The sequence below is a fragment of the Pseudomonas sp. NFACC37-1 genome (assembly GCF_900101575.1).
GTDB lineage: Bacteria > Pseudomonadota > Gammaproteobacteria > Pseudomonadales > Pseudomonadaceae > Aquipseudomonas > Aquipseudomonas fluorescens_AA.
This window is the reverse complement of the sequence record NZ_FMUZ01000001.1, coordinates 57,672-115,342: the sequence shown is the minus strand read 5'-3', so window position 1 is coordinate 115,342 and position 57,671 is coordinate 57,672. Positions and strand designations below refer to the sequence as shown.

Sequence of the window (57,671 nt, the reverse complement as noted above, 5' to 3'; positions counted from 1 at the left end):
CCACCTGCGCCACCTTGGCGCGCATCTGCTCCAGGTCCACGGCGCTGTCGGTCTGGTGGCGGGTGTCCAGCTCACCGCCCAGGTTCCAGTAGTAACCGCCTTCGGCCTTTACCGACAGGGTGAGGATTTGCTGGCGACTGTCGGTGGCCAGCGCTTGGCTCGCGACCTTGGGCAATTCGATCTTCACGCCCTGGGTCAGCATCGGCGCGGTGACCATGAAAATCACCAGCAGCACCAACATCACGTCGATGTACGGCACCACGTTCATCTCGGCCTTGGGACCGTGCTTGCGTTGTGGCTTGACGAGCATCTTGCCTCTCCTTTCAAGCGGCCGAGGCCAGGTTCACCGGGGCGCCGTGCAGCTTGCGGTGCAGACGTGCCTGCAGTTCGTTGCCAAACCCGTAGTAACGGGTCAGCAGGGTCTGGCCGCGGGCGGCAAAACGGTTGTAGGCAATCACCGCCGGGATCGCCGCGAACAAGCCGATGGCCGTGGCGATCAGCGCTTCCGCAATGCCCGGTGCCACGGTGGAAAGGCTGGCCTGTTGCACCTGGGACAGGCCGAGGAACGCATTCATGATCCCCCAGACCGTGCCGAACAAGCCGATGTAAGGGCTGACCGAACCGACGGTCGCGAGAAACTGCAAACCTTTCTCCAAGTGCACTTCCTGTTCGCTGATCGCCACCTGCAGCGAACGCTCGACGCCTTCGAGTACCACCTCAGGCGTACAGGCAGGCTGGTTGAGCTGAGTGAAGGCCAGCAAGCCTGCCTGGAAAATCGGCGTGACGCCGCCCTCGTCCTCACGTATCTGTGCGTGTTCCCGGTACAGGGGCAACAGGTCCTGGGTGCTGCGAAAACGTTGCATGAAAGCGTTGAGCTGACGCTCGTTGCGTTGCAGCACGGCACTGCGCTGGATGATCAGGTACCAGCTCAATAGCGAGGCCAGCAGCAAGGTGAGCATGACCGCCTTGACCAGCAGACTTGCGTCACTGATCAGGCCCCAGATTGTCATGTGTTCCAAAGTGGCTTGCATGGGTAGAACTCCTGTCTGGCGGCTATTCGATGAAATGTTCGTGACCGGTTGATGACAGTGCCGCTCAAGGCAGACGCAGGGCTTTCGCCACGTCGGCCCAGGGCACGAACTTGAAGTTCTGGGTCTGTTCGGGCATGCGCTTGCGGCCGTCCTGGACCACCAACATGCCCTGGTTCCAGGGCCCGCCGAGGTTCACCGAGGTCACTTCCAGGCCGTCGGTCTCCGACGCGCCATCAATGCCCGCAGCCGCATTCAGGCCGACCCGGAACGCACCCCGCACGGCGAACGGAGGCTCTGCATCGAGCACCAGGTAGCTGTCGTTGCCTTGGCTGGAGATCACCAGGTAGTCGCGACCCTTGGCCTGGTACAAGGCCATGCCCTCGACGTCAGCGTGCAACGACGGGCCAACCTTGATCACACTGCTCAAGGTCGCCGGCTGGTCGGCCCGGGCATCCATCGCCCAGACACCCACGTCCTCCTCACCGAGAAACAAGCGCTGGCGCTGCTCATCGGCCACGCAGCCTTCGGGCTGGCTGTCGACGCTGAACTGGCGCACCAATTGACCGTGCACCACGCCGTCGGGTGCGCTAAGGCGGTATTGCACAAAGCCCCCGTCCTTGCCGTTGGCGAAGGCGTACAGCTCACCTTCGGCGGGCTGGAACAGGCAGATGCCGTAGATATCCTTCAATGACGTCGCAATCTCCCCCGCTTCGCGCAACTCGCCACTGGCACGGTCGATGCTGAACAGGCTCAAGCTGTTGCGATCGCGGTTGCTGGCCACCGCCAGATCGACGGTTTGCGTGCCCAGCTTGAAGTTCGCCCGCACATCGACGTTGTTCAGGCGCCCGACCGGCAGTTCCTGCAGCAACTTTCCTTGCAGGTCATAGGCCAGCAGGCCTTGCTTTTTGTTGGTGCCCAACACCCGGCTCAAGCCCGGTGTGGTCGGGTGCACCCAGATCGCCGGGTCATCCGCGGCATCGCCCTGGCGGGCCACCGGCTCGCTCTGGGCGATGGCAACTACCGTGGGCAGCACCGGCGGCAAGGGCATGGGCGTGGGTTGCCAGTTGAGTTCACCCTGATACAGGCGTCCGTCATCATTGTCGCGCAGCAGCACCTCGATACCGGTTTTCGTCCGGCGCGCCGCCAGGCTTTCCGGCTCCTTCAGGCCCGGCAGCGACAGCGTGGCGCGGGGTGTCCAGCCTTTGCCGTCCTGTTGATACAGATGCAACTGCACAGCCTCTGGATCGAGGCCCAATACGCCACCGGGCAATACCGCCAAGGCGCCGGCCGCCTGCTGGATGTCGCCGAACGGCGCACGCATCGCCACGGGCGCCCGCACGGTCTCAGCCTCGGAGGATGCCGGGTAGGCCCACCAGCCTATCCGCTCTTCGTTGACGAACAATTGCTGGCTGGTGTCCTGCACTTGGCAGGTCTTGGCGTCCGGCGGCAGTGGTAAGCCACGCACCCGTTGGGCGGTCGCACCCAACCGCTCGCCGGCGCTCACCAGCCATTGCTCGCCCTTGCCCTCTTCCCCCACCAGGAACACAAACAGGTTGCTCGCCTCGTCGCGGTACAGGCACAGGCCGTTTACCGGGAAGTCCCGCGTGGGCAGGTACAGTGGCGCGCCCCACTGGCGGCTTTGTGGGTCGAGGCTGACGACCATGGCTTGCTGGCGCTCGCTGTCGAGGCTGGCGACCAGCACGTTCGCGCCCTGGGCCCGGCTATCGACACCTTCGAAGGTGCCCTTCAGGCGCGTCAGTTCGCGACCCTGGGCATCGAGCAAGAACAGTCCCTCGCGGGCACTGGCCAGTCGCTCGGTCGTCGAAGGACCAGGCAGGAATGCCAGGGCGTTGATCGACCGTTGTTCGGCTTGAGGCCAGGGTTGCAGCTTTAGCTTGGGCACTGAAGCAGCTGCCAGGGCGGCGGCTGATGCCAGGCTGAGCGCCATCGCCAGTAGGCAGCGCTTGGGTAAGGAAAACAGCTTGTTCAACGGGAAAATCCTTGTCGTTCAGTCAGACTCAAACGGGCTTGTTGCTCACTTCTATTGCCAGGGAATTCATCTGTGGGAGCAAAGCTTGCTCCCACAGCCAAATCCTCTTGCCACAAGTGATCAGGTTCGCGAATCAGAAATGGGTAAAGGTCAGCCCCAGCTTGTACGTCGGGCCGTACTCTTCGTACTGGCCGTTATAGGAGCGGTGGCCGGTGTAGACGAAATACGACTCGTCGGTGAGGTTCTGGGCCTCGAGGCTGACTTGCAGGTTCTTGGTCAGCGAGTAACGCGCGCTGAAATCGACGAACGTCTGGGCGTCTACGTGCAGGTCATGGTCGCGGTCGCCGATGGACGCCAGCTCGAACAGGTACGCTGACTTGTAGTTGGCCGACAGCCGCAGGCTCAGCTTGTCATTTTCCCAACCCAGCATCAGGTTGCCGACCGTGTCCGACTGGTTCGGCAGGTCGATGCTGCGCTTGCGCTGGGTACCGCTGGCCTGGTCGAAACCTTCGATCTCGGCGTCCGAACGGCTGAAGGTGGTGTTGGCCCCCAGCAGCAGCCCGTTCCAGGGGGCCGGCAGCCAGTCGAATTTTTGCGAGTAGGCCAATTCCAGGCCGTACAGCTTGGCGCTGTCGCCGTTGGCGTAGCTGTGGGCTTCTGAAAAATCGGTCCAGGCGCCCGTACCGGCCAGGTCGGTGTTGTAGACGAAATGCTTGATGTCCTTGTAGAACACGAAGGCCGAGACCGTGCCGGCGTGGCCCATGAAATGCTCGATACCCAGGTCCAGGTTGCTCGATTCCAGCGGCTTGAGCTCCGGGTTGCCGAAAGTGGCTTCGTCATCGTCGATGACAAAACCTGGCGCCAATTGCCCGAAGGTTGGACGCACCACCGACTTGGTCCAGGCCGCACGCACCTGGGTGTTCTTGTCCAATTGGTAGCGCGCGTGCAGGCCCGGCAACCAGTGATGATACTCGCGACGGGTCTCGGTATCGGTGAAGACCCCGTCAGTGGCGCCGCTGCCCTTGGCTTCGAATTCGGTACCTTCGTAGCGCATGCCCGCGATGAAGCGCCAGTCATCGATGTCGACGGTGTTCATCAGGTACGCGGCATTGATGTCCTCGCTCATCTTGAAGTCGTTGACTCGCGACTCTTGCTCGTCGAAAAACTCGTCGCGGTTCAGGCCGCCCAGCAACTGCTTGATGGCATCGGCGCTGATGCCCGGGCCGAAGCGACCGAGACGGTAGTCCACGCTGCCTTTCTGGAACTGCCCGAGGTTCAGTTGCTCGTCGGTGAACCCCAGGTCGTCGAAATCTTCGTAGACCCAGGCGTCCAGGTCGTTGTCCTTGTCCCGCCGGCTGACTTTGCCACCGAACTTGACCTGGGACGCATAGCCGCTGAAATCATAGTCCCGGGCCAGGTCCAGGCGCAGGTTCTTCTCGGTGTCGGTGGTCTTCTGCGCTTCCCAGTCCACCTTGTCGAGGCTGAAGTTGGCCGGATCGTAGAACCCCGAGTCGATGATCGGCCGCGGCTTATCGTTGTCGTAGAAACCACCATTGAAGCCGTCGATGCCTTCGAAGGTAGCCCCGGCAATATGGCCGGGACTGTCTTCGCTGGATTGGCTGTAGCCGCCCTGGCCACTCAGGGTCCAGAGACCGAACAGGCGCTCGCCACCCAGTACGTAGGATTGGATTTCCTGGGTTTCTTCACGTTGCTTGAGTTTGCGCTCGCCCTCGGCGTCCCCCAGTTGCCCGGCGGCTTGCGGGTCTTCAAAGGCGATGCTGGCGGCGTTGCGGGTTTCGCTGTCCTTGTAGCGGCTGTACAGCGTGCGCAGGTAATAGCTGCTGAAGTCGTCGGGCTTATAGTCGAAATTCAAGCCGCCACCGGCCCGCTCGCGGCGGATGTCGTAGTCGCGCTGTTCGAACTCTTCGAGGCGTGAACCTTGTGCGAAATCCCAGGCACCGCCGGTTTCGACGTTGTCCGAACCGAAGTCGCGTTTCTGCCAGCTCAGCGCCGCGGCCACGCCGAAGTTGTCGATACCATCGCCAAGGCTGAAACGGTCGCTGATGGCGCCGGAGAATTTCGGGCTGGTCTGGCTGGTGTTCTTGTCATAGCTGGCTTCGCTGCTGCCGGTGTAGAACAGCCCCTTGTGGTCGAAGGCCGAGAGGCTTTTCACATCCACCGTGCCGCCCAGGGAGTTGGCGTCCATGTCCGGCGTCAGGGTCTTGATCACCGACAACGACTGCACCAGTTCCGAGGGCAACACATCCAGGGCAACGGCGCGACGCTCGCTTTGCGGAGCCGGCACCAGGGTGCCGTTGATGGTCACGCTGTTGAGGTCCGGCCCCAGGCCACGCACGCTGACAAACCGGCCTTCGCCCTGGTCGCGCTCGACGCTGACACCGGGCAGGCGCTGCACCGCTTCGGCGACGTTTTCATCCGGCAACTGCGCCACGCCGTCGGCATGCACCACGCTCTTGATGCTGTCGGCGCTACGCTGCTCCTTGAGGGCCTGGTCGATACTCGCCGCCTGGCCGACCACTTCAACGTGTTCCGTGGCGCCGGCCGCTTGCTCGGCGGCACTCAGTCGTTCGCTGGCAATGGCCATCGCCAACGCGGTGAAGGTGAAACCGACGAGCCCGGCGGTGCTTGTGCGGTGGTACATGGTGATCCTCCCCAGGAATCCGGAAATCCGCCAGGCAGTGGCCCGGCAACTGGGAGGGCACGCTAGGGGTGGGGAATGACGGTTCTGTGACAGCGGTGCCAGCCAAAGGACGATATCGGCGATTTAGACAGGTTGGTCGACCGAAGTGAGCTGAAATGACCTCTTCCCTGCGGCTCAATGAATCTGAAGACAATTAATTTTGTGGCGAGGGGATTTATCCCCGCTGGGGTGCGAAGCGCCCCCATGCGGCATACCTGTCACGCCGTGCAATCAGCTCTACAGGGCTGCTGCGCAGCCCAGCGGGGATAAATCCCCTCGCCACAATGGGAGAGGTGCTGTCCCATACAGTGAAAAAACCGGATGACCGATGAGCTGATTCGACCTCCCCCACTCCGTTACCCGCCGTCACCGCACTGTCACATCCATCTGCTGTGCTGGGCCGCATTCCGCTTCTGGCAAAGGACTTCGGCCATGTTCTCCGTGCTTCGCCCGCACCGCTTCAAACTCGCCCTGCTTCTGCTGGCGGCCAACCTCGGGCTGATCCTGCATTTGGCCAGCGGCGAGCTCAAACCCATTGCCGAATGGGTCTGGCTGGATATTCTCGGCGAAGGCGGCTCGGCGCTGCTGGCGCTGGTCTGGCTGGGGCTGGTATTGAAAAGCCGCCCGGCCGGGCGGGTGACCAACTACCTGATCCTGGGCCTGGGCTGCATCTTCTTTTCCTGGTGGATCGACAGCCTCGACGAATTCATCCGCTTGCCCGATAGCATCACCTGGGATCACTGGCTCGAATCCGGCCCCATGCCGGTGGGCATGATCCTGCTGACCCTCGGCATCTATCACTGGCACCGCGAACAGCTGGCGATCAACGGGCAAATGGAGAAACGCGAGCGATTGTTCCGCGAGCACCGCCTGTTCGACAAGCTCACGCCGTTGGGGGGCGCCGACTTTCTCAAGCACGAACTGTCCGCCAGCCTGGAAGACAGCCGGCGGCGCCAGCAGCCTTTGTCGTTGCTGGCCCTGGACCTGGACAACTTCACCGCCATCAACCAACGCTTCGGCCACGGCGAAGGCGATGCGGTGTTGCAGGCGATCAGTCAGTTGCTGGTCTTGAACCTGCGTCGCCAGGATCTGCTGTGTCGCCTGGCCGGCGATCGCTTCGTGGTGCTGCTGCCCGACACTGGCGAGAGCCAGGCCCGGCGCCTGGCCCTGGAGCTGGAAATCGCGGTGCGCAGCCTGGCCCACAAGACCCGGCAACATAGCGAGCGCTTGCAACTGGCCGCCAGCACGGCAGTGCTGATGGCGTTCGACGAAGCCCCCGACGTTTTGCTCAAGCGCCTGAACCTGGCACTGGCCCAATCCCGGACCACGCTGGCGAAAAGCGCATGACGCTCAAGACCTGCTGGTACGAAACCGACAGCCGCTTCATTCCGGGGCACTATCAGCCTGCCGCGCTGATCGACCTGGCGCTGTCCCGGGACATCGACAGCCATCGCCTCCTGCGCGGCACCGGACTGTTCCATGACGATATCCTCGCCGGACAGAGCCGCATCAGCCCGCAGCAATTCCTCGGCCTGATCGACAACAGCCGGCGCCTGCTGGATGCCAGCGACAGCAGTTTCCTGTTTGGCCAACGGCTATTGCCCGGCCACTACGGACCCGCGAGCCACGCCTTGCGCCACGCGCAGAATCTGCATCAGGCCCTGCAAAGCCTGATCGACCAACAGGCGCTGCTCAGCCCGTTGGCAGCCCCGCGCCTGTTGCTGGACGAGCACTACGCCTATGTCCATTGGCTGGACAGCTGCGGCGCCGGGGAACAATGGCGCTTCGTGCTGGAGGCGAGCATGACCTCGATGGTGGCGATGAGCGCCTGGCTCAGCAGTGAACGCCTGCCCTGGCAGTGCAGTTTTCGCCACAGCGAGCCGCGTTACGTCGAGCAGTATTGGGTGCACCTGGGCGAACACACGCAATTCGACCGTCCCCTGGACCTGATGCGCCTGCCCCGCCACTGCCTCGCCCAGCCCTGGCCCAACGTGTCGGCCACCGCCGGCCAGGTGGCACGAATTGAGGCCCAGGACCAGCTCGACCAACTGGGGTTCGCGTCAAGCTTCCTCGATTGCCTCTACGACTACCTGCACGCCCATGTGCAGCAGACGCCAAGCCTGGAACAAACCGCCCAGGCCTTCGCCATGAGCCCGGCTACCCTCAAGCGCAAGTTGCACAAGCACCACACCGGGTTCCAGCAACAGGTCGACCGGGTGCACACCCACGTGGCTTTGTATCTGTATCAGGTCAAGGGGTTCAGCAACGAGGAAGTGGCGCAGTACTTGCGCTTCAACGATACGGCGAACTTCCGTCGCTCGTTCAAGCGCTGGACCGGCAGCACGCCGAATCTGATCCGGCAGTTGCTGATGCTGGGCTGAACTGTGGGAGCAGACTGCCCCCACAGATAAATTCCCTGTGGGCTCAGTGCCCGCGAATGTAGTGTTCCAACTGCCGGATCAGGTCGGCCTGCTCGACAATCGCCTCTTTCACCAGGTCACCAATGGACAGCAGGCCGATCAACTGCCCGTTATCCAGCACCGGCAAGTGCCGCAAGTGGCTGTCGGTCATGACTTCCATGCAGCGGTCGATGCTCTGCTGGCTGTCGGCGGTGACCACCGGGGCGCTCATGATGGTGCGCACCGTCGTACCCACCGACGACCGCCCCTTGAGCACCATCTTGCGCGCGTAGTCCCGCTCGCTGAACACGCCCACCACCTGACCGTCCTCGATCACCGGCAGTGCACCGACGTTTTTTTCGGCCATGACCTGCAGCGCTTCGAGCACCGTCTGCTCCGGCGCGATGCTGTGGACCTGCTGGTTCTGCACACTCTTGAGTCTCACCAGTTGGGCAGCGGTTTTCATTGTTCATCCCCACATTCAGCCAAAGGCATGCTCGAACATCATGCTGTCAGTTAAAACATCCCCTGTGGGAGCGAGCTTGCTCGCGATAGCGTTGGATCAGCAGCAGGCTTGTCGACTGATGCACCACCATCGCGAGCAAGCTCGCTCCCACAGGTTTTCATTCAGCTTTCAACTCAGGGATCAGTCCTCGCCAATCTCCACCACATCGCCATTCAAGCGCACCGGCCACACCCGCAGGCTTTGTTCCGGGTACTCCAGGCAATGGCCGTCTTCCAGGCGGAAATGCTGCTTGTACATCGGCGAGGCAATCACCAGGTCACCCTTGATGCTGCCCAGCAAACCGCGGCCGATGACGTTCGCACCGGACTTGGGGTCGCGGTTGTCGATGGCGTACAGCGGCTTGTCCTCATGTTCCGGCAGATAGAGCAACGCCACTTGGCTGCCGTCGTGCCAGGCGACCACGCCGGAGTTGGGCACCAGGTCGGCGCGGCTGCACAGGGCGCGCCACTGCAAGGGTTCCTGGGCGACATCGCGGGCGGGAATGCGAACGACGTTTGACTGGCTCATCAGAGCACCTCCTCGGTAACGGGAATCAGGTGGAGTTCATGGGCGTGAACCGGCCGACGCTGGCCGCGCTCGCGGACGAAGTGAACGTCCGGATCGCCGCGCTTGTCGTTGACGAAAGTGCGGAAACGCTTGAGCTTCTCCGGGTCCTTCAAGGCGTTGGCCCATTCGCATTCGTAGCGGTCGACCACCAGCTGCATCTGGGCTTCAAGCTCGGCGCCCAGGCCCAGGCTGTCATGGATGATCACGTCCTTGAGGTAGTCCAGGCCACCTTCCAGGCTTTCGCGCCAGACCGAGGTCCGTTGCAGTTTGTCGGCGGTGCGGATGTAGAACATCAGGAAACGGTCGATGTAGCGGATCAGCGTGGCGTCATCCAGGTCGGTGGCGAACAGCTCGGCGTGACGGGGACGCATGCCGCCGTTGCCGGCCACGTAGAGGTTCCAGCCCTTCTCGGTGGCGATCACGCCGACGTCCTTGCTCTGGGCCTCGGCGCACTCGCGGGTGCAACCGGACACCGCGAACTTGAGCTTGTGTGGCGAGCGCAGGCCTTTGTAGCGATCTTCGATGGTCAGGGCCATCTGCACGCTGTCCTGCACGCCGTAGCGGCACCAGGTGCTGCCCACGCAGGATTTCACCGTACGGGTGGATTTGCCGTAGGCATGGCCGGTTTCGAAACCGGCTTCGATCAGCTCGGCCCAGATGTCCGGCAACTGGTGCAACTGGGCGCCGAACAGGTCGATGCGCTGGCCGCCGGTGATCTTGGTGTAGAGGTCGTATTTCTTGGCGACCACGCCAATGGCGATGAGTTTGTCGGCGGTGATTTCCCCACCGGCGATGCGCGGCACCACCGAGTAGGTGCCGTTTTTCTGCATGTTCGCCATGAAGGTGTCGTTGGTGTCCTGCAGCGCCACCAGGGATGGGTCCATGATCGGCTGGTTCCAGCACGACGCCAGGATCGAGCCCACCGCCGGCTTGCACAGGTCGCAGCCGGTGTGACCTCGACCGTGCTTGGCCAGCAGTTCTTCGAAACTGATGATGCCTTCAACCCGTACCAGCGCATACAACTCCTGGCGGGTGTAGGCGAAATGTTCGCACAGGCTCTTGTCGACGCTGACGCCGCGGGCAATCAATTCGTGCTCGAACACTTGCTTGACCAGGGCCGCGCAACCACCGCAACCGGTACCGGCCTTGGTGTCGCATTTGAGCTGGCCGAGATCGGTACAGCCGCCGTCGATGGCCGAGCAGATCGAGCCCTTGGTCACATTGTGGCACGAGCAAATCGTGGCGGTTTCCGGCAACGCCGCCGGGCCCAGGGTCGGGGCGCCTTCGGACGATGGCAGGATCAGGCTGGCGGCATCCTTGGGCAAGGCGATGCCGTTCTGCATGTATTGCAGCAAGGTGTCGTAGTAGCTGTTGTCCCCCACCAGCACCGCGCCGATCACCCGCTTGCCGGCGGCGTCCACCACCAGCCGCCGGTAGCTGGCGCTGGTTTCGTCGATGAACTGGAAGCTGCGCGAACCTGGAGTGTTGCCATGGGCATCGCCGATGGAGCCGACGTCCACGCCCAGCAACTTGAGCTTGGTGGACATGTCTGCGCCGGTGAAGGCTTCAGCGCTTTCGCCGCACAGCCGGGCGGCGACGCTACGGGCCATCTGGTAGCCCGGGGCGACCAGGCCGAAAATGCTGCCGTTCCAGGCCGCGCATTCGCCGATGGCGTAGATGTCCGGATCGCTGCTCTGGCAATGATCGTCGATCACCACGCCGCCGCGCGGGCCGATCTGCAGGTCGCTCTGGCGTGCCAGGGCATCCTGGGCGCGGATACCGGCGGAAAAGACGATGAGGTCAGTTTCCAGGAAATCGTCGTCGCCGAAATTCATCCGATAACGGTACTGCTCGCCGGCGCTGATGGACTGAGTGCCCTTGGACAGGTGCACGCCGACGCCCAGGCTTTCAATGCGCGCCTTGAGGGCCAAGCCGCCCTGCGTATCCAACTGCACCGGCATCAGCCGTGGCGCGAATTCCACCACATGGGCTTCCAGGCCCAGGGTCTTGAGCGCGTTGGCCGCTTCCAGGCCCAGCAGGCCGCCACCGACCACCACGCCACGGCGGGCATTACTGGCAGCGGCGCGGATCGCATCCAGGTCTTCCAGGGTGCGGTAGACCAGGCAAGAGTCACCCTCGGCGCCCTGGATCGGCGGCACGAACGGGTAGGAACCGGTGGCGAGCACCAGTTTGTCGTAGCTGATGCGCTCCCGGGCAGTGACGACCTGGCGCGCCTGGCGGTCGATTTCCAGCACGGGTACGCCCAGGTGCAACGTGACGCCGGCGGTCTGGTACAACGACGCTTCGCCCAGGGCCAGGGACTCGGCATCACGCCCGGAGAAGTACTCGGACAGGTGCACGCGGTCGTAGGCACGCATCGGCTCTTCGCTGAACACATGCACGTGGTAGTGATTGAGGGCACCGCGTTCGATCAGTTGCTCGACGCAGTGATGGCCGACCATGCCATTGCCGATCACGATCAGCGTTTGCAGCTTGTTCAGAGAAGCAACGTTGGAATTCATAAAAAGCACCCGACAAAAGCCCATCACGATTTTGAAAGCAAAAAAAAGACGCCTGAAACCTTGCGGTTCCAGGCGTCTTTGCCTGTTCTGTGCGGTATCGGCCCGGCGACTGCGCCCTGACCTACCGTTGTCCCCCGGCCTGCTGGCGCTCGATCTTCGTTGACCGACGGGGCTGCCCACTCGACTGTGTTCACGGTGGGCCTGAATAGCCTCTTGCAGCGAGCGTGCCAAACCTCATCCGCGACTGTATTCGCAACCTCGAATTCGCCGACGATCCCCTGTGGGAGCGGGCCTGGCCGCGAAACCGTCGGCTCAGCCATCGCAAGCTGACCAGCCTCCTGCGCTGTTTCGCAGGCACCGCCAACTGCCTTGCGATGGTGCGATCACCCCGCCTGCGGCTTCATAAAAGTGCAGTCGTTCGAACCCACCGTTCACCGTCAGACCGTCATCGCGAGCAAGCTCGCTCCCACAGGAGAGCTGCGGTTGAGCCCAACCCTCTGTGGGAGCGAGCTTGCTCGGTATAGCGGTGGGTCAGCTCGAAGGGTTATCGGCGGTCCTGGTCACCATCGCCACGATACTGGCCAACAACTCTTCCTTCGCCTCATCAGCGCTGATTTCCCCAGTAGCGGCGGCATTGGACAATGCTTCCGCCGCTCCCAGCATCGCCCGCAAACCGGCCTGGGTGATGCCCTTCGTGCCGGCGAACGGCTCCAGCACCGCGCGGCACTTGTCGAGGAAAATACCCTCGTATTCGCGCTTGATGCGTTCCAGCTCCGGCGAGCTGGTCAACGCTGCAATCACCCCGGGAATCTCTCGGCCTTGCAACAACACGCATTCGACGTAGGAAGAAGCGATCACCGCCGCTCGGCTTTGCAAGGTGGCCTCACTGGCATCCAGGGCCGCATCCATCCGTGCGGTCTGACGGGCATCGAAATCCTGGTAAAGCGCCGCCAGCAGCCCAGAGCGGGTAATGAAGTGGTTGTAGACAATGGGTTTGGTCACCCCCGCCTGGTCCGCCAGCCGTGCCAGCGTCAGGGCGTCGCTGCCCTCCTCGCGCACCAATCGCCAGGCGACATCCAGCAATTGGCGCTGCCGGTCCTGCCGGGATAAACGACGACGAGGTGAAGCTTGAGAATGTTCGTCAGTGCTTGACATGCTAACTTTACCAACCGTAACTTACTAAGCGTAACTTAAGCATACCTGTCATCAAGACCTCGTGACCAGAAGGAGTTTCGCCATGCATGCACTCATCGTTGTGGCCCACCACGATCCGCGCTCCCTCACCCACGGCCTGGCCGGGAAAATCGCCGAGGGCATCACCCGCGCCAACCCTGTCGATACGTTCGAGATCGCCGACCTGGCTGCCGAAGGCTTCGAGCCGCGCTTCAGCTTTGCCGACCACGCCGTGCACCACCGCGAGGCCTTGCCGCCCGCGGATGTGCTGGCCGAGCAAGCCAGAATCGACCGTGCCGACGCGTTGGTGTTGGTCTATCCGATTTACTGGTGGTCCATGCCGGCACTGCTCAAAGGCTGGATCGACCGGGTGTTTTCCAACGGCTGGGCGTTCGATTTCAGCCTCGACAAGCCGTTCATCCAGAAACTGCAGCACTTGCAGGTCCATTTGGTGGGGGTCGGAGGCGCCGATGCCGACAGCTTCCAGCGCCACGGCTACGGTGAGGCGATGATCACGCAGATCGACCATGGCATTTTCGGTTATTGCGGCGCCCGGGTAGTGAGCTCCCAGCGTTTGCTCGACTCGGAAACCGCCGATCCGCAACAACATTTGCAGGCCGCCGGCGTTATCGGCCAGCGGTTATTCGCAACGCTCGACGAAACCACCCAGGCGCCCGCGACCGCATGCGCCTGAGCTCAGAGCGCACGTCCACGGGCGGCAGACAGTGTCGCGTCACGCCCGTAGATATCCGGGACATACACCGCCTGGCCCTGGCTGTCCGCTTGTGCTGTCCAGTAGCCCAGCAGGATCGGCACGGGCCGGGCCAGCCTGAACTCGTGGGTCGACTCACTGGCCAGCAACGTGTCGGTGCGTGCGCGTTCGGCCGGGCTTACCAGCAGGTCGCGCAGGTGCATCACTTGCTCGATCCGCACGCAGCCTGAACTGAAGGCCCGCGGGCCTTTGCTGAACAACGCCTGGCTCGGTGTGTCATGCAGGTACACCGAAAACGGATTGGGAAAACGGATCGCCATTTTGCCCAACGGGTTCTTCGGACCTGGATCCTGACGCAGCATGAGGTTGCCCGGGTGCTCCCAGTCGATGTCTTCCGCCAGCAACGGCAGGCCATCACCATCGAGGATCCGCAGGTTGTGGCGGCTGAGAAACTCCGGATCGCGGCGGATCTCGGGCAGTTTGTCTTCGCGCATGATGGTCGGCGGAATGGTCCAGGTCGGGTTGAGTGTCAGTCGGGTGACGTGGGATTTGAGCAGCGGCGTCTGCCGTTGCGCACGGCCCACCTGGGTACGGGTTTGCCAGACCGGCGCGCCGCCCTGGTAAACCGTCAACTGCGCCGCCGCCACGTTGACCAGGATGCTGTCGGTCTCCACGTCCTGGGCCAGCCAGCGCATGCGCTCCAGGTTGATGCGCAACTGCTCGCGGCGCATGGCCGGGCTGATGTTCAGCTCGGTGACGGTCCACGGCCCCACCACGCCATCGGCCTGCAACGAATGCTGGGCCTGGAAGCTCTTCATCGCCTCCACCAACATGGGGCTGTAGTGCTCGTCGCTCACCTGCGGCGGCGTGCTCAGGTAACCCTCGTTGAACAGTCGTTGGGCCAGGGCGGGTACGCGGGTATCCTGTTTGTCCGGTTGCAGCAACGGCCCGCCCGGCACCGCTTGCCATTCGGCTAAAGGCTGTTGCCGCAGTCGGGCATAGAGGCCGCGCAGGTTGCGGTAGAGGTCCAGGTTCGGCCGCGCCTGTTCAAAAGCGTCGGCCAGGTTCTGCAGGCCCAGCCCGGCGATGGCCAGTACCACGGCCGGGTGGTCCTGTGGCGGTGGATTGGCTTTCCACACCGGCTCCAGCCGGTCTTGCGGCAGATAGCCGAAGCGCAGGTCATGCAAGGCTTGCAGGTAGCGCCGGCTGATAGCGATGTCGGCACAATGAGGGACTTGGTTTGCCCCCTCGACCGGCAAGCCATAGCGCGCGGGATCGAGGCCGTCATCGGCCAATTGTTGCAACTGGACCTGCAACGCCCCCCGTCGTTCGTCGTCCGACCAGACTTCCTGGCCTGCGTTTTGCTGGTAGAACGCCTGCAAGTCGAGCAGCGTTGGAAAGTCGACACCCACCGCAACGTCCGGGCACGCGGCCGCCAATTGCGCCAGGGTGGTCTGCACCAGTGCCGGATCGCTGTCTTCGGCTGTGGCGACCAATGGCGCAGTGAGCAATAAAAGGCTCAGGTAACATGCGGACTTTTTGAACAACTGCTTTACTCCAATCCATGGCCGTCTCGTTGACGGTGAATTTTGCGACAGGTACGACCCGCCATCATGCAAACAAACGAAATCGGACGGGATGCCGCGAACGAACACCACGTTGGACCCCCTTCGCCTGTAACGGGCTTTTTGCGCCGATTCTGCCTGCTCATGCTGGGCCTGGGCATCATTTGCAGCCCGGCGCTGGCCGAAAAAAAGGCAAAGTCGCAAACGCTTTACCACAGCCTCGCCCAGGCAGCGCCGGAACTCAATCCCCTGGCGCTCAAAAGTGCCTTGAGCGCCATGCAATGCGCGGTCGCCAATGGCGCCGGCCAGGCCCGTCACCTGGCGGTGATCGACTACTCGCAACCGTCCACGGCCCGGCGCTTGTGGATCTTCGACTTGCGCCAGAAGAAGCTGGTGCTGCGCGACCTGGTGGCCCACGGGCAAAAATCCGGGGAAAATTTCGCCACGCAATTCTCCAATCGCCTGGGCAGCTATCAGTCGAGCCTGGGCCTGTTCCGTACCCAGGAAAGCTACCAGGGCACCCACGGCTATTCACTGCGCATGGACGGCCTCGAACCGGGCTTCAATGACTTGGCCCGTGACCGGGCCATCGTGATTCATGCCGCCGACTACGTGAACCCGTTGTGGAGCGTGCGCCAGGGGCGTATCGGCCGCAGCCAGGGTTGCCCGGCCGTGCGCCCGCAAGTGGCGCGGCAGGTGATCGACAAGCTCAAGGGCGGCCAATTCATGTTTTCCTGGTACCCGGACCCGGGCTGGCTCAAGCGTTCGGCCTATCTCAACTGCCAGCCGCAACAGGTGGCGAGCATTCTGGCTACCAGCGGTGGCTGAACAGGCCGTCGCTGCGTAACTGAGCGGGAGCAAGCTGTCTCGCCACAGGTTAAAATGCCGGCCTTTCGAATTGCTGGCCTTGCCTGATGACCCCTCAAGTTCTACATGACCTGCAGACCCATTTGCTGACAGCCCTGGCGTCCCCGCCGGAAGAAACCCGCCGTTTGTTCCATGGTCGCGGCCGTTGCTGGCCGGGGTTGGAGCAGATCACCGTCGACTGGCTGCAAGGGATTGTGCTGGTATCGTTGTTCAAGGAACCGGAACCGGTGCAGTTGGATGACTTGATGTCCATGCTGCTCGCCCTCGCCGCCTCGCCCGCGTGGAAAAACAGCGGCGCCCGTACCCTCGCCGTGCAACACCGTTACCTGCCCCAGAGCCTCACCCAATGGCTGGTGGGCGACCCCATCGACGAATGGACCCTGACCGAAGGTGGCCTGCGCTATCGGATCGACTTGGGCAAGAAACAGAACAACGGCCTGTTCCTCGACATGCGCTACGGTCGCGACTGGGTGCGGGCCAACGCCAGTGGCAAGCGGGTATTGAACCTGTTCGCCTACACCTGCGGCTTCTCGGTGGCGGCCATCGCCGGCGGTGCGCGGCATGTGGTCAACCTGGACATGTCGCGGGCGGCCCTGAGCCGGGGCCGTGACAACCATCGCCTGAACGGCCATGACCTTGGCCAGGTGAGTTTCCTCGGCCATGACCTGTTCAAATCCTGGGGCAAAGTGATCAACAGCGGTCCGTATGACCTAGTCATCATCGACCCACCGACCTTCCAGAAAGGCAGCTTCCTGCTGACCAAGGACTACCAGCGGGTCCTGCGCCGCCTGCCGGAACTGCTGACGGCCGACGGCACGGTCCTGGCCTGCAGCAATGACCCGGCCACCGGCCCGGACTTCCTCATCGACGGCGTCACCCGCGAAGCCCCCGGCCTGACGTTCGAGCAGCGGCTGGCCAACCCACCGGAGTTTCCCGATGCCGATGTGCAATGTGGCCTGAAGGCGCTGGTCTTCAAAGCGGCAGCACCGGCCACCAGGCGGTAACCAGGCTCCTGGTCACCCGGCGCACCAAGGCCTCGACCTCCCGGCTCTTGACCGAGCGGTAGATGGCCATGGTGCGGCGTAGCTGATCCTCGTTGAGCGTCACCGGCTGGCCGCCCCTCCAATCCACATCGGCGACGGCTTCGAGCCCCGTGCGACGCCAGACAATCCGCTCGCCTTCGGTGACCGGCTCCAAGGGGCTGGGTAATTCGGGGTCCGGCAGGACCAGGTTATCCAGCATGACCCGGGGCCAGCGGGACGGATCGATGGGCTCGCTGAAGGCATTCACCAGGTCGTCATCGACCGTTTCCCAAATCGCCAGTCCTTCGGGCCAGTCGCGGGACATCAACCCCAGGTAAGGTCGCCAGGTCATCTCGCCGGTACGTGGGGTTTGATCGTTGCTATTGAACGTATCCTGGGCGTCGCTGAGCCAATCGATGAACGCCTCCCGGCTCATTTGCGCCTGGCGTTGCACCGGATCGATAAAGCGGTCCATCAGCGCGAAGTCCCAATGGGAAAGGTGTTCCGCCAGGAAACTCGCAAACGGCGCCCCGTCCCGGGCCAGCCGTGCACGCATCACCGATTCGAACATCGTGAAGTGCACCTCCAGCTCGCCGATGTCCGGTTGTTGCCTGTCCTGGCTACGGATTTGCAAGCGCGTGCGCAGTTGGCGAAGTTGCACATCGAAATCGCCAATCAAGGTGGGCAGGCGGCCATAGACGTTTCCATAACCGATGAAATGCTGCAGAACCGCCCCGGCCCTCTGGCGAACGCCAAACGCCAGTCCGGCGGGGGAATCCTCGTCGGCTTCGCGGACGCGGCCAGAAAACCAATCGATGAAACCCCGCATCCCGGGATCGTCACGGGCGACCTCCAGTGCCCTTTGGAGCGAGGCAGAAATATAGAGCCACTCGTCGACGGTGTAGCGAAACGCCTCGGGAAACACATTGCGCAGGGCATTGATCTGGGCGCTGGGCAAGGGATTGTCGTCAAGCCAGACTCCAAGTGTGTCAAGGCTCGGCAAACGGTTGAGCGCCGGGAGCAGGTCATCCTGGATAGAGGTGATACGGTTGCCGCTGAGATCGACGACGAACGTATCGGAGATGAACACATCGGAATGCCTGGCCAGCACCGCCAAGGCCAACGAGGGCACCCGATCCAGCCCGGTCCTGCCCAGTGCCAGCGTCATCAGGTTTGCAAGCTCGGGGAGCTCCGGCAGGTCTCGGCAGTTGTTTCCACTCAGGCGCAGTTCCTGCAAAGCGGTGGCGCTGCGCAGGAAGGCACTGCCCTCCTCGTCCAGCCGCAGGCCACAGCGCGCCAGGTTCAGCGCCCGCAGGTCGGGCAATGTGGCCGTCAGGGCCTGCAACTGCTCGGGCGTGAAATCCAGGTTGTCGGCCCATATGACTTCACGCAGGGACGGTAGCGAAGCCAGGCTGCCAATGGCGGCAAGCACCTCGGCGTTGGTTCCCGAAGCCGCGCCGCTGCTGATCCCGGACAAGTCCAGGGTCCATAACGGGATCATGGGATCGTCGCCCAGCAGCGGCGTAAACACCTCCGCGTTCAAGTGCAACGGGTTGCGGGCCAATGACAGATCCACCAGCGCCCGCAACTCAGCTACCGCAACGGGGACGGCGGTGAGGTGATTGCCCCGCAGGCTAAGCGATTCGATGCCGGGGAACATGCGCAGGAAATCTGAAGGATCCTCGACCAGCTCCAGGTTGGCCAGCACCACTGATTCGATGTGCTCGAAACGAACATTGACGGGGGGCAGCCGGCCGACGTTGATGTTTTCTATCCGCAATACCAACTCTGCGCCCTCCCTGCCCGGGTCAGGCGCGCGCTGCCAGGCCCGGCGAATTTCCCTCGCGATGACCTGGCGCTGCGCGACCAGTGCCTCACGGTCCAGTATCTGTTCGGCGGGGTGATGATAGCCTTCCTGGTCGACCCATTGGCGCAGCCCCTGGTCCAGGGTGGTCCATTCGTGCTCCAGGCGGGTGATCACATCGTTGAGGCTGATGCCCTCGAGCCCGGCCTGTTCGGTCAGGCCAAGCTGCAGCCGTTCCAGTGCATTTCCCGCGTGGGCGGGATAGAGCCGCTCCAGACGCTGACGCAGGCTGCCTTGCCACTCCTGCAACGGCAGCCGGCCACGGCCGCTGAGCGGGTAAACCAGGTGTCCGTTCAGCCATTGCGGACGAGACCCGAGGCTGCCCAGGCGACGCATCGCCAAGTACGGACGCAGGGCTTGCCGGTCTTCCAGGGCCCGTGCCAGCAGTTGGCTGCGCAGCCGGTCCGCCTCCCAGATGTTCAGGCCCAGGGCGCTGCGAGCTTCGTCCGGCATGGCCCTTAGCAGCGCAGCCTCCAGGGCCACGGCGTTCGCCAGTTCTTCGCCGGTTTCGTCGAAGGGGCGATACCGTTCACCTTCCTGGCGGATGACTTTCAGCGGCCCGGCGTCCCCCAGCTCGACCGGATCCGCCAGCTCGCGCAACCACAGCCGCAGGTGCAGGCGACCGCGAAGCCCGGGCATATCCGCCAGCAGGCCCATGACGATGCGATCCCGATCGACGCTGCTTTCGCCACGTTCCAGGGCGCGCAGCGCACGGCTCAAGCGCAGCTCGCGCAACGCTTCGGCCGCCCGCCTGCCGAGGTCCCCAGCCACCCGCCCCTCGAGCAAACGCAGCCGGTCATCGCCTGTCACATCGCGAACGAGCTCGTTGGCAATGGATTCAGGCAGGTTCGGGAATGCCTGGACCAAGGGCACGGCCAGTGGATCGAGCCGGGTGGACCTGCCCATGGCCATCGTCACCCGCCTGGCGTCACGCTCCAGGCTTACGGCCCAACGGTCGGCCAACAGGCGACTTCGCTCCAGGGGTTGCAAACCGATACTGCTTTGCCCCAGCAGTACGGTTTGCTCGTCGCTGCTCAGGCCTTCCAGGATGCGAGCGGCCCAGGCGTCATGGGCCAGGTCGGTTTTGGTCAGGAGGATGGAGCGGGTGTCGGCCGTATCGCCTACAGGGTAGAGATTGACGCCATCGTGGTAGCGCAAGGTCATGTCTTGCGGCCAGCCCGGCAACTCCACGAGAGTCTGGACAATGCGAAGATGCGTTCCTTGCGGTGCTTCGCCACGGCGCAGGCGTTCTATGGTATGCCGCACCCGTTGCCAGTTCCGTGCCTCGTCCAGGGCGTCGGCCAATATGGCCGGCATTGGCCGTGCCTCCACTTGCAGGTAGCGCAGATGCGCTTCGCTGATACCGACCTGGCGTTGCAAGGTCAGGATCGTAGAGTCGTCGAGTTCGGCGGGCGTCTCGGCGAAGGTTCGCAACAGCTCCAGGCCGCTTCGCTGCAAGGGGTTGCGGTGCGCCCACTGCCAGCCTCGCGTGCGGTTCCATTCCAGCGGCGGCGCAACGCCTGTATGCCCGGGAGGCAGGCGCAGATTCACGTTGTCCCGCGTACCTTGCACTTCGAAGTAACGATCCTCGATTCGCACCCAAGCCTCGTCCTCCGTGCGCCAGACACCCCAGGCGTCCTGCTCGGCGTCAACGGGAGGCAAACGCTGTGCTTCAAAGGGGCGCACATCGCCATTCCACAACCGGGTGGTGCCGTCTGCCACGGGCATGGGCTCGATGGCTGCGCCAATGAAGCCCAGGTAAGCGCCCTGGGCGACCCCGAACAACGCGTTGAAGATATGCTCGATACCTTCTTGCGCGTGACCTTCATTGAACGCCTGGATCCCTTCGAAGATTTCATACACCAGACGCACCCCGCCTACCGCGGCGGCCACCATGCCGACGGGCGCGCAGAACGGGAAAAAGGTCGCGGCGACCATCAGCGAACGCTCGACCAGGCTTTCCCAGTATTCGAGGCGGGCCAGCAGCGCCCGCCAATCCTGATCTCGGGTCGGGACCATCAACGCCGAGGCGTTGGCCAAGGTATGACCGCGCCATTCGTGGTAGGTGGAGTGCCAGGGATCCTCGCGCAGGTCATCCAGGCCCCAGGCCACCTTGGGCGCGGGGATCCGAATGCGTCGAGGGTTGCCGTCCTCGCCTCGCTCACTCTCCCGCCACCCGGTGATGCGGGCATGGATTTCCTGGAAGAGATTGGGGTTGTCCGTGACCTTCCACTCCACCTGGTCGTGCAGGGCCGACCCCAGGCTGGCCTGTAGACGCAGCGGCAGATAACGCAACAGGGTCTGGCGGTAACTGCGTTTGCGAACCCGTTCGGTCAGCTCGGCCGACAGTGCCTGCAAGCTGGGAAACTGCTTGAGCGGTGCCACTGCATCATGGGGCATGTGCAGCACGATCGGGCGAACACCCTTGGCGTCCCCTGCCAGCCCCCAGTACACCCGAGCGCCGAACAACGGTGCCGACAGCAACGCCAGCGACTTGACCTCGCAGGCCAGCGGCGCGACGGGCCGATCGTCCAACTGCACGCCGACGTGGGCCAGCAAGCGCTCACCGGTGTTGTCCAGGCGGCCATCCAGCTTCGCCTCGTAGGCATCATAGGCGAGCTGGCTGCGGGCATAGGCCATGTAGGCCGTGGCGACGATGGGCACCTGATGACCGATACGCGGCAGCCGCCATTCGAGCGAGCGCCGGTAAGCCCCGCCCACATCCACACTGCGGCACAGGCGGGCAAAACTGGCCGGGCTCATGGGCAGCGGCGCGGTGTCCGCCGGGGCGCCCCAACGATAGAACTCCCCAGGCTTGCCCTTGATGAAAAGCTCGCCTTTTAGATCGAACGCGCTGCCGGTGACGGCATCGTCGGGAGGGTAGTTGCGCATGGCCGCCTCGACGACCGACAGCGAGGGAACCGTGATGAACGAGCTGCGCCGGACCCTTGCCCGACGTAGGGCCTCCGCGATATCGCCGCGGCCATTGACCTGGCTCCAGCCTTGCACCTGCGGCTGCACCTTGAGCAGGTCGAGGGTAAAGGCATAGGGCGTGGGCAGGTCCTTGAGCAATGCGTTGAGTGCATCGCTGTCGTGTTGCAGTTGCCGGGTGAGCACCCTGAAGCGCTCCTGCCGGGGCCGTGTGGCTCGTTTCAGCCAGGCGGGCAGCCTGGCCTGGATAAACTCGACATGGTTATCGAGGGTAGACATGGTGGAACCTCCATCCTTGGGGGCGATTGAGTGCGTTGACGTGGCCGATGCTCTCCAAACCGATCGGTTTTTGAAACCGCGCAACCGTTGCAAGGGGTTGCCGGCGTCAGCGCAGCAAGCGCTCAGGCGCTACCTTCCCGCCGCGGCCTGCGTGCGCAGCAGATCAATGAACAACCCCAGCTCCCGGCTCACCGGCTCCCCCTTGCGCCGCAACAAGCCAAACGGCGCCAATTGCACGTCCAGCGCCACCGGTAGCGCCACCACCAGGCCCATCTTCAGGTAATCGCGCAAGGCGGTTTCCGAGAGCACCATGATCGCGTCGGTCAGTTGAATCAGCTGTTGCATGGAATACACCGAGCTACATTCGATGATGTCTGCGGGCGTCGGCAGCGCAAGACGTTGCAACGCTTGATCGAGGCCGATGCGCGCCGGGCTGGTTTCCGGCTGCAGGATCCACGGCCAATCGCTGACCAGTTCGGCCAGGTCCAGTTTTTTGCGCCGGGCCAGGGGATGGCCGGCGTGGACCACCACCAGCAGTCGTTCATTGCCCAGTTGCTCGAAGTCATAGTGCTCGCTGTCGGTGGAGGCGTTGCGCCGGGCGATGGCCAGGTCGATGCGGCCCTGCTCCAGCAACTGGATCACCTGGTCGCTGGTGTCCCCCATGATGCGGATCCGCAGCTGCGGATTGAGCGCCTTGATCCGGGCGATGGAGTCCATGACCAGGTCCGGCGCCGCCCCCATGATGGTGCCGATGGACAGGTAACCATAACCGCCCTGCTGACGGGCCAGCAGGTCTTCGGCGCAGCGGTCCAGACCGCTGAGGGCCAATTCGGCGAAGCGAATCAGCTCCTGGCCCAGGGCGGTCGGGCGCATGCCCCGGGGCATGCGCTCGAACAGGTCGCAACCGAACATGTCCTCGATCTCGTGCAGCATCCGGGTCGCTGCCGGTTGCGACATGTTCAGGCTCTGGGAAGCCCGGTGCAGGTTCTGGCTGGCGTTCAAGGCCACCAGCATGTGCAAGTGCTTGTAGCGCAGGCGGTTGAACAGACTGCGCGACGATACTGGATGAGTCATGGATAGGCCCCTTATTACCGATACCTTTAAGGTATCGGTTGTTAGCGAGATTCGATTTGTAACGCATCAATCGCCCGCCGTACAGTCCAGCCCATAAGAACAAATACCTGCTAAAGGACTCCCGCGATGAAGACTCTTCCTGTGTCTGTGCTGGCCAAGATTTCCTGGCGCCTGCTGCCCTTCCTGTTGCTGATGTACATCATGGCTTTTCTCGACCGGGCCAACGTTGGCTTCGCCAAACAGGCCTTCCAGGCCGACACCGGTATCGGCGACGCCGCATTCGCGTTTGGTGCGGGCGTGTTCTTCGCCGGTTACGCACTGCTGGAGGTGCCCAGCAACCTGATCCTGCACCGCGTCGGCGCGCGGTTGTGGATGTGCCGGATCATGGTTACCTGGGGCCTGGTGTCGGCGGCCATGGTCTTCGCCCACAACGAAACCAGTTTCTACGTGCTGCGCTTCCTGCTGGGCGTGGCCGAAGCCGGATTCTTCCCCGGCGTGATCCTCTACCTCACCTATTGGTTCCCCTCGGCGGCCCGGGGCAAGGCCATGGGCTTCTTCTATTTCGGTGCGCCGCTGGCGTTCATTTTCGGCAGCCCGCTGTCGGGACTGTTGTTGGAGCTGGACGGTTTCGTCGGTGTTCACGGCTGGCAATGGCTGTTCGCCGTGGAAGGCCTGATGGCGTCGGCGGTGGGCGTGTGGGCATACTGGTACCTGGACAACCGCCCCGCCGATGCGAAATGGCTGACGCTCGAAGAGCGCCGCCAGGTCCAGGAACTGCTTGATGCCGAGGACCAACACAAACAATCCCATGGCCGCAGCCTGCTCAGCGTGTTGTGCCAGCCTTCGGTGCTCTACCTGTGCCTGATCTACCTGCTGATCCAGGCCAGCGTCTACGGCGTGGTGTTTTACCTGCCGACCCAAGTGGCCGGGTTGCTGGGCAGCAAGGTTGGCTTGTTGGTGGGTCTGGTCACGGCTATTCCGTGGGTTTGTGCGCTGTGCGCGGCCTACCTGATTCCCGGTTACAGCGACCGCACTGGCCAGCGTCGCCGCACGGCTGCGTTGACCCTGTTGATGGCCGCCGCCGGGATCGCCTGCTCGGTCAGTGTGTCCAGCCCACTTCTGGGCATCATCGCCCTGTGCTTCGCCGCTTCCGGCTTCATCGCCGTGCAGCCGGTATTCTGGACCTTTCCCTCCAGTTACCTGGCTGGCAGTGCCGCTGCGGCAGGCATTGCGCTGATCAACTCCTTCGGTGCCCTCGGCGGCTTCATTGCCCCGGTGCTGAAGAATTGGGCCGAAGGCGCCTTCCACTCTCCTGCGGCCGGCCTTTACCTGCTCGCCGCCACCACCGTCATCGCCGCGTTGCTGGTACTGGGCATCCACTCCCCCGGCCAACGCGCTTCGAACACACCGGCCACGGTTTAACTCAAGGAGCTGCACAATGGGTATCCCCACTATCAAACACGTCCGCGCCTTCGTCCTGCGAGGCGGCGGCGCGGATTATCACGACCAGGCGGACGGCCACTGGATCGACGATCACATCGCCACACCGATGAGCAAATACCCGGACTACCGCCAGAGTCGCCGCAGCTTCGGCATCAACGTACTCGGCACCCTGGTGGTAGAGATCGAGGCCAACGATGGCACGGTCGGGTTTGCCGTGACCACCGGCGGCGAGCCGGCGGCCTACATCGTTGAGAAGCACCTGGCGCGATTCGTCGAGGGAGCCCGGGTCACCGACATCGAAAAGATCTGGGACCAGATGTACCAATCGACGCTCTATTACGGCCGAAAGGGCCTGGTGATCAACACGATTTCCGGCGTGGACCTGGCGCTCTGGGACTTGCTCGGCAAAATCCGCCAGGAACCGGTGCATCAACTGCTCGGCGGCGCGGTGCGCGATGAGTTGCAGTTCTACGCCACCGGTGCACGGCCTGACCTGGCGCAGAAAATGGGCTTCATCGGCGGCAAGATGCCTTTGCATCACGGCCCGGCCGAAGGCGAAGAAGGCCTGCGCAAGAATCTCGAGGCACTGGCGACGATGCGCGAACGGGTCGGTCCGGACTTTTGGCTGATGCTCGATTGCTGGATGAGCCTGGACCTCAACTACGCCACCAAACTCGCGGTCGGCGCCCATGAGCACGGCTTGAAATGGATCGAAGAAGCCCTGCCGCCCGACGACTACTGGGGCTACGCGGCGCTGCGCAAAAACGTCCCCAAGGGCATGCTGGTGACCACCGGCGAGCACGAGGCCACCCGCTGGGGCTTCCGCATGCTCCTGGAAATGGGCTGCTGCGACATTATCCAGCCCGACGTCGGCTGGTGTGGCGGGCTCACCGAACTGGTGAAAATCTCGGCTTTGGCCGACGCCCACAACGCGCTGGTGATCCCCCACGGCTCTTCGGTCTACAGCTACCACTTCGTCGCCACCCGGCATAACAGCCCGTTCGCCGAGTTCCTGATGATGGCGCCCAAGGCAGACGAAGTGGTGCCGATGTTCCACCCGCAATTGCTGGGCGAGCCGGTACCGGTGCAAGGCCGCATGCGCCTGTCGGTCCTCGATCAGCCCGGCTTCGGCGTGACGCTGAACCCTGAGTGCCAACTGCATAGGCCTTATAACCGCTAGAGGAGCCCACCATGACCATGCCCCACAACGCCTTCAAGGCCGCGCTGACCTCCAAGCATACGCAGTACGGCATCTGGGCCGGTTTCGCCAGCGGTTACGCCGCCGAAATCGTCGCTGGCACCGGTTACGACTGGATGCTGATCGACGGCGAACACGCCCCCAACACCGTGCCCAGCGTGCTCAGCCAGCTCCAGGCCGTAGCGCCCTATGCCACCGCGCCAGTGGTGCGAGCGGTGACCGGCGATGCCAACCTCATCAAGCAGCTGTTGGACGTCGGCGCCCAGACCCTGATGATTCCCATGGTCGAGACCGCTGAACAAGCCCAGGCCCTGGTGCGCGCCATGCGTTATCCGCCCCACGGCATGCGTGGTGTCGGCGGAGGCCTGACCCGCGCCACCCGCTGGGATGGCGTCGCCAACTACCTCAGCACGGCCCATGAAGAGCTGTGCCTGATCGTCCAGGTGGAGTCGCGCACCGGAGTGGAGAACGTCGAGGCCATCGCCGCCGTCGAAGGGGTGGACGCGGTGTTCATCGGCCCCGCCGACCTGTCCATCGGACTTGGCCATGCGGGCAATCCTGGTCACCCCGAAGTCCAGGAACGTATCCAGTTCGCGGTCAATGCCACCCTCGCGGCCGGCAAGGCTTGCGGCATCCTCGCACCCAACGAAGAAGACGCCCGCCGTTATCAGGGCTGGGGTTGCCAGTTCATCGCCGTGGCCATCGACATCAGCCTGCTGCGCCAGAGTGCCCTTGCCACCCTTGCCCTCTACCGCGAACCCGCCACCGCTCAAGCGCCGTCGCGCACTTACTGAAGGACACCGCCATGTCATCCGTTCCTGTGTTCCAGAACTTCATCAACGGCCAGTTCACCCACAGCGAGGCACACCTGGACGTGTTCAACCCGGCTACCGGGGCGCTGCTGTCCCGGGTCCCGGCTTCCAACGCCGCCGACGTCGATCAGGCCCTGGCTGCCGCCCGTGCCGCGCAGAAAGACTGGTCGGCCAAACCGGCCATCGAACGCGCCGGATACCTGCGCCGCATCGCTGCCAAACTGCGGGAAAACGTCGCCCACCTGGCGCACACCATTACCCTGGAGCAAGGCAAGATCAGTGCCCTGGCCGAGGTGGAGGTGAATTTCACCGCTGACTACCTCGACTACATGGCCGAATGGGCCCGGCGCATCGAAGGCGAGATCATCACCAGCGACCGCCCCGGTGAAAACATCTTCCTGTTCCGCAAGCCCCTGGGCGTGGTGGCCGGGATCCTGCCGTGGAATTTTCCGTTTTTCCTGATCGCTCGAAAGATGGCCCCGGCGCTGTTGACCGGCAACACCATCGTCATCAAGCCCAGCGAAGAAACCCCGAACAACTGCTTCGAGTTCGCCCGGTTGGTCGCCGCGACCGACCTGCCACCCGGCGTGTTCAATGTCGTATGCGGCGACGGCCAGGTGGGCGCTGCCCTGAGCGGTCACAAAGGCGTGGACATGATCAGCTTCACCGGCAGCGTCGCCACCGGCTCGCGGATCATGACGGCGGCGGCACCGAACATTACCAAGCTCAACCTGGAACTGGGCGGCAAGGCCCCGGCCATTGTGCTGGCGGATGCCGATCTGGCGCTGGCGGTGAAAGCCATTCGCGACTCACGGATCATCAACACCGGGCAAGTCTGCAACTGTGCCGAACGCGTCTACGTGGAACGCAAGGTCGCCGATCAATTCATCGAGCGGATCAGCGCGGCGATGTCTGCCACCCGCTACGGCGACCCGATCGCCGAAGCCGATGTGGAGATGGGCCCGCTGATCAACCGCCAGGGCCTGGACAGCGTTGAACACAAGGTTCGAACCGCCCTCAGCCAAGGCGCCAGCCTGGTGAGCGGCGGCAGCGTGGCGGATCGCTCCAGCGGTTTTCACTTCCAACCCACGGTACTGGCCGGTTGCAACGCATCAATGGACATCATGCGTGAGGAAATCTTCGGTCCGGTGCTGCCGATCCAGATCATTGACGACCTGGACGAGGCCATCGCCCTGGCCAACGACTGCGACTACGGCCTGACTTCTTCGGTCTACACCCGGGACCTGAGCCGGGCCATGCACGCCATTCGTGGCCTGGACTTTGGCGAGACCTACGTCAACCGCGAAAACTTCGAAGCCATGCAGGGTTTCCATGCCGGCGTGCGGAAGTCCGGGGTGGGTGGGGCCGATGGGAAACATGGCTTGTATGAGTACACCCATACCCATGCGGTGTACTTGCAAAGCTGACTTGCGATAGACCGAGGCTTAGCGAAGCGCTGCCTGTCCGGGAGCGCTTCGCACCCCAGCGGGAGCAAGCCCCCTCGCCACAACGACGCTCCCCAGTCCTCCTATCTCTCAGACCACCAAGGTCAACCACGCCGATGCCAATAACAACACCGCCATGGTCCGATTGAACCGGCCCATCGCCGCAGCGGAACGGCAGAACCGGGCAGCGCCGAGGCCCAGATAGGCCCACAGGGTCATGCACGGAATGGAAATCGCGAAAAACGCCAGGGATAGCCAGAGCACCCGCACGGTACGGTCAGCCTCGGCGCCGGCAAACACGCTGACCACCGCCAGCGCCATCATCCAGGTCTTGGGATTCACCAACTGCAACCCGGCCGCTCCCGCCAGGCCCAGTCGCGGGCCCTCGGCAGGCCGGTCCGGGTCGATGGCCTGGGCCGGGGCGCTGAAAATCTGCCAAGCCATCCAGCTCAACCAGGCAATGCCGGCCCATGAGAGCAATGTTTGAATCGTGGCATGGCGCGCGAGCACATCCCCCAATCCGGTGCCGACCAGGAGCACCAACAAGGCTGCCGCCGCGCACGCGCCGAGGATGATCGGCAAGGTGGTGGCCAGGCCAAAGCGCGAGCTATGGCTCAGCACCAGGATATTGGTCGGGCCCGGGGTGATGGAGGCGACAAAGGCGAACAAGGCAAACGGCAGCAACTGGTCCATGGAGCAACTTCTCGGTGAATGATCGTCACTCGATCATCCCCACGAAGGCCCGCTCAGTCTGGAACAATTGAGCAGCGCTTGCGGTAGTCCGCCGGGCTCAGGCGATAGGCACGCTGGAACCAGCGCCCCAAGTGGCTCTGGTCGGCAAAACCAAGCATGGCTGCCACCGTCCCGGCGCTCTCGCCAGAAGCCAGCAAGCGCCGCGCACGGGCCAGGCGCAACTGGATCAGATAGGCATGGGGCGCCAGGCCAAAAGCCGCCTTGAATGCACGGCTCAGGCGAAAACGATCCACACCGGTGACCCGCGCCAGGTCGTCCAGACCGATGTCGTCGCTCAGGTGGCTGTGCAGGTAATCGCGAGCCTGTTGCGCCACCAATGGCAGACGTGGGTCGGGGTTGATCCGCGCGCGCCAGTGCAGGTGTTGGGTCAGGTTGGCCAACAAGGTATCGAGGGCCGTCTGACGCACGATGCGGATTTCCTGCTCATGCAGGCTCTGGAAGGCCAAGGCCGTGGCACTCGCCAGTCGCGCATCGTCGGTCAGGGTGGCGGCGAATCCCAATTGGGCGTTGTCCGGCGCCCCGTCGAACAAGGAGCGCAACTCGCGCTCCAGCCATTGGGGTTCCAGGTACAACGTGCGGTAGGTAAACCCGTGGTCGTGGGGCGCGTTGCCGTCATGCAACTCGCCGGGCTCGAGCAGGAACACCTTGCCCGGCGTACTGTTGTGCTGCTGGCGGCGGCAATGGAACTGCTGCACACCCTGCTCGGTCACGCCCACCAGGTAGGTGTCATGCCAATGGGGATCATAGGCATGCCCCTCGAAATGCGCACGCACGGTCTCGATACCGGACGTGGCGTCCTGCTTGAGATCGATCCAGTTGCGCGCCGTCATGAGCCGCCTCGTTTTGTGTATCCGACCGAAGCAGATTAACCGCTCGTAGGGATGACGTCTGGAAGATTTGTGCAATTGCCGGTGGGAGCGGGCTTGCTCGCTCCCACAGGTCATCAGCCTCGTCCTCAGCGTCAGCGTCAGCGTCAGCGTCAGGCTTGCGGGGTGATAGGCAACACCGCTTCCACCGCCAGACGAGCCAATTCAGCATCCTGCTCGGCCTTGACCCCAGACACCCCGATGGCCCCAATGCACTGGCCGTCGTGGCGGATGGTCACCCCGCCTTCAAGCATGCCCTGCAGGTGCGGAGCGCTGAGAAACGCGTAGCGACCACCATTGATCATGTCTTCGAAAACCTTGCTGTCGCGCCGGCCCATGGCAGCGGTGCGGGCTTTTTCCGTCGCGATGTAGGCCGATAACGGCGAGGCATCGTCCAGACGCAACAGCCCGAGGGGATGACCGCCGTCGTCCACCACACAGACCGAAACGGCCCATTGGCGCTGGTGCGCCAGTTCCTTGGCCGCCACCAGCAATTGCGCAACGTCCTGCTCGGTGAGTACCGCTTTGGTCTTCATGAGTCACTCCGTGTTGTGCAGCAGCAAGCCCGCAAGACAATCAGACACCCGTCCAGCAGGTCCAGGAATACTTCGTTCTGCGCACCATAGCGCACCTGCAGCCGTTCAATGAAGCCCGGATGCCAGCGGCCTGCGATCATCCACCGATCGTCCACCGACCCGACAATGGATCCATCAATCAAGCCAATCATCCATTTATCCAGCAAAAACGTTGACAAAGAAATTAGTTAAGAGAGTTAATGGATCCATAAACAAGAACAACATCCGCCTGGAGATCCGTCATGTACCCCAAAAACGCCTGGTACGTTGCCTGCACCCCCGATGAAATCGCCGACAAGCCCCTGGGCCGGCAGATTTGCGGTGAAAAGATGGTTTTTTACCGGGGCCATGAAGGTCAGGTCGCTGCCGTGGAAGACTTCTGCCCTCATCGCGGCGCCCCGCTCTCCCTGGGCTACGTCGAAAACGGCAACCTGGTGTGCGGCTATCACGGCTTGGTGATGGGCGCTGATGGCAAGACCGTCGAAATGCCGGGGCAACGGGTACGGGGATTCCCCTGCAACAAGACCTTCGCGGTGCAGGAACGACATGGCTTCATCTGGGTCTGGCCCGGTGACCAGGCGCTGGCCGACCCGGCGTTGATCCATCATCTGGAATGGGCTGAAAGCGATGAATGGGCCTACGGTGGCGGCCTGTTCCATATCCAGTGCGACTATCGCCTGATGATCGACAACCTGATGGACCTGACCCACGAAACCTACGTCCACGCCTCGAGCATCGGCCAGAAGGAAATCGACGAGGCGCCGCCAGTGACCACCGTAGAAGGTGATGAAGTGGTCACCGCCCGCCATATGGAAAACATCATGGCCCCGCCGTTCTGGCGCATGGCCCTGCGCGGCAACAACCTGGCCGATGACGTGCCGGTGGACCGCTGGCAGATCTGCCGCTTCACCCCGCCCAGCCATGTGCTGATCGAAGTGGGCGTGGCCCATGCCGGCAACGGCGGTTATCACGCCGCGCCGCAATTCAAGGCGTCGAGCATCGTGGTGGATTTCATCACACCGGAAACCGAGACCTCGATCTGGTATTTCTGGGGCATGGCCCGGCACTTCCAGCCGCAGGATGAAGCCCTCACCGCGTCCATTCGCGAAGGCCAAGGCAAGATTTTCAGCGAAGACCTGGAAATGCTCGAACGCCAGCAGCGCAACCTGCTGGACCATCCGCAGCGCAACTTGCTCAAGCTCAACATCGATGCTGGCGGCGTGCAGTCTCGACGGGTGCTGGAGCGTTGGATCGCACGGGAGCGCGAACCTCAAGCCGGCTTGATCGCCAGCAGCCAGCAGCCACAGCTGGCGGAGCAACGGCCATGATCGAAGTCCAGGTCACGGCGCGACACAGCGAAGCCCTCGATATCTGCAGCTACGAGCTGACCCGTGTCGACGGCGAGCCATTGCCGGCCTTCACCGCTGGCGCCCATATCGATGTGCACTTGCCCGACGGGCTGATTCGCCAGTACTCGCTGTGCAATCATCCCGAGGAACGGCATCGCTACCTCATTGGCGTGCTCAAGGACCCGGCGTCCCGCGGTGGTTCGCGCAGCCTGCATGAGCGGATCCAGCCAGGCATGCGCTTGCACATCAGCGAACCACGCAACCTGTTCTCCCTTGCTCCCCAGGCCCGGCGCAGCCTGCTGTTTGCCGGAGGCATCGGCATTACGCCGATCCTGTGCATGGCCGAGCACCTGGCCCAGAGCGGAGCAGCATTCGAGCTGCATTACTGCGCCCGCTCCCGAGACCGTGCTGCCTTTGTCGAGCGCCTGCGCCAGGCCCCTTACGCTGACCGGGTGTTCCTGCACTTCGATGAAGAACCAGAAACCCTGCTGGACGCCGCCAGGGTGTTGACCGCACCCGATAACGACCTGCACCTCTACGTGTGCGGGCCCGGTGGTTTCATGCAGCACATCCTCGACACCGCCAAGGGCCAGGGTTGGCAGGAAGACCGCCTGCACCGCGAATACTTCGCCGCCACCCCTACCGACACCCGTGCCGACGGCAGCTTTTCAGTCAAGCTCGCCCGTACTGGCCAGGTGTTCGAGGTGCCGGCGGACCGCAGCGTGGTGCAGGTGCTGGAGAGCCATGGCATCGAGATCCCGATCTCCTGCGAACAAGGCGTGTGCGGCACTTGCCTGACCCGCGTGCTGGAAGGCGTGCCGGAGCATAGGGACATGTTCCTGACCGAGGCCGAACAGGCCTGCAACGACCAGTTCACACCGTGCTGCTCCAGGTCGAAAACCCCGGTGCTGGTGCTGGATCTCTAAGGCCGAATACTGTGGGAGCGAGCCTGCTCGCGATGGCGCCGGCTCTGCGGCATTGGTGACGACTGATACACCGCTATCGCGAGCAAGCTCGCTCCCACAAGGGATCTGGGTGAGAGAAATTCTGCCGGGCGAGTTACTCCGAACGCAGTATCACCGTCATCCGCTCGTCAGCCAGCGCCGAGCCGAACACTTCGGCGTAGCGCAGGGTCGCATTGGCATGCTCGCGCATGATCGCCTCGGCACGGCCGCTCTGGCGATTGATCAGTGCGTCGAATACCGAATGGTGTTGCATATGGGCATAGTTGAAGCGGCGAAACTCGCCAGCCATGTTCTGGCGATCCACCGCCAGGGCGGTGACTGAAGCGAAAGGCAGATGATCATTGCGAGCCAGGGCGTCGGCGATCGCCGGGTTGTGGCTGCCTTCGACGATCACCTGATGGAAGCGCATGTTGAGGTCGTGATAGACCTCCAGGTCATCCTCGGTCACATAACCTTTGGCGAACAGTTCATCCCCCTGCACCAGGCATTGCTCGAGTATCGCGCGTGCTTCTTCAGACAAACCATGCTCGGCCGTCTGCCGTGCCGCCAGGCCCTCCAGCACGCCCCGTACCTCCACAGCCCCGGCGATTTGCTCGGCACTGACCGAACGCACCTGAAAACCTCGCCCGCCAAAGCGCACCAGCAGCCCTTCCTGCTCCAGGGTGCGGAACGCCATGCGCACCGGCATGCGCGACACGCCGAACAACTCAGCCGTGGGAATTTCCATCAAGCGCTCGCCAGCGGCCAGCTCACCCGAGGCGATCATCTTGCGCAGCGCAACCAGCACCGTTTGGCCGGGCTTACTCATCCAGGCGATTCCAGAGAAAAGAAGCCGTCATAGTAGAAGGCTTGGCGCAACGTGTCACGGCAGTGCAAGGCCTTGATAAAAGCCGGTGGTTCAAATGCCCGCCAATTCCCGCAACTGCGCCAAAGTCTGCTCGTCCAGGCTAATCCCCTGCTCATTGGCCTTGCTGCGCTCGCGATGACGACGGTCTCCCGGCAACCGCCGCAGCCCGACGCCATGCATCTGCCTGACCAGTTCCCGGCTGCGCTCGGCGAAGTCTTGCCCGGCGGTCTTGCTGGGGTCGATCACGATCAACAACTGGCCAGTCCACGGCGTCTTGGCGCCCGGATGATTGCTCCAGTCGAACTCGAAGGAGAAGTTACCCCCGGTCAGGGCCGCCGCCAGCAACTCGACCATCATCGACAACGCCGAGCCCTTATGCCCGCCAAACGGCAGCAGCGCTCCGCCTTCGAGAATCGCCTTGGGGTCGCGGGTCGGCTGGCCAAGGCTGTCCACGCCCATGCCCGGTGGCAACAACTCGCCCTTGCGCGCAGCGATCTGTACGTCACCGTGGGCGATGGCGCTGGTGGCCAGGTCGAAGACAATCGGCTCGCCGTCGGCCCGTGGCGCGGCGAAGGCAATGGGATTGGTGCCGAACAATGGCCGGTCCGCGCCATGGGGCACCACGCAGGTCATGCTGTTGACCACGCTCAACGCCACTAGGCCTTCGTAGGCAAACGGCTCGACATCCGGCCAGAGCGCCGCGAAGTGATGGGAGTTGCGAATGGCCAGGACGGCGATACCGGCGCTACGGGCCTTTTCCACCAGCAGTGGCCGCGCGGCAGCCAGGGCTGGCTGGGCAAAGCCATTCCCGGCATCCACCGCGACGAACCCTGACGCCACGTCTTCGACCACCGGCACCGCCTTGCCGTTGACCCAGCCGCTGTTCAGCGTCGAGACATAACCGGGGATGCGGAATACCCCATGGCTATGGGCACCGTCGCGCTCGGCCCCGGCGCAGTTTTCAGCCAGGCACCGGGCGACTTCGGTCGACGTGCCATGACGCAGGAAAATCTTCTCCAGCAAGCTCACCAGAGCATCGAAGGACAGGGTGCAAGAAGCGGCATGATCGGATGGTGCAGACATCTGAAGCTCCGGAATGATTGTTGGAGGTAGCAACAGCGTGAAGGACCCGCCCGGTGATTAAACACTGTTTCAGGCGCGCGCTGTCAATACTTCCCCCCTGCCGATCGAAGAAGCCCGACGTGCAATAACTATGTACCACCCTTGCCCATGCATCGCTGCCTAGTCTGAGCGCTTGCGCCCGATTCGCGGCGCCTTGATCGAGAAGCGACGATGACCACTGAAACCACGCCACTGCTATTTCCCGAGGTATTGAACGCCACTCGCCTGGACCAACTGACCGCTCCCCACGGGCTGACCCAGGCCGATCTCGACTGGTTGCACCATGTCTCCCTGCCCAGCCATGCGCAACGCGCGGCGCAGATACCGCCGATGTCCGCCGAGACGATCCTGCTCCAGGCCGAGGACAAGGCGCCGATTCCATTGGCCGGCTGCTTTACCCTCAAGGCCCTGCCAGATACCGACGGAACCAACCACAAGCCTGCGTTCCTTTACACGCCGGACAAGGGGATTACCCAGTTCAGCGACCCGCAAGCCCTCGAAAACAAGATCAATGAAATGCTGCAGGACACCGCGGGGCGCGACGATCTGTTTCGCTACCTGTCGATTTCCCAGCGCAGCGAACTGAACAGCACGACCGACATCACACAAACCAGCCAGATCATCAACGAAGACGTTTTCAAGGCGCAGATCGAATCCATCGAATACGCCCAGCGCCTCAATGCCCTGGCCATGGTGGATGAGCTGATCAAACTGCCCACACTGACCTCGATGCTTGACCAGGCATTGAACGAGCAGCTTCCCGACTTCGATCAACGACAGGCCCGCGTGGCGTTGCGCAAGGCCCCCCCACTGGGCGACACCCTGGCAATCCCGGTGACTGAGAGCATTGCGCTGAGCGACGCCGTGCTGGTGTACTTCCACCACCAGGGTTGGCCTGCCGGGCATGACGTCGACCTGACGCACCCCGGCACGAGCGCACACACGGCGCAACAATGGGAAGACATCATCAAGGCCACGGCCAGGAACCTGATCCCCAAACTCAGCCAATGCATCAGTGCCTACTGGGAGGCGGACAGCCCCTTCCACCTGTCGCGCCGCCACTTTCTTGCCCGGGTCATTCGTGAAGCACTGCGGGCCGCGATCCTGATCGAGCGCGAAAAAGGACAACTGACCCAAGCCCAAAGCCAGGAGCTGCTTCGACTGTTCAGGCCTTCGCGCCGGGAAGAGCCACTGCTGTTCATCGAAACGATTCGCCTCTGGGAATATGCACCGCGTTTTGTCGAGCTGGCGGGTTCGTTGATGATCAGCGGCAAGGATCATTATCTCTACACCCCCAGCCACGGCCTGCAGAAGGTCGCCAACTACCTGGGCTTCAAGGATGCGCTGCTCAAGCCCGCCGCCACAGTCGAGCCCGGGCAAGCGCTCTACAACCTCTTGAGCCTGGCAGAACGCAACCGTTTTCTGCGCTTCGACCAACCGCAAGTGTCGGGCGAATCGGTGAACTTGCCAGTGGCCGAATCCCTGGCTGACGCGATCATTGCCAAACAGCTGGACAACTTGCACTACGCGTTGGAAATGTCCCGCCAGGGCGACGTCAACCTCCACTCACTCATCGACAAGGCGCTGGATATCCGCACCTTGATCAACAAAAACCTGCTGGATCAGAAAACCGATGGGCATTGGGGCACACGACCGGTGTTTTACGGAGACCTGCGACCGTCCAACTTCATGGCCGACCAACTGGAAAGGAAGATCAAGAGCTACACCGATGTCGAAGACGCTTTTCACACCCACTTCATCAAGCTGCCGCCCGCCAACACGGCCTCGCTGCACAGCGGGCTGGACAAGCTGCTACCTGAACTGACCAATGTCTTCTCACTGGGCCTGCGAGCCGAGGCCGAACTCAGGGAGCGTGACGCAACGCTGCCGGCCGCCGCCCATGACTTGATCAGGAACGTTTTCGCCTACGACGCCGACTACCCGGACCGCACGCAGCGCCTGGGCGTCAGAGGCTTTCGACCAGATGTCTATTCGTTGAAGCTGGCGTGCCGTACTGAAGAGCGCGTGATTTCCCTACGCCTGGCCAACTGTTTTTTAATGACCGAGCGCGGCGGCCTGGATACCCCCTACTCGGGCATGGCCATCCTTTGGTCCCCCACCGGAGGGCTACAGACTTTTGCTAGCGTCGACCTGGCCACCGAGCAACTGAACAAAAACCTGCAGGACACTCGAAAACGCTTTGCCTGGCTCTCGAACCTGGCGCCCGCTCAACGCATGCCCCACGCACGCTACCAACTCCAGGCCTATGAACTGCTGGAAGACAATGTGCTCTTGAATCGGATGAATTCGTTCATCGAACAGTTCAAGAGCGAGCGCAATTACTTGAGCACATTGAAGGTCGGGGATTGGAAACTCAGCGGATCGGCGTTACGCAACAGTCTCGACGCCTTGTTGGCTAAAGGCGCGCCCACCAATCTGAAGCGCGCCGTGGACATCGCCCAAGCCAACCGGCGACAACAGACACTGCCCGCCTGGCTCGGTACGGCGTCCCTGGAAGATCGACGCCTGCATATCGAACTGCTCGAGCAGTACAAGAACAGCGTGGTCGATGCCGATGCCAAGGACTACCTCGACGGTATCGAGCCATTGCGCACCTACGTGCATAAAAAGCTGAAAACGTCACTGGACGCACGTTTCCCTGGAAAAAACCTCGACCCCGACACCCTGCAGATCACACCGAACCTTGCCGTCGTGGGGCCGGCCTGCGCGTTGACCGACTTTGCCTTGCATCATGTCGATGTGACCCGAAACGGCTTCAAGATTTCGTCAACCTCCACGCACAAACTGCCTGACGGCCTGAACGAGATGGCGGTCAGGCAAATATTATCGTCATTGGATATTCCCACCGCCTATAAAGCACAGGTCGTGGACACGCTTTCCGGGGCGTCCGCGCCGGCCCAGCAAAGGAAGCGACGGTTCCGCCGACAACTCCCCTGGCAACTGCTACAACACGCTCACGCCCGACACCTGCAGCAACATCTCTCCAGCAAGGCATTCGACCTGATTCGCCAGGTACTGGACATGCCGGACGCCATCGCCCGTAACGCGGTCGAAGGCGCCAGCGCAGTGTTTCGCCCAGTGGAACTGATCAAGACCGGCGGCGCGGCGGCGGTCAAGGCCCTTGGGCTTTACCTGGTGGGTTCGAACGCCCAGGCAACCAACACCCTTGTCCTGTATGCCCCTTATCACTCAGGTCATTGCTTTACCGAATTCAAGGACGAAGCGAGTGTGGTCGCGGCATTCAACACGCCCGGCGCGCTCCAGGATTTGCTGGTCCACCGGCTTCCCGAGGACCAGCAAGCCATTTTCAAGAACCTGTTCGCTTCGACACTCGGGCACCTTTCGGAAATCACCCTGGGTTCCAACCCTATCCGCTCAAACCTGCTCGACACGCTGTTCGATGACAACACCAGGTTGCTGGCAGAGCTGTTGGGCTCCCAGGCACAGGACAAGCGCCAATTCGACTGGAGTACCGTCCTGCACCTGTTCAGCTCGGGCATCCGGTTAGTGGGAAGACAGTTGCCAGGCAAACTGACGTTCATAGAAACGCTGTGGGACAGTTACCAGGACTTCAAGGCTTCTTCCGAGGCCCTGCAAGCGCATGACTGGAAAACCGGCTTGCACAACTTCATCGCCGGTGCCGCCGAGATGGTCTCCCTGGGCCTGCTCAATCGCGACGATACATTCGGCCTGCTCGATCCCGTTGAACCCGCCTTGCCAACTGTCCCATCGACACTCAACTGGAAGGACATCGCTTCCACCGGCCAACTGCGCACCGACCTGGGCGTATTCGAAGCCACGGGCGTCAGTCTGTCCAGCCTGCAAAAAAACCTGGCTGATGGGACTTACAAGGCCATGGAAAACGGCAAGCTTTATATCCCCTTGGCCGGCAAAGTCTTTCAAGTGGCAAAAGCCGGCCAAACCTGGCGAATCATCCATGAACACGGCGAGGGACCGTTATTGAAAAAGTCCCCGGATGGCCGGACATGGGGAATCGACCCACAACGCCATACCATCCGCTTTGGCAAGGCCGGGTCGAAGATGGCCATCACCTACAGCGACTTCAAAGCCAAAGGTTCATTGAATATTGAAGCGCGAGGCATGACGGAAATACGCCGGAAATACCCCTATCGGGCAAATGCGGTCGTGCAGGCGCTGGAGACCGCGCGGTTCTACTCGTTCAATGCCCTCCACAACCTCCATCAACTCAAGCAACACGTTCTTCCGGGCTCTCGACTGGACAGCTACCTTAAATTGTTTTTTGGTGTCAGCAACGTCGACGCCAGTCTTATCAGCAAAATAGAAACCGCGATCTCGCCGATATGCCAGGCATTGGCCGATCCTTCCTGGGAACTGCAAAATGCCAGCCGCATCGTTGTCGGCCACCTCAAACACCTGGAGGACAGAGCCACGGCATTCGTGCTGGAACCGACCGCCCTTGGGAGAATCTACCTCACTCAGTTTTTCTTCGACATGGAATTGGATGGGTACAAGGCCGTCGTCCCCGACACCTTTAATGTCGACGCCCATGCCCAGGCGGCGACCTTCATCCATGAAGTCTCCCATCAGATGTTAGATACCCTCGATATCATCTATCTGGACGCGATACTGCCCTTCCTCGACTTGATTTCAACAGCGACTTATCCAGGGCAAGTGCAATACGCCAAGCAAAAGGACCTGCAACTCAACGGACTTTCGTTGACCACCCCAAAATCCAAACTGTTTACGCAATGGGACAGCGCAGACAACACCTACAAGAAGTTTGAGCTACTGCCTTTGTGCAAAGAAACAACCCGGGAGATCCTGAAGATCACTGGCGCCAGAACCATGGATATTGCCCGTGATGATTTTCTGGATCCGATTTTGCCGGGCAAGCGCATCGACGTCATACTCCGCAACGCCGACTCGATCACGCTATTGATTTGTGAATTAGGACGGCAACTCGATGCGCGTCCCTCCCGGCAACTTGCCGTGCCGTGAATTGCACAAGATGGAGGTGGGGTGATTAATGCCAGTCAGTTAAGGATCAAACGACAAAGCCTGTGGGAGCCAAGCTTGCTCGCGATGGCGGTAGATCAGGCAATGGCGTTGTCGACTGGCTCACCCAATCGCGAGCAAGCTTTGCTCCTACGGGTTTGGGGCTTAACTGACTGGCATTAGAGTTGTTGATCTTTTTTTCACGCAAAGTATGCGACGGTAGGCTACGACTGATGTTTGAGCGAAAAAAACAGGCTCATTGATGCGCAAACGCCATGACGGCAGTTCTCGGCAGCTCATGCCGAAGGTTAGAATGCGGCAAACCAGGACGAATCAATGACCGAACATACCCTCTCGGAAGCCGAATACGACGCCATCACCGATGCCGCAGCCCATTGGTGCATGCGATTGCATGCCGTCGACTGCACCGATGCCGAACGGCAGGCATTCAAGCAGTGGCACGATGCCGATCCCCTGCATGCTTTCGAATACGAAGCCATGCTGGAAATCTGGGATGTTGCCGATCATCTGCCGCGTGTCGAGGCTGCCGCCGCCACGCCAGCGTCCAGGCCGCGGTCGCGCTGGAGCCGGTTGGCTGTCGCCGCCGCGGTGTTCGTCGTCGGCCTGCCCCTGGCCGCCTACACCGGCTGGAACCTGGACTGGATCGCCAACTCCTACCAGCGGTTCGAAGCCGGCACGAGCGTGCGTCATATCACCCTGAGCGACGGCAGCCAGGTGGAGCTCAACCTGGGTAGCGAGCTGACCTTCGCCAACTACAAGAACGAGCGCCGCGTAACCCTGGAAAAGGGCGAGGCGTTTTTTGACGTCAGCCATGACAAACAGCATCCGTTTGTCGTGCGCGCGGGCCAAGGCCAGGTGCGCGTGACCGGTACTCGCTTCAACGTCTGGATGTACCAGGACCAGGTGCGGGTCACGCTGGTGGAAGGTTCGGTCAGGGTCACCAGCAACCAAGCCCTCACCCGTAACGGCCTGCAACTTTCGCCGGGCATGCAGGCGAGCTACAAGGCGGGCGATCATCAGCCCCAAGTCCGCGAGACGCCCCAGAACGACAGCTCTTTGGCATGGCGCAACGGCAAGCTGGTATTGGATGACCTCGCCCTGAGCGATGCACTGCCGCTGATCAACCGCTACCTCGAGCGTCCCGTCATGCTGGCTGACAACAGCACTGGCGGCCTGCGTGTCGGTGGTGTCTACAACATCAGCGAAGTACAGAACCTCGTGGCTTCATTGCCCAAAGTCCTGCCGGTCTACCTGACCCAGAACAAGGACGGCAACCCGGTGCTCAATTCCATCGGGCAGCGGCCGGTCCAATAACTGAAAGTCTCCCTGTGGGAACAAAGCTTGCTTGCGATAGCGGCGGATCAGCCTGACTCGATCTGGAATGTACCGCCCTCATCGCGAGCAAGCACAACAGCGGTTACTGCGTCGCCACCCTGCCCGCCTCATCACGCTCACGGATAATCACGGCCTGATAATGCGGATCGGCCTTGATCTGCTGTTCGGTGAAAGGCAGCACACTCCACTGCTTCTGCGAAAACGCCTGGGTCTGGTCGGCCGAATAAGGCGAAGCGGGGTCGCTGGAAATGGAGAATGCCAACAATCCCTGGGCTTGCGGACCTTTACCGTCAAACGTCACCACCTGCAGATAGCTGGTACCGCTGACCACTTCCCGCTTGCCGTTCGCCCCCGGCACGCTCTGGATCGCGTTATAGATGCCCAACTCTCCAGGGCCGCCGTGGATCGGCGTCTGTCGGCTACCGCTGCTGGCCACCTGGACGTCTTGCCATCGGCTGTCTTTAGACAACCCCGCAACCTTCACCGCCTCCACCGAAGCCAGCATGGCCTCGCGCACAGCCTTGCGCACCGGCGGTCGCTCGATCGCCAGGCCGCGGGGGGTGTGTTGCGGGTCTTCGGGATCGAACGCAACGCGCCATGAATCAGGCACCGCCTGCAGCCGCTCCATGATCTGCTGGAAATACACGAACCCCAGGCCGCTGTTCAGGCCGGCCTTGCGATCCCAGGCCTTGAGGCTGGCACAGGCCCCGGCCAATGCCGACGCATCGCCCCCCAGGTCATCGGTGCAAACGCCGAGCAGGTCCGGCATCACCTGGTCAGCCAGGTAAACCTGATCGTCCATGACCATGCGCTGCAAATCCTCCACCTTCACCGGCCCATCCTTGGCCAACTGGCCCACCCGCTCCAGCGCAAAACGCGCCCGCAGGCCCAGCGGCTGGCCTTGTTGGCTGATCACCGGGGAAAAACCGGACAACGGCTGCGCAGGATTGACTATCCAGGCCGAATCGTTGGAGTTCTGCACGTAATCGCGGCGCAGCAACTGCGGAAGCTTGTCGGCGGCATAAATGCCTTTTTGCACCGCGTTGGAATCGCTGCCCCAGGCACATTCGCTGCGGCTGCCATCCAGCACGATCAGCTGCAATCCGGCCCTGGGATCGCTGCACCGGGCCAGCTTGTCGGCGTCGACGTTCGGCACCACCGACACGTTCATGTAGAGGCTTTGCCCCTGGTCGTCCACCGCCAGGGTATTGACCCAGGGAATGCCCTGGATCTTATGGACAGCGTCCTGCAGATCCTTGAGGGTGACGGCCTTGTTCATGGCGTACCACTGGGCCAGCACGCGATCGTTTTCCAGGTTCGCGTCCCGCAGGCTGTAGGCGAACTGGTTATCCCAGTCCAGCCGGCCGGGCCATTGCACGATCGGGCCGAACTGCGAGCCATAGACCACGCGGGAAACCGTCTGTACCTGGCCGTCGGGTTGCCTGATGTCCACCGCGACCGTCTGCTGGCTCATCGGCACGGATTTGCCATCGAGCAGGTAGCGGGTCGGATCTTTCGGGTCGAGCTGCAGCCGGTACAGGGTGAAATGCTTGGAACTGTCGACGGTGTGGGTCCAGGCCAGGTGCTGGCTGAAACCGATGTTGATCATCGGCAGGCCTGGCAGCGCCGCGCCCATGACGTCCAGCTTGCCGGGGATGGTCAGGTGCATCTGGTAGAAACGCATGCCGCCCACCCACGGAAAATGCGGATTCGCCAGCAACATCCCGCGACCGTTGAACGAACGCTCACTGCCGATGGCCAGGGCATTGCTGCCGCGCTCCAGGGCAAAACGCTGCTGCCGGGTCGCCGCGGCGACGAAACCGGCGACCGGGGTGTGCGCGAGTGCCGTCGCCTGGGGCGGTTGCGCCCCAGCCAGGGCTTCGGCGAACTGGCCGACGCCGCCTTCCACCAACAACCGACGGGTCAATTTGACCAGGTCCAGCGCGGTGATCGGCCGCACCCAATCGCTGGCGCATTGCTCGGGCAGGCCCTTGGCCTTGCGCTCGGCCAACGCGCGGTTGTAGCCCGCCGCATAGCCTTCGACCAGTTGTTGCACTTGAGGCGTCTGGGCCTGCCAGAAACCGGAGACCGCTTGCGGCGTGTTGAGCCAGCTGAAAAACAGATCGCTGACGCGGTTCTGCCGCTGCTCGACCGTGACCTGCTCGGGCCCGAAATAACGCGAGCGCTGGGCATTGACCGTGACGATCTCATTGGCCAGCAGGCACAGATTGTCCTGGGCGTAGGCATACCCGATGCCATAACCCAGCCCACGCTCGTCCTGAGCCCGGATATGTGGCACGCCAAAACGGGTGCGACGGATCTCGGCACTGGCCTGTTGCCCATCGTCCTGTGCATTGACCACGGGGCTGAGCCCGAGGGCGATCCCTAGAAAAGCACCTGCAAGGCCAACCCTCGATAACTGCCCGGACATTCTCACGTTCACTCCTGATGAAAACTGCAGAAACCAGGACGGCTACCGGTGCGCCAGTAGACAAGCACTCGGCCCGCCTGGGAAATCACACGCCGTGTGCTGAACCGGAATGTGCCTACCTTGAAAACGAACCGGATGAAAAAAAATTAATGGCCGCACGCCGCTTGAATACGGGGGTTTGACGAAGCAGGGGCAATTTTTTCACATCGCCGCCCTCATGATTGCGCGTCCTCGTTCGTCCTATAACAGGAGAGTATTCGTGACCTTTTCTGATCTGGCTGGTAAGGAGTTTCTGCATGCGTAACGCGCAACAGCCCATGGAGGGCAAGCCAAGGCCGACCGGCGTCTCGCTGAGCGCTACCCACCGTGAATTCGAGAGGCCGCCAGAGCGCGGCGGCAATGACCATATCAGGCGCCTGCTCAAAAGCTTCGGGCTGAGGACCAGCCTGATTCGCCTCAAAGTCATCGACGCGTTGCTCAAGGCCGCCCACGAAAATCGCTGCCTGGGCGTGCGTGGTGTGCACAGCCAGTTATTGGGGCTGGACATTCCGTTGTCCTTTCTCAGCGTGCGCGAGGTGTTGAAGCGCCTGTGCAGCGAGGGCGTCGTCACCCTCAACGCCGATAAAAGCTACCGCCTGCACCCCAGCGCGATGGCCGTGCTCGAGGCCGAGGAATGAAAGCGGCGCTCAGGGCTTGACCTTGCGCCGCATCACGCCGTTGATCACCACCACGATGACCGCCACGGCAATGGCGATGTATTGAAACAGCTGCTCGCTGATCATGCCCTTGCCCTGCATCCAGGACAGCCCCAGCATGATTGCCAGGACGACGAGGACGATCAGAATCGAGTATTTCAAACGTTGCGAATGAGTCATTGCCAATTTCCTGAATGTATCCGTTCTGTATCCGAAGGCTTGCCGATCCATACCTCATCTACCGGAATGACGACTCACCGACGGGGCCCTATGGTACAGCCGAAGGCGCGTCTTCGTGCAATCCGCTCGTTTTATCCCTTGGATACCGACACCTAAAGCTGCGTCCCCCAAGGCCGATATATACGGAACTGCCCATTCGCCAGTTCCAGAAAATCGCCTTCGTGCAAGGACTCCTCGTATGCCCTCACTCCGAACGATCCAGGCTCGCTATACCCTGTTTCTGGTTATTTTCATGCTGGTGTTGTCCCTCCTGACCGTGGTGGGCATCAGTTACCTGGTCGCGCCCAAGCTGCGCCAGACGGAAGAGCAAGTCGCACTTAACCGCATCGCCGAGGTTGCCGAGCAGATCCAGGGCGAACTGAACAAGGTGCAGGCGCAGCAACGCAGCATCACCCAGACCATCCCGTTGCTCGACAGCGATGCCATCGACAAAGTGTTGCCGGGGCTGGTGGATCAGTACGGCGAGTTGAAAGTCTTCGGCGGCGGGATCTGGCCCCTGCCCAACCAACGGGCCGAAGGACGCAGCAAATTCAGCACGTTCTGGCACCGCGACGCGTCCGGCAAGCTGGTGGTCAATACCTTCTGGAACAGTGACGCCGCGCCCAACTATTACGAACAACCCTGGCACAAGGGTGGCATGGCCACCCCACCGGGCAAATGCGCCTGGGCCGCGGCCTATAAAGACGACGCCAGCGCCGAACCACGCACCAACTGCGCCATGGCCATCCAGAAAAACGGCGTGCCTTACGGCGTTTCCACCATCGACGTGACCCTGGGCTTCTTCAATGAGCTGGTGGCACGCAAGGAAGCCGATTTGAGCGCCGAGATGCTGATCGTCGAAGGTGACGGCAAGATCATCAGCAACAGTTCGCGCATCAGTGGACCGATCGTGCTGAAGAACATCAGCGAACTGGCGGCCACCTCGCCATTCGCCGCCCAGGTCAAGGCGGGCCTGGCCAACCGCGACAAGCCGCTGCAACGTGTGGAGTTCGACAACAAGGGCGAGGCCAGTACCTTTTTCATGCGCCCTATCGAAGGTTCACCGTGGTTCCTTGCCACCGCATTGCCGACTCGCCTGATCACGGCCCAGCGCGATGATGTACTGAGCACGCTGAGCCTGCTGCAGATCCCGATGGTGATCCTGCTGGTCTTGATGCAGCTGTACGCGATCCGCCAGTTGACCCATCGCATGAAAGTCCTCAAAGGCAACATCGACGCCTTGTCCACTGGCGATGCCGACCTGACCCGACGCATCACCATCCGGGCCGAGGATGAATTGGGGGCGATCGGGCACTCGGTCAACCGCTTCATCGCTTACCTGCAAGACATGATCGGTGAAGTCACCCAGGCCACCGGCGCCATGGCGTCGAGCCTGGGCGATCTGCAGCGGACCTCGGCCCACACCAGCGAAATCCTGATGCGCCACGCCTCGGAAACCGACCAGACCGTGACCGCTATCACCCAGATGAGCTCCACGGCTGAAAGCGTCGCGCAAAACGCGGCCGAGACCGCGGCGTTCACCCAACGCGCCAACGAGCATGCCGATCGTTCCCGCGTGGTGGTCGGTGAGGCCTCCAACAGTGTGGTGGCCTTGATCGATGAAGTGGCCAGCGCCACCCGCAAGGTCGAGAGCATGCAACAGGACGCTCAGCGCATCACCGAGATCCTGGGTGTGATCGGCGCCATCGCCGGGCAGACCAACCTGCTGGCGCTCAACGCAGCCATTGAAGCCGCCCGGGCTGGCGAGCAAGGCCGTGGTTTTGCCGTGGTGGCCGACGAAGTCCGCGCCCTCGCCGCCCGCACCCAGGCCAGCACCTCGGAAATCAACGAAATGCTGACCCGCCTGACCCAAGGCGTGAGTTCGTCGGTCTCGGCCATGGAAAACACCCAGGCCAGCTGCCAGTCGGCCGCCGACGCGACCTCCCGCGTCAACTCGGGCCTGGACGAAATGGCCGGCTCGGTCAGCCAGATCAACAGCCTGAGCACCCAGATCGCCACGGCCGCCGAGCAACAAAGCGCGGTGACCGAGGAGATCAATCGCAGCATGGTGCAAATCCGTCACATGGTGGAGGAACTGGTGGAAAGTGGCCTGGCCAGCGAAACCAACACCCGGCAACTGCTGGAAGCCAACACACGGGTGAATGCGATCATGGGTCGGTTCAAGGTTCGCTAGAACTTCACCATCCCCCTGTGGGAGCGAGCTTGCTCGCGATAGCGTCGGATCAGCTACAAAGTAGTGACTGACAAACCGCTATCGCGAGCAAGCTCTCTCCCACAGGACTGTATTCGCCCTCCCAACCTGACAACTCTGTAATCCCCGCCTCAGGCCCCTGTCAGCTCGTGCCCGCTACTCTGTTATCCTTGCGCCTAACCGTTCGACACGAGACCTCCTTCATGGCCAACCCCCTGCACCTGCTCGCCTTGAGCGCCCTGTTCATGACCACCCTGGCCCAGGCCGCGGAACCGGTCACCATCGATGTGCACCGCGACGCCAATTGCGGCTGCTGCAAAAAGTGGATCTCGCATTTGCAAGAAAACGGTTTCAAGGTCAATGACCATGTCGAGGCCGACATGAGTTCGGTCAAGCAACGCTTGGGCGTGGCGCCGAACCTGCGCTCCTGCCACACCGCCGAAATCAACGGCAAATTCGTCGAAGGCCATGTCCCGGCCGACCAGGTGCTGGCGCTGGGCAAGCGCGATGACCTGCTCGGCGTGGCCGCACCGGGCATGCCCATGGGCTCGCCCGGCATGGAAATGGACGGCATGAGCGACGCTTATCAAGTGATCGGCCTGAAAAAAGACGGGACCCAAACCGTAGTGGCGGATTACCCGGCCCACTGATGGGCCAAGCCTATATCGGCTTGTTCCTGGCGGCATTTGGCGCGGCGACCTTGCTGCCGCTGCAATCGGAGGCCTTGTTGGTCGGCCTGTTGCTCAGCGAGCACTATGCTGTCTGGCTGTTGCTGGGGGTCGCCACCCTCGGCAACGTCCTGGGTTCGCTGGTGAACTGGTGGCTGGGCACGCGCCTGGAACACTTCAAGGACCGGCGCTGGTTTCCGGTCAGCCCGACGCACCTGGACAAGGCACGCGTGCATTACCAGCGCTTCGGCCGCTGGTCGCTGCTGCTCAGTTGGTTGCCGATCATCGGCGATCCATTGACCCTGGTGGCCGGGGTGATGGGTGAACCGTGGCGCCGCTTCCTGCTGATCGTGACCGTTGCCAAAGGCTTGCGCTACGGCGTTCTCGCCCTGGCCACGCTGGGCTGGATGGGTTGAACATTCGGGCCGTTCGGTTGCCTGTGGTTAATGTCGCCATAATCGGGTCGCGCCAGGATCGGCAGCGGCCACAAGGAGATTGACCATGTTCCGAACCCCCACCCGCTGGTTGCCCAGCCTCTTGCTCAGCGCCGCCCTACCCCTGCTCGCCCAGGCCGCCAGCCCGCCGGAAGGCCCGGCCTACGGCGCCCAGTTGGAGGGCTTCGAATACCCCTATACCCTCAAGCACTTCGCCTTCCAGTCCCAGGGCCAATCGTTGCAGATGGGTTATATGGATGTGCCGGCCCAGGGCAAGGTCAATGGCCGCACCGTGGTGCTGATGCACGGCAAGAATTTCTGCGCCGCCACCTGGGGCGATTCGGTCAAGGTGCTGAGCGAAGCCGGGTACCGAGTCGTCGCCGCGGACCAGATCGGCTTCTGCACATCGAGCAAACCCGAGCATTACCAGTACAGCTTCCAGCAACTGGCGGCCAACACCCAGGCCTTGCTCAAGGCCCTCGGTGTACAGAAAGCCATCGTTCTCGGCCACTCCACCGGCGGCATGCTCGCCACCCGTTACGCCTTGCAGTTCCCCGACCAGGTCGAGCGCCTGGCAATGGTCAACCCCATTGGCCTGGAGGATTGGAAAGCCTTGGGCGTGCCCTACCGCACCGTGGACCAATGGTACGCCCGTGAGCTGAAAGTCACCGCCGAGGGCATCCGCAATTACGAGCGCACGACCTATTACACCGGCCGCTGGAAACCTGAGTTCGACCGCTGGGTGGACATGCTCGCCGGCTTGAACAAGGGCCCCGGTCATACGCAGGTGGCGTGGAACTCGGCGCTGATCTACGACATGATCTTCACCCAGCCGGTCTATTACGAGTTCAAGGACCTGACCGTACCCACCCTGCTGTTGATCGGTACCTCCGACACTACCGCCATCGGCAGCGACATCGCGCCGCCGGCGGTAAAGGCCAAACTGGGCCATTACGAGGTATTGGGCAAACAGACTGCCGGGCTGATTCCCCGCTCGACCCTGGTGGAGTTCCCCAATCTGGGGCATGCCCCGCAGATGGAAGAGCCGGATCGGTTCCACAAGGCCCTGCTGGGCTGGCTGGACAAACCCATTCCCTGACGAGGTGTTCCATGGCGGTGCAAATAGCAGTCATAGACGATTGGCAAGATGTGGCACGCGGTGTGGTGGACTGGTCGGTGCTGGACGGCGTCGGCCAAGTGACCTTTCTTCACGACTATCCCGCCGACCGCGACACCCTCGCCGAACGCTTGCAGCACTTCGAGGTGATCTGCGTGATGCGCGAGCGCACCGTGTTCGACGAAGGCCTGCTGCGCCGCCTGCCCAATCTCAAGCTGCTGCTCACCGGCGGCATGCGCAATGCCGCCCTGGACCTGAAGGCCGCCGCCGAGCTGGGCATCCAGGTGTGCGGCACCGACAGCTACAAGCACGCCGCGCCCGAACTGACCTGGACGCTGATCATGGCCCTGGCCCGCAACCTGGTGCAGGAAGCCAACGCCTTGCGCGCCGGTCTGTGGCAGCAAGGCCTGGGTGGCGACCTGCACGGCAAGACGCTGGCGATCCTCGGCCTGGGCAGCATCGGTACACGGGTGGCGCAGTTCGGCCAGGTGTTCGGCATGCGGGTCATCGCCTGGAGCCAGAACCTCAGCGCCGAGCGGGCCGCCGAAGTGGGCGTGACCTACGTCAGCAAGCAGGCGTTGTTCGAACAGGCCGACATCCTCTCGATCCACCTGGTGCTCGGCGAACGCACCCGCGGCCTGGTGGATGCCCAGGCGCTGGGCTGGATGAAACCCGAGGCGCTGCTGGTCAACACTTCCCGCGGGCCGATCGTCGATGAAACCGCCCTGATCGACGCCCTCCAGCACCGGCGCCTGGCTGGTGCCGCCCTGGACGTCTTCGCCCAGGAGCCCTTGCCTCTGGCCCATCCATTCCGCACCCTGGAGAACGTGCTGGCCACACCTCATGTGGGTTACGTCAGCCGACAGAATTACCAACAGTTCTATTCCCTGATGATCGAAGACCTGCTGGCCTGGGCGGCAGGCCAGCCGATTCGGTTGCTGACGCCGGCGGGCTGATTCCTACCCAAATACTCAGGACAACTTCCTTGTGGGAGCGGGCTTGCTCGCGAATGCGGTGTATCAGTCGAGCAAATGTGCGACTGATAGACTGCGTTCGCGAGCAAGCTCGCTCCCACAAAAATAGTGTGTTTCGAGTGCCTGCAGTTGACATCGAAACGCCATCGTTCCACCCGCCCTCCAATGGTGCATCGCGCCATTCCATCGCGCACGCCAATGAACCAACGCCCTCCCCCTACACTTTTTTCTTTGCAGGAAACTGCACTTCGTCGGTGCGTACTCCCCTTCGTCGTGTAAGACATTGCCGCTAAAAAACGTGATTGTCGGACAATGCGACGAACCGAGGCGCACCGCTCTAGGATATGACCTAGACTGCCAAACCGGGGGGAAAACCGACCGGTCATCCAGACGAAAAAAAGTCGAAACTTTTCGCAACGGCGACAGGTCAGGTTAGAGGTAGGGCAACAGCGACTGGTGCAGTCCTTGCACTGGTCCTTGCAACAGCTCCTTCAGCTGATTCGCTTCGCCGCGTTTGGGTAGCCGTTCGCTTTCCTTGCGTAGCGCTTGTGCGCCTGGCCGCAGGATTCGGCCAATGAAACAACAGCTCTGGCGCTTGCCGGAAACAGATCGAGAAAATGGGAGATATTTATGATCAGTGCTGCCTTGGAACCACAACAAGTCCGTTCTCAATTACCGCCGGCGGCCGAATCGCCGACGGCCCCGGTGCTGGCCACCGGCGGCAAGGCACTGCTCCCCGTCGTTCGACAGAATCCCAATCGCAAGAAAGTCTTGTTCGTCACCTCGGAAATCGCCGACCTGGTCAAGACCGGCGGCCTGGGCGATGTGTCCTCGGCACTGCCTCGGGCCATGGCCGGGTTGCATGATGTCCGGGTGCTGATCCCTGGCTATCCGCAAGTGATGAACAGCGGCAATCCGATCCACATCGTCGGCGAACTGGGCGGCCACGCAGCACTACCGCCCTGCAAGATCGGGCGCATGGACATGGCCGACGGCCTGGTGATCTACGTACTGATCTGCCCGGAACTGTTTGCCCGCGAAGGCTCTCCCTACGGAGCCAACAACGGTCGCGACTGGCCGGACAACCACATTCGCTTCGCCCGCCTGGGCCTGGCCGCCGCCGACATCGCCGCCAACCTGGCACAGATCCACTGGTGCCCGGATCTGGTCCACGCCCACGATTGGCCAGCAGGGTTGGCGCCGGCCTACATGCACTGGCGCGGGCAACGCACCCCGACCCTGTTCACCATCCACAACCTGGCGTACCAGGGCGTGGTCAGCCTGGCGTCCTGCCCGGAACTGGGCATCCCCGAGCACGCCCTGCAACAGGAAGGCATGGAGTTCTACGGCAAACTGTCGTTCCTCAAGGCCGGGATGGCCTATTCCAGCCATATCACCACCGTCAGCGCCACCTACGCCCAGGAAATCACCACCCCGGCGTTTGGTTGCGGACTCGACGGTTTCCTGGCTGCCAAGACCCAACAAGGCTTGCTCAGCGGCATCCCCAACGGCATCGATGAAAGCTGGGACTCGGCCACCGACACCCACCTGTTCCGTCAGTTCGCCATAGGTGACTGGGAAGGCAAGGCCGTCAACGCCAGCCATGTACGTGAACTGTTTGGCCTCGACGACTCCACTGGCCCGCTGTTCGCCGTGGTGTCGCGCCTGGTCTACCAGAAAGGCCTGGACCTGACCGAAGCAGTCGCCGAGTTCATCGTCGAATCCGGCGGCCAGATCGCCATCATCGGCCGCGGCGAACCGGAGGAAGAACAAGCCATGCGCGAACTCGCACTGCGCTTCCCCGGCCGCATCGGCGTGCGCATCGGCTTCAACGAAACCGATGCGCGGCGGATGTTCGCCGGCAGCGATTTCCTGCTGATGCCCTCGCGCTACGAGCCCTGCGGCTTGAGCCAGATGTACGCCCAACGTTTTGGCTCGCTGCCAGTGGCGCGCAATACCGGAGGCCTGGCGGACACCATCGAAGATGGCGTCACCGGTTTCCTGTTCGATGAGTCCACCGTGGAGAGCTACCAACAAGCCTTGAGCCGCGCCTTCAAGGTCTTCGAGTTCCCGGGCCTGCTCAACGCCATGCGCTGCCGGGCCATGTCGGCACCGTTCAACTGGTGCCAGGCCGTGGAACCCTACGCCGAACTCTACGAACAGCTGGTGGCGAAGTCACTGGGAAAATCGGCCAGACAATGAGGTAACAATGACGTCAAGGACGCCTGAGACATGGACCCACGGGGCGGTCATGCTGGATGACGAGCACACCCGCTTCGCCCTCTGGGCCCCGGATGCCTTTTTTGTCAGTGTCGAACTCGACACTGGAGATTCAATACCGCTACTGCCCCAAGCCGACGGCTGGTTCATGATCCAGACCCGTTGCCCCGCCGGCACCCGCTACCGCTACAACATCGATGGCGAACTGGAGGTGCCGGACCCGGCCTCCCGCGCCCAGGCCGGCGACATCGACCGTCACAGCGTGGTGGTCGACCCCCATGCCTACCCCTGGCGACACACCCAATGGTGTGGCCGTCCCTGGCACGAAGCCGTGATCTACGAATTGCACGTGGGCGCCCTGGGCGGTTTCAACGGTGTCGAACAGCATTTGGCCCGCCTGGCCGGGCTGGGCGTCACCGCCATCGAGCTGATGCCGCTGGCGCAGTTTCCCGGCGATCGCAATTGGGGCTACGACGGGGTGTTGCCCTACGCGCCCCAAGCCTCCTACGGCACGCCTGAACAGCTCAAGCATCTGATCGACAGCGCCCACGGCCATGGGCTGTCCGTCATCCTGGATGTGGTCTACAACCACTTCGGCCCCGATGGCAACTACCTGCACCGCTATGCCAAGGGCTTCTTCCGCGAAGACAAGCACACGCCCTGGGGCGCGGCGATCGATTTCCGCCGCCGGGAAGTGCGGGACTTCTTCATCGACAATGCGCTCATGTGGCTGCTGGAATACCGCTTCGACGGCCTGCGCCTCGACGCAGTACACGCCATCGAAGCTCCGGACTTTCTCCAGGAACTGGCGGCCAGGGTGCGCGAACAGGTGGATCCGGCCCGGCATGTCTGGCTGACCGTGGAAAACGAACACAACCAGGCCAGCCTGCTGGAACAGGGCTACGACGCCCAGTGGAACGACGACGGCCACAATGCCTTGCATGTGCTGTTGACTGGCGAGACCGACGCCTACTACGCCGACTATGCCGAGCAGCCGACGGAACAACTGGCACGTTGCCTGAGCCAGGGTTTCGTCTTTCAGGGCCACACCAATCGTCACGGCGAATCCCGGGGCGAACCCAGCGGTCACCTGCCACCGAGCGCATTCGTGCTGTTCCTGCAGAACCATGACCAGGTCGGCAACCGTGCCCTGGGCGAACGCCTGCATCAGCTCGCCCCGTCCCAGGCCTTGCAAGCGGCGACAGTCTTGTTGCTGTTGTCACCGATGATCCCGCTGCTGTTCATGGGCGATGAGGTGGCCGCCGAACAACCGTTCCTGTTCTTTACCAGTCATCACGGCGAACTGGCAGAACTCGTGCGCGAAGGCCGACGCAACGAGTTCAAGGCGTTCAGTGCCTTTGCCGATCCGCAGAAACGCGAGCGGATTCCCGACCCCAACGCGGCCAGCACCTTCGAGGTTTCACGTCCAAGCCTGGAATCGCAACGCGTGGAGCAGCAGGCCAGCGAGGCGCTGTATCGCCAACTGCTGAAAATCCGCCGTGAAGAGATCGTCCCGCGCCTGCCCGGTGCCCAGGCCCTTGGAGCCGATGTGTTGGGCCATGGTGCTGTCAGCGCACGCTGGCGACTGGGCGATGGCAGTGTGTTGCGCATCGACCTGAACCTTGGCGAGCAGCCCGTCGCACACCATGCCCCGGAAGAGGTACGCATTCTTTTCGAACATCCGCCGCAGGTCGTGGGTCTGTTGCAACAGGGCGTCCTTGCGCCCTACAGCGCGCTGGTCAGTCTGACGCAGGCGACAACCTTGCCCAACATCACTGGAGAGCGCCTATGAGCGATGTGCAACTGGAAATCCTCGCCAGCCAAGCTGGCCTGGCGGTGGATTGGATCGATGCCAATGGCCGGGCCCAGAAAGTCTCGGCGGCGGTCTTGCGCTCAGTCCTCACAGGCCTGGGCCACCCAGCTGGAAGTGCCCAGGAAATCGACGCCAGCCTGCTGCAGTTGCAGAAAGATCAACAGAACCATCAACTGCCACCGCTGATCACCGCCGATGTCGGGGTCAGCCTGGACTTGAGCCGCTACTTCGAGGCCGGGACCCCCTGCGAAATCAAACTCGAAGACGGCGCGACACTGAATCTGAACCTCGATGCCGACGGCAAGCTGCCGGGCATGGTCCCGGTGGGTTATCAGCACGTCCACATCCGGGACCAGCATTTCACCCTGGCCGTCGCACCCGCCCGCTGCTACAGCGTGGCCGATGCGGTGGACGACCCGACGCCCCGGACCTGGGGCCTGAGCGCGCAGCTGTATGCCCTGCGACGCCCTGGGGACGGCGGTTTCGGTGATACCCAGGCCCTGGAGGAACTGGTGCGGGTGGCCGGCGAACGCGGCGCCGAGGCCGTTGCCATCAGCCCGATGCACGCGATGTTCAGCAGCGACACCGGGCGCTACAGCCCTTACTCGCCGTCCAGCCGACTGTTTCTAAACAGCCTGTACGCCGCCCCCGGCACCATCCTCGGTGAACGCGCCCTGCGCACCGCCATCGACGCTACCGGCTTGACCAACCAACTGCGCAACCTGGAAGAGCAGCCGCTGATCGACTGGCCAGTCGCCGCCCAGGCCAAGCAGAAAATCCTCCGCGCCCTGTACGACGGGTTCAGCCAGGGCGCGCATCCGCTGCATGAAGACTTCAGCAGTTTCCGCCACACCAGCGGCGAGGCCCTGGAAAATCATTGCCGCTTCGAGGCCTTGCAGGCTGAACGCGCCGCCCGTGGCGAAAGCCTCGACTGGCGGCAGTGGCCGGAAGAATGGCGCGATCCGCGCAGCGCGGTCCTGGCCCATTTCGCCGAAGAAAATGCCGACGAAATCGGTTTCTACGCCTTTTGCCAATGGTTGATCGCCCGCTGCCTGGAACGCGCCCAGAGCGCAGCCAAATCCAGCGGCATGGGCATCGGCCTGATCGCCGACCTGGCGGTAGGTGCCGATGGCGCCGGCAGCCAGGCCTGGAGCCGGCAGGACGAACTGCTCGCATCGTTGACCGTAGGCGCACCGCCGGACATTCTCAATCGCTCCGGCCAAGGCTGGGGCATTTCGGCGTTCTCCCCGGAAGGCCTGGTGCGCAACGGCTTTCGCGCCTTCATTGAAATGCTGCGGGCCAACTTTGCCCACGCCGGTGGCTTGCGCATCGATCATGTCATGGGTTTGCAACGGCTCTGGGTGATTCCCAACGACGCCCCACCCAGCGACGGGGCCTACCTTTATTACCCGGTGGATGACCTGTTGCGCCTGCTGGCACTGGAATCCCATCGGCACCAGGCCATCGTGTTGGGCGAAGACCTCGGTACCGTGCCGGATGGTTTGCGGGACAAACTCAGCGCCCGCTCGATCCTCGGCATGCGCGTGCTGTTGTTCGAACAGGACAACACCTACTTCAAACCCATCCTCGACTGGCCGGACAATGCCCTGGCCACCACCAGCACCCATGATTTGCCAACGCTCAACGGCTGGTGGCACGGTCACGACATTGACTGGAACGCCCGGCTGGACCTGATCGACTCCCACACCGAAATGGACTGGCGCAAACACCGCGAGCGCGAACGCGAAGGCCTGCGCCAAGTGTTGAATCAGGATCCGCAGAATTTTCGCGAAGAACACCGCGAGACCGACCAGGTACTGGATGCCAGCGTACGTTTCCTCGGCCACACCCGCGCACCACTGGTGTTGTTGCCGCTCGAAGATGCCCTGGGCATCGAGGAGCAGGCCAACCTGCCCGGCACCATCGACACCCATCCCAATTGGCGCCGCCGCCTGGCCCAGCAGAGCCAGGCGCTGCTGGATCACCCGGACGCCGCCCGGCGTCTGGAAATACTCGCCTGCGCGCGACTTCAGGCGAACGAGCGTGACCGATGAAACAGCCATTGATCCAACCACTGCGGGCAACATTGCGCCTGCAGTTCCATAAAGGTTTCACCCTGGACGACGCCATACCCCAGGTGCCGTACTTCGCCGCGCTGGGCATCAGCCACATTTATGCCTCTCCGCTGCTCAAGGCCCGGGCCGGTTCCATGCACGGCTACGACGTGGTCGATCCGACCCTGGTCAACCCCGAGCTGGGTGGCGAAGCCGCGCTCAGGCGTCTGGTTGCAGTCTTGCGCGAGCACCGGATGGGCTTGATCCTCGACATCGTCTCCAATCACATGGCCGTCGGCGGCAATGACAATCCCTGGTGGCTGGATCTGTTGGAATGGGGTCGACTCAGCCCCTACGGCGAGTTCTTCGACATCCAGTGGCATTCCCCCGACCCGCTGATGGAAGGCCAGTTGTTGCTGCCGTTCCTGGGCAGCGACTACGGCGTGGCCTTGCAGGAAGGCACCTTGCGACTGCGCTTGGATGCCGCCCACGGCAGCTTCTACGTCGAGCACTATGAACACCGCTTCCCGATTTGCCCGATGCACTACGGCGAACTGCTCAAACCCGCCGAAACCCTGCCCGTCGAACAGGCCGAATCGCTCAAGACCCTGGCTGAGCGCTTCACCACGCTGAATTACCAGACCGACGCCCACACCCTCGCCCGCCCGCTGCAAACGGAGTTGCGGGACCTGGCGACGCACGCCGGCATCCTGGCCGTCATCGAGGACAACCTGGCCGGCTACGACGCTACCCAGCCCCAGGGTTTCGAACGCCTGCATCAGTTGCTGGAGCGCCAGAGCTACCGGCTCGCCAGCTGGCGCACCGCGGCGGACGACATCAATTGGCGGCGTTTTTTCGATGTCAATGAATTGGGCGGGCTGCGGGTCGAACGTCCGGCGGTATTCGAAGCCACCCATGCCAAGATCTTCGAATTGATCGGCGAAGGGTTGGTGGATGGGCTGCGGATCGATCACATCGACGGTCTTGCCGATCCTCGTGGTTACTGCCGCAAATTGCGCCGACGCGTGAATTCGCTGTCGCCGACCCGTCACCTGCCGATTTTCGTCGAGAAGATCCTCGGCGATGGCGAGACATTGCGGCGGGACTGGAACATCGACGGCAGTACCGGTTACGAGTTCATGAACCAGGTCTCGCTGTTGCAGCATGACCCGGCCGGTGCCGGCCCCCTTGCCGAATTCTGGAGCCGGCACAGTGAGCGGCCGGCGCACTTCATCGAAGAAGCCCGCCTGGCTCGCCAGCAGATACTCAATGGTTCCTTGGCCGGGGATTTCGAAAGCGTTGCCCAGGCCCTGCTGCAAGTGGCCCGGGACGATGTGATGACCCGCGACCTGACCCTGGGCGCGATTCGGCGGGCCTTGCAGGAATTGATCGTGCATTTCCCGGTGTATCGCACCTACATCACGCCGTTGGGTCGCTCTGCTGAAGACCAGGTGTTTTTCAACCAGGCCCTGGAAGGCGCCCGGCAAACCCTCAGCGAAGCCGACTGGCCGGTGCTCGACTGCCTGGCTGGCTGGCTCGGTGGTATGCCTTGGCGGCAACGCCCCCGCGGCAGCCAGCGCAAACGCCTGCGCCACGCCTGCGTACGCTTCCAGCAACTGACCTCGCCGGCCGCCGCCAAGGCCGTGGAGGACACCGCCCTCTATCGCTCGGCGGTGCTGCTGTCGCGCAACGACGTGGGCTATGACACCGAGCGTTTCAGCGCCCCGGCGCAGGCGTTCCATCAGGTGTGCACCGAACGCCTCGAGCATTTTCCCGACAACCTGATGACCACCGCCACCCATGACCACAAGCGCGGCGAAGACACCCGCGCCAGGCTGGCCGTGCTCAGCGAGCGCGCCGACTGGTACGCCGCCTGCGTGGAACAATGGCGCATCCTCTCGCC

The 57,671-nt window shown here is 62.6% G+C and carries 41 protein-coding genes and 2 pseudogenes (2 of these 43 cut by a window edge); 24 read left to right on the top strand and 19 right to left on the bottom strand.

Annotated features, from left to right (window positions below; all coding sequences use genetic code 11):
• The 4 genes from tolR to BLP82_RS00460 form a co-directional block, all read right to left on the bottom strand.
• Positions 1–310, bottom strand: the 5' portion of a protein-coding gene (gene tolR, locus BLP82_RS00475) for a protein TolR (protein ID WP_092164437.1). It extends 137 nt beyond the left edge of the window; only the first 310 of its 447 coding nucleotides appear in the window; its start codon is at positions 308–310; the stop codon falls past the left edge of the window.
• Positions 311–323: 13 nt separating this feature from the next.
• Complete coding sequence (gene tolQ / locus BLP82_RS00470; protein ID WP_092164435.1) at positions 324–1,031, bottom strand: protein TolQ; 708 nt, start codon at positions 1,029–1,031, stop codon at positions 324–326.
• A gap of 64 nt (positions 1,032–1,095) precedes the next feature.
• A complete protein-coding gene (locus tag BLP82_RS00465; RefSeq protein ID WP_371914087.1) occupies positions 1,096–3,021 on the bottom strand; it encodes a phytase in 1,926 nt (641 codons plus the stop codon).
• Between the two features lie 133 nt (positions 3,022–3,154).
• A complete protein-coding gene (locus BLP82_RS00460) occupies positions 3,155–5,683 on the bottom strand; it encodes a TonB-dependent receptor (RefSeq protein WP_092164433.1) in 2,529 nt (842 codons plus the stop codon).
• 471 nt (positions 5,684–6,154) lie between these two features.
• On the opposite strand from BLP82_RS00460, the gene BLP82_RS00455 reads away from it, so the two are divergent.
• Both BLP82_RS00455 and BLP82_RS00450 read left to right on the top strand, forming a co-directional pair.
• A complete protein-coding gene (locus tag BLP82_RS00455) occupies positions 6,155–7,069 on the top strand; it encodes a GGDEF domain-containing protein (protein ID WP_092164431.1) in 915 nt (304 codons plus the stop codon).
• On the top strand, positions 7,066–8,103 hold the full coding sequence (locus tag BLP82_RS00450) for an AraC family transcriptional regulator (protein WP_092164430.1): 1,038 nt from the start codon (positions 7,066–7,068) through the stop codon (positions 8,101–8,103). The genes BLP82_RS00455 and BLP82_RS00450 overlap by 4 nt, the downstream gene beginning before the upstream one ends.
• Positions 8,104–8,146: 43 nt before the next feature.
• On the opposite strand, the gene BLP82_RS00445 is transcribed toward BLP82_RS00450, so the two are convergent.
• From BLP82_RS00445 to BLP82_RS00430, 4 genes are all read right to left on the bottom strand, one after another.
• Positions 8,147–8,587, bottom strand: a complete 441-nt coding sequence (locus BLP82_RS00445; protein WP_092164429.1) for a CBS domain-containing protein — start codon at positions 8,585–8,587, stop codon at positions 8,147–8,149.
• A 180-nt stretch (positions 8,588–8,767) separates the two neighbouring features.
• Entirely contained in the window at positions 8,768–9,154 is a 387-nt protein-coding gene (gene nirD / locus BLP82_RS00440; RefSeq protein ID WP_060742269.1) for a nitrite reductase small subunit NirD, read from the bottom strand.
• Positions 9,154–11,715, bottom strand: coding sequence for a nitrite reductase large subunit NirB (nirB, locus tag BLP82_RS00435; protein ID WP_092164428.1), 2,562 nt, complete (start codon positions 11,713–11,715; stop codon positions 9,154–9,156). The genes nirD and nirB overlap by 1 nt, the downstream gene beginning before the upstream one ends.
• Positions 11,716–12,246: 531 nt before the next feature.
• A complete protein-coding gene (locus tag BLP82_RS00430) occupies positions 12,247–12,870 on the bottom strand; it encodes a TetR/AcrR family transcriptional regulator (RefSeq protein WP_092164427.1) in 624 nt (207 codons plus the stop codon).
• Positions 12,871–12,952: 82 nt separating this feature from the next.
• Here BLP82_RS00430 and BLP82_RS00425 point away from each other — a divergent pair, with 82 nt between their 5' ends.
• Complete coding sequence (locus BLP82_RS00425) at positions 12,953–13,582, top strand: NAD(P)H-dependent oxidoreductase (protein WP_092164426.1); 630 nt, start codon at positions 12,953–12,955, stop codon at positions 13,580–13,582.
• 2 nt (positions 13,583–13,584) lie between these two features.
• Here BLP82_RS00425 and BLP82_RS00420 read toward each other — a convergent pair whose 3' ends face one another.
• Complete coding sequence (locus BLP82_RS00420; RefSeq protein WP_092164424.1) at positions 13,585–15,147, bottom strand: L,D-transpeptidase family protein; 1,563 nt, start codon at positions 15,145–15,147, stop codon at positions 13,585–13,587.
• Positions 15,148–15,309: 162 nt separating this feature from the next.
• Here BLP82_RS00420 and BLP82_RS00415 point away from each other — a divergent pair, with 162 nt between their 5' ends.
• Positions 15,310–15,993: a murein L,D-transpeptidase catalytic domain family protein gene (locus BLP82_RS00415; RefSeq protein ID WP_092164422.1), complete on the top strand. Its 684-nt coding sequence runs from the start codon at positions 15,310–15,312 to the stop codon at positions 15,991–15,993.
• Between the two features lie 86 nt (positions 15,994–16,079).
• Positions 16,080–17,036, top strand: coding sequence for a class I SAM-dependent methyltransferase (locus tag BLP82_RS00410; RefSeq protein ID WP_092164421.1), 957 nt, complete (start codon positions 16,080–16,082; stop codon positions 17,034–17,036).
• Here the strand turns inward: BLP82_RS00410 and BLP82_RS00405 are convergent.
• Positions 17,005–22,128, bottom strand: coding sequence for a dermonecrotic toxin domain-containing protein (locus BLP82_RS00405; protein WP_092164419.1), 5,124 nt, complete (start codon positions 22,126–22,128; stop codon positions 17,005–17,007). The two genes, BLP82_RS00410 and BLP82_RS00405, sit on opposite strands and share 32 nt — an antisense overlap.
• 129 nt (positions 22,129–22,257) lie before the next feature.
• Positions 22,258–23,202 carry a LysR family transcriptional regulator gene (locus BLP82_RS00400; protein ID WP_092164418.1) on the bottom strand — a complete coding sequence of 315 codons (945 nt, stop codon included), beginning with the start codon at positions 23,200–23,202 and terminating at the stop codon, positions 22,258–22,260.
• A 126-nt stretch (positions 23,203–23,328) separates the two neighbouring features.
• On the opposite strand from BLP82_RS00400, the gene BLP82_RS00395 reads away from it, so the two are divergent.
• From BLP82_RS00395 to aldA, 4 genes are read left to right on the top strand one after another with little or no spacing between them, the layout of a single operon-like run.
• Positions 23,329–24,624, top strand: a complete 1,296-nt coding sequence (locus tag BLP82_RS00395) for an MFS transporter (protein ID WP_072405658.1) — start codon at positions 23,329–23,331, stop codon at positions 24,622–24,624.
• Between the two features lie 16 nt (positions 24,625–24,640).
• Positions 24,641–25,825, top strand: a complete 1,185-nt coding sequence (rhmD, locus tag BLP82_RS00390; protein ID WP_060742260.1) for an L-rhamnonate dehydratase — start codon at positions 24,641–24,643, stop codon at positions 25,823–25,825.
• Positions 25,826–25,836: 11 nt separating this feature from the next.
• Positions 25,837–26,637, top strand: coding sequence for an aldolase/citrate lyase family protein (locus tag BLP82_RS00385; protein WP_092164416.1), 801 nt, complete (start codon positions 25,837–25,839; stop codon positions 26,635–26,637).
• A gap of 11 nt (positions 26,638–26,648) precedes the next feature.
• Positions 26,649–28,082: an aldehyde dehydrogenase gene (aldA, locus tag BLP82_RS00380; RefSeq protein ID WP_092164414.1), complete on the top strand. Its 1,434-nt coding sequence runs from the start codon at positions 26,649–26,651 to the stop codon at positions 28,080–28,082.
• A 108-nt stretch (positions 28,083–28,190) separates the two neighbouring features.
• Here aldA and BLP82_RS00375 read toward each other — a convergent pair whose 3' ends face one another.
• The 4 genes from BLP82_RS00375 to BLP82_RS00360 form a co-directional block, all read right to left on the bottom strand.
• Positions 28,191–28,793 carry a LysE family translocator gene (locus BLP82_RS00375; protein WP_092164412.1) on the bottom strand — a complete coding sequence of 201 codons (603 nt, stop codon included), beginning with the start codon at positions 28,791–28,793 and terminating at the stop codon, positions 28,191–28,193.
• A gap of 53 nt (positions 28,794–28,846) precedes the next feature.
• Positions 28,847–29,683 carry an AraC family transcriptional regulator gene (locus BLP82_RS00370; RefSeq protein WP_072405663.1) on the bottom strand — a complete coding sequence of 279 codons (837 nt, stop codon included), beginning with the start codon at positions 29,681–29,683 and terminating at the stop codon, positions 28,847–28,849.
• A 149-nt stretch (positions 29,684–29,832) separates the two neighbouring features.
• Complete coding sequence (locus BLP82_RS00365; RefSeq protein ID WP_092164410.1) at positions 29,833–30,255, bottom strand: GlcG/HbpS family heme-binding protein; 423 nt, start codon at positions 30,253–30,255, stop codon at positions 29,833–29,835.
• Entirely contained in the window at positions 30,252–30,446 is a 195-nt protein-coding gene (locus tag BLP82_RS00360) for a hypothetical protein (RefSeq protein WP_092164408.1), read from the bottom strand. The genes BLP82_RS00365 and BLP82_RS00360 overlap by 4 nt, the downstream gene beginning before the upstream one ends.
• Before the next feature lie 90 nt (positions 30,447–30,536).
• On the opposite strand from BLP82_RS00360, the gene BLP82_RS00355 reads away from it, so the two are divergent.
• Both BLP82_RS00355 and BLP82_RS00350 read left to right on the top strand, forming a co-directional pair.
• A complete protein-coding gene (locus tag BLP82_RS00355) occupies positions 30,537–31,622 on the top strand; it encodes an aromatic ring-hydroxylating oxygenase subunit alpha (protein WP_092164406.1) in 1,086 nt (361 codons plus the stop codon).
• The gene (locus tag BLP82_RS00350; protein WP_092164404.1) at positions 31,619–32,569 is read left to right on the top strand and encodes a PDR/VanB family oxidoreductase; all 951 of its coding nucleotides are present in this window, start codon (positions 31,619–31,621) and stop codon (positions 32,567–32,569) included. Before BLP82_RS00355 ends, BLP82_RS00350 begins: the two co-directional genes overlap by 4 nt.
• Before the next feature lie 133 nt (positions 32,570–32,702).
• On the opposite strand, the gene BLP82_RS00345 is transcribed toward BLP82_RS00350, so the two are convergent.
• Both BLP82_RS00345 and BLP82_RS00340 read right to left on the bottom strand, forming a co-directional pair.
• A complete protein-coding gene (locus tag BLP82_RS00345) occupies positions 32,703–33,416 on the bottom strand; it encodes a GntR family transcriptional regulator (protein ID WP_092164402.1) in 714 nt (237 codons plus the stop codon).
• 90 nt (positions 33,417–33,506) lie between these two features.
• Entirely contained in the window at positions 33,507–34,538 is a 1,032-nt protein-coding gene (locus tag BLP82_RS00340) for an Ldh family oxidoreductase (RefSeq protein WP_092164400.1), read from the bottom strand.
• Positions 34,539–34,748: 210 nt separating this feature from the next.
• Between BLP82_RS00340 and BLP82_RS00335 the strand changes: the two genes are divergently transcribed.
• The gene (locus BLP82_RS00335; RefSeq protein ID WP_092164399.1) at positions 34,749–39,578 is read left to right on the top strand and encodes a dermonecrotic toxin domain-containing protein; all 4,830 of its coding nucleotides are present in this window, start codon (positions 34,749–34,751) and stop codon (positions 39,576–39,578) included.
• Between the two features lie 333 nt (positions 39,579–39,911).
• Positions 39,912–40,910, top strand: coding sequence for a FecR family protein (locus BLP82_RS00330; protein WP_092164397.1), 999 nt, complete (start codon positions 39,912–39,914; stop codon positions 40,908–40,910).
• 103 nt (positions 40,911–41,013) lie between these two features.
• Here BLP82_RS00330 and BLP82_RS00325 read toward each other — a convergent pair whose 3' ends face one another.
• Entirely contained in the window at positions 41,014–43,362 is a 2,349-nt protein-coding gene (locus BLP82_RS00325; RefSeq protein ID WP_092164395.1) for a bifunctional acylase PvdQ, read from the bottom strand.
• 296 nt (positions 43,363–43,658) lie between these two features.
• Between BLP82_RS00325 and BLP82_RS00320 the strand changes: the two genes are divergently transcribed.
• Complete coding sequence (locus BLP82_RS00320; protein WP_092164394.1) at positions 43,659–44,039, top strand: fe2+ zn2+ uptake regulation protein; 381 nt, start codon at positions 43,659–43,661, stop codon at positions 44,037–44,039.
• A gap of 9 nt (positions 44,040–44,048) precedes the next feature.
• Here the strand turns inward: BLP82_RS00320 and BLP82_RS00315 are convergent, their stop codons facing one another.
• Positions 44,049–44,237, bottom strand: a complete 189-nt coding sequence (locus tag BLP82_RS00315; RefSeq protein WP_042731964.1) for a hypothetical protein — start codon at positions 44,235–44,237, stop codon at positions 44,049–44,051.
• 238 nt (positions 44,238–44,475) lie between these two features.
• Between BLP82_RS00315 and BLP82_RS31870 the strand changes: the two are divergent.
• From BLP82_RS31870 to BLP82_RS00270, 10 genes and pseudogenes are all read left to right on the top strand, one after another.
• A pseudogene (locus BLP82_RS31870) lies at positions 44,476–45,612 on the top strand (cache domain-containing protein); the annotation flags it as partial.
• Positions 45,613–45,942: 330 nt separating this feature from the next.
• Positions 45,943–46,470, top strand: a pseudogene (locus tag BLP82_RS31865) (methyl-accepting chemotaxis protein); the annotation flags it as partial.
• Positions 46,471–46,691: 221 nt separating this feature from the next.
• On the top strand, positions 46,692–47,138 hold the full coding sequence (locus tag BLP82_RS00305; RefSeq protein ID WP_092164391.1) for a DUF411 domain-containing protein: 447 nt from the start codon (positions 46,692–46,694) through the stop codon (positions 47,136–47,138).
• Entirely contained in the window at positions 47,138–47,572 is a 435-nt protein-coding gene (locus tag BLP82_RS00300; protein WP_092164390.1) for a YqaA family protein, read from the top strand. The genes BLP82_RS00305 and BLP82_RS00300 overlap by 1 nt, the downstream gene beginning before the upstream one ends.
• Before the next feature lie 85 nt (positions 47,573–47,657).
• Complete coding sequence (locus BLP82_RS00295) at positions 47,658–48,689, top strand: alpha/beta fold hydrolase (RefSeq protein ID WP_092164389.1); 1,032 nt, start codon at positions 47,658–47,660, stop codon at positions 48,687–48,689.
• 11 nt (positions 48,690–48,700) lie between these two features.
• Positions 48,701–49,663: a D-2-hydroxyacid dehydrogenase family protein gene (locus BLP82_RS00290; protein ID WP_092164388.1), complete on the top strand. Its 963-nt coding sequence runs from the start codon at positions 48,701–48,703 to the stop codon at positions 49,661–49,663.
• A 648-nt stretch (positions 49,664–50,311) separates the two neighbouring features.
• Positions 50,312–51,883 (top strand): glycogen synthase GlgA, encoded by a 1,572-nt coding sequence (glgA, locus tag BLP82_RS00285; protein WP_092164387.1) that lies wholly within the window; start codon positions 50,312–50,314, stop codon positions 51,881–51,883.
• Between the two features lie 7 nt (positions 51,884–51,890).
• Positions 51,891–53,693 carry a malto-oligosyltrehalose trehalohydrolase gene (gene treZ, locus BLP82_RS00280; protein ID WP_092164386.1) on the top strand — a complete coding sequence of 601 codons (1,803 nt, stop codon included), beginning with the start codon at positions 51,891–51,893 and terminating at the stop codon, positions 53,691–53,693.
• Entirely contained in the window at positions 53,690–55,768 is a 2,079-nt protein-coding gene (gene malQ / locus BLP82_RS00275; RefSeq protein ID WP_092164385.1) for a 4-alpha-glucanotransferase, read from the top strand. Before treZ ends, malQ begins: the two co-directional genes overlap by 4 nt.
• Positions 55,765–57,671: the 5' portion of a malto-oligosyltrehalose synthase gene (locus BLP82_RS00270; protein ID WP_092164384.1), read on the top strand. 880 nt of this gene lie beyond the right edge of the window; only the first 1,907 of its 2,787 coding nucleotides appear in the window; its start codon is at positions 55,765–55,767; its stop codon lies off the right edge, out of view. Before malQ ends, BLP82_RS00270 begins: the two co-directional genes overlap by 4 nt.

What these genes read in the sequence shown, in the direction of transcription:
- tolQ (WP_092164435.1), bottom strand. Translation starts at nt 1,031, where the DNA reads ATGCAAGCCACTTTGGAACACATGACAATCTGGGGCCTGATCAGTGAC.
- BLP82_RS00460 (WP_092164433.1), bottom strand. Translation starts at nt 5,683, where the DNA reads ATGTACCACCGCACAAGCACCGCCGGGCTCGTCGGTTTCACCTTCACC.
- BLP82_RS00455 (WP_092164431.1), top strand. Translation starts at nt 6,155, where the DNA reads ATGTTCTCCGTGCTTCGCCCGCACCGCTTCAAACTCGCCCTGCTTCTG.
- BLP82_RS00450 (WP_092164430.1), top strand. Translation starts at nt 7,066, where the DNA reads ATGACGCTCAAGACCTGCTGGTACGAAACCGACAGCCGCTTCATTCCG.
- BLP82_RS00445 (WP_092164429.1), bottom strand. Translation starts at nt 8,587, where the DNA reads ATGAAAACCGCTGCCCAACTGGTGAGACTCAAGAGTGTGCAGAACCAG.
- nirD (WP_060742269.1), bottom strand. Translation starts at nt 9,154, where the DNA reads ATGAGCCAGTCAAACGTCGTTCGCATTCCCGCCCGCGATGTCGCCCAG.
- nirB (WP_092164428.1), bottom strand. Translation starts at nt 11,715, where the DNA reads ATGAATTCCAACGTTGCTTCTCTGAACAAGCTGCAAACGCTGATCGTG.
- BLP82_RS00430 (WP_092164427.1), bottom strand. Translation starts at nt 12,870, where the DNA reads ATGTCAAGCACTGACGAACATTCTCAAGCTTCACCTCGTCGTCGTTTA.
- BLP82_RS00425 (WP_092164426.1), top strand. Translation starts at nt 12,953, where the DNA reads ATGCATGCACTCATCGTTGTGGCCCACCACGATCCGCGCTCCCTCACC.
- BLP82_RS00415 (WP_092164422.1), top strand. Translation starts at nt 15,310, where the DNA reads ATGCTGGGCCTGGGCATCATTTGCAGCCCGGCGCTGGCCGAAAAAAAG.
- BLP82_RS00410 (WP_092164421.1), top strand. Translation starts at nt 16,080, where the DNA reads ATGACCCCTCAAGTTCTACATGACCTGCAGACCCATTTGCTGACAGCC.
- BLP82_RS00405 (WP_092164419.1), bottom strand. Translation starts at nt 22,128, where the DNA reads ATGTCTACCCTCGATAACCATGTCGAGTTTATCCAGGCCAGGCTGCCC.
- BLP82_RS00400 (WP_092164418.1), bottom strand. Translation starts at nt 23,202, where the DNA reads ATGACTCATCCAGTATCGTCGCGCAGTCTGTTCAACCGCCTGCGCTAC.
- BLP82_RS00395 (WP_072405658.1), top strand. Translation starts at nt 23,329, where the DNA reads ATGAAGACTCTTCCTGTGTCTGTGCTGGCCAAGATTTCCTGGCGCCTG.
- rhmD (WP_060742260.1), top strand. Translation starts at nt 24,641, where the DNA reads ATGGGTATCCCCACTATCAAACACGTCCGCGCCTTCGTCCTGCGAGGC.
- BLP82_RS00385 (WP_092164416.1), top strand. Translation starts at nt 25,837, where the DNA reads ATGACCATGCCCCACAACGCCTTCAAGGCCGCGCTGACCTCCAAGCAT.
- aldA (WP_092164414.1), top strand. Translation starts at nt 26,649, where the DNA reads ATGTCATCCGTTCCTGTGTTCCAGAACTTCATCAACGGCCAGTTCACC.
- BLP82_RS00375 (WP_092164412.1), bottom strand. Translation starts at nt 28,793, where the DNA reads ATGGACCAGTTGCTGCCGTTTGCCTTGTTCGCCTTTGTCGCCTCCATC.
- BLP82_RS00370 (WP_072405663.1), bottom strand. Translation starts at nt 29,683, where the DNA reads ATGACGGCGCGCAACTGGATCGATCTCAAGCAGGACGCCACGTCCGGT.
- BLP82_RS00365 (WP_092164410.1), bottom strand. Translation starts at nt 30,255, where the DNA reads ATGAAGACCAAAGCGGTACTCACCGAGCAGGACGTTGCGCAATTGCTG.
- BLP82_RS00360 (WP_092164408.1), bottom strand. Translation starts at nt 30,446, where the DNA reads ATGATTGGCTTGATTGATGGATCCATTGTCGGGTCGGTGGACGATCGG.
- BLP82_RS00355 (WP_092164406.1), top strand. Translation starts at nt 30,537, where the DNA reads ATGTACCCCAAAAACGCCTGGTACGTTGCCTGCACCCCCGATGAAATC.
- BLP82_RS00350 (WP_092164404.1), top strand. Translation starts at nt 31,619, where the DNA reads ATGATCGAAGTCCAGGTCACGGCGCGACACAGCGAAGCCCTCGATATC.
- BLP82_RS00345 (WP_092164402.1), bottom strand. Translation starts at nt 33,416, where the DNA reads ATGAGTAAGCCCGGCCAAACGGTGCTGGTTGCGCTGCGCAAGATGATC.
- BLP82_RS00340 (WP_092164400.1), bottom strand. Translation starts at nt 34,538, where the DNA reads ATGTCTGCACCATCCGATCATGCCGCTTCTTGCACCCTGTCCTTCGAT.
- BLP82_RS00335 (WP_092164399.1), top strand. Translation starts at nt 34,749, where the DNA reads ATGACCACTGAAACCACGCCACTGCTATTTCCCGAGGTATTGAACGCC.
- BLP82_RS00330 (WP_092164397.1), top strand. Translation starts at nt 39,912, where the DNA reads ATGACCGAACATACCCTCTCGGAAGCCGAATACGACGCCATCACCGAT.
- BLP82_RS00325 (WP_092164395.1), bottom strand. Translation starts at nt 43,362, where the DNA reads ATGTCCGGGCAGTTATCGAGGGTTGGCCTTGCAGGTGCTTTTCTAGGG.
- BLP82_RS00320 (WP_092164394.1), top strand. Translation starts at nt 43,659, where the DNA reads ATGCGTAACGCGCAACAGCCCATGGAGGGCAAGCCAAGGCCGACCGGC.
- BLP82_RS00315 (WP_042731964.1), bottom strand. Translation starts at nt 44,237, where the DNA reads ATGACTCATTCGCAACGTTTGAAATACTCGATTCTGATCGTCCTCGTC.
- BLP82_RS00305 (WP_092164391.1), top strand. Translation starts at nt 46,692, where the DNA reads ATGGCCAACCCCCTGCACCTGCTCGCCTTGAGCGCCCTGTTCATGACC.
- BLP82_RS00300 (WP_092164390.1), top strand. Translation starts at nt 47,138, where the DNA reads ATGGGCCAAGCCTATATCGGCTTGTTCCTGGCGGCATTTGGCGCGGCG.
- BLP82_RS00295 (WP_092164389.1), top strand. Translation starts at nt 47,658, where the DNA reads ATGTTCCGAACCCCCACCCGCTGGTTGCCCAGCCTCTTGCTCAGCGCC.
- BLP82_RS00290 (WP_092164388.1), top strand. Translation starts at nt 48,701, where the DNA reads ATGGCGGTGCAAATAGCAGTCATAGACGATTGGCAAGATGTGGCACGC.
- glgA (WP_092164387.1), top strand. Translation starts at nt 50,312, where the DNA reads ATGATCAGTGCTGCCTTGGAACCACAACAAGTCCGTTCTCAATTACCG.
- treZ (WP_092164386.1), top strand. Translation starts at nt 51,891, where the DNA reads ATGACGTCAAGGACGCCTGAGACATGGACCCACGGGGCGGTCATGCTG.
- malQ (WP_092164385.1), top strand. Translation starts at nt 53,690, where the DNA reads ATGAGCGATGTGCAACTGGAAATCCTCGCCAGCCAAGCTGGCCTGGCG.